The sequence below is a fragment of the Mucilaginibacter sabulilitoris genome (assembly GCF_034262375.1).
Classification (GTDB): domain Bacteria; phylum Bacteroidota; class Bacteroidia; order Sphingobacteriales; family Sphingobacteriaceae; genus Mucilaginibacter; species Mucilaginibacter sabulilitoris.
Genome location: NZ_CP139558.1, coordinates 2,710,561 through 2,768,231 on the forward strand (window position 1 = coordinate 2,710,561; position 57,671 = coordinate 2,768,231).

Sequence of the window (57,671 nt, forward strand, 5' to 3'; positions counted from 1 at the left end):
AAAGGTGATAGCAATAAAGCAAGATGAAAAACACACCGAGAATGCGGAATACATGCACGGCTATCAGCGATTCCAATGAAATTGACCTGAGTAAAGTTTTAAATAACCTGGTATTTCCAATAAAACCGAATAAGATGATGGTTAACGGCATACCAGCCCAAACCATCACTTTGGGCGGCAAAGAATTAACATCAAACGTTCCTTTCAAAGCAAACACGGAAACATAAATAAGATAGGCAAGGTAAAAAGCAACAATACCAATCTGGATGTTGGTTGATTTTCGAGCCGTCATACCGACGTTGAGCGCTGCCTGTTTTACCGGTTTGGTAATGAAAACTACGGAATAAAGAAAACTTGCAATAAATAGTACGATGGCCCAAATGGGCATGTGGGATATGTGATTTGTCATAATATGATGCTTAAATATGAAGACAAAGGAAAAAGATATACATCAGCTTACACTTAGCAAATGACAAGAAATGAAATGGCGGGTCGATAACGCCGATCATAGGCTAAATAAATTTATTATTACATGCTTCTGTAAGTTTTTAAGTATTTCCTCTACTTATATGGAAATCATTTAAATGTGAACAGATTTAAGATATTAATTATAGGAATCCAAATCGGCTATCGCCTGAGCAGTTTTGGTCAATCGTTGGTTAATACTAACAAAGTATTACATCAATACCTGAACATCCAACAGAAAAGTACTGATTTTAACTGTATAGTATTAATTACTAAAAATGAACGTACCATTTATAAAGAAGGGTTTTACGGAAAAAAAGTAAATATCCAATTTACTTTTAAGGTCGATCAGGAAAGGCGTGTGACCAGTCTGTTAGCAGATGGCAGGGGCCAAATTATTACCTTTATTAAAAAGTAGGCATGAATGAAGTACAGTTCTTAGCGCTTATAAAAGAGCACCAGGGTATCATTCACAAGATATGCCGACTATATCGTGAAAGCAATGAAGACCGTGAAGATTTGTTTCAGGAAATTACATTTCAACTTTGGCGGTCCCTGCCTGGTTTTAAGGGAGGCGCTAAAATAAGTACATGGATATATCGCATTTCGCTAAATACCGCGATAGCTACCTTCCGTAAAAAAAAGCCCCGTATTGAGTAGAGGGCACTGAAAAAGTAGTGCAATAAAACGTATTACGAAAAGCGATCAAGAGAAAAGGCAACTTTTACTTGGTCGCTTTTTTGTTCTGATTGCTTTGTGTGGGTGATTTAATGTGGATAATACGGGCCTATAGGAGTTTGGGGAGTGCAAAAAACGGCTAAATACCTCTTTTTATTGTTTTTTAGGCGATCAGTTTGATGATCCTTTTCAGATTGACAGTAAAGATGGCCAATGCGCCCTGCATCTGCATGTTTTCGATACCATAAGCTATCGCCCGGTCATAACCATGAACGTTTTTTAGTTCACTGTTTTTGGCTTCGATCTTATACCTGTGTTTGATGCTTTCCTTATATTGTGTCGTTTCCTGAAAAGCCATCTGTTGTTGGTGCAGGTCTGACTTTATGCTTACAGAATAGGTCTTGGTTTTTGCCCCAGGTTTGTAGCAACCCTCCCTAAATGGGCAGATTTTGCATTTTTCAACATCAAAGTAATACGTGTCTGTCTGATTTGTTCCAACGTTCTTTTTTCCCTGTCTTGATTTTCGTATGGACAAATGCCCTGCAGGGCAAACGAACATATCAGCGTCTTTGTTATAATCGAACTTATCTTCTTCTTTTCTAAACCCCTGGGTAATGGTTGGGTTTAGTTTGGCTACCACCTTAATATCCTGTCCGTTCATTAACGCAAGGTTCTCTTTTCCTGAATAAGCCGAATCGCCGATGATCCTTTCTACTTCAATGCCGTTGTTCTGACTGATCTCCAGAAGCTTGGGAAGTTCCGGCCCATCACCTTTTTCACCTGATGTTACTACCGCAGCGGTAATGATGCGTTCCTCTGTCATCGCCAGATGGGTCTTATAACCAAAGAATGAGCTATCAGCTGATTTATGGCCGGTTTTGGCATCCTTGTCTTTAGATACTATATAGTGCTCCTGAGTATCTGCTACTGTCTCTTTCAATAGATTCAGTTTTTCTTTTACCGCAGGTATCTGGCATAACGGTTGATCGGCTTCAATATACTTTTCCAATGCACTGCAATAAGCCAGTTCTTTTTCCAATTCGTCGGCTGTGTTCTTTTCGGGCATGCCTGCCTTCATATCTTCATCTATCGCATAAACAGCTTTGCGGAGTAACTTTGAACGTTCCCGTAATACTTCCAATGCTGAATACGGGTTGGATCTCGACAGGGAATGGGTAGCATCAACAATAATGGATTTTGAGCGGATGAGCCCTTTTTCAATAGCTATGGTCACCGTTTTACCAATAAGCAGGTTTAACAGATCATTATCCTTTAGCCGCAGCTTTCTGAACTTGGTCAATGAACTCGGATCGATCATTCCTTCTTCCGGTGACATATCCAGGAAATATTTGAACGACATATCATACTGCGAACGCTCAACAACATCTACATCTGAAACCGTATAGATCGTTTTCAACAACAGATACTTGAACATCCGTACAGGGCTTTCTGCTGCCCGGCCGTTAGTAATGCTGTATTTGCTGATCAGTTCATCATAGATAAAGGTAAAATCTACCAGGTCATTGATCTTCCGCAGAAGATTGTCTTTAGGAACGATCAGGTCATATAAGCCCGAAAACGCGCTAAAATGGATCTTTTGTTGTTGAACGAGCATTTTGTAGTGGCTTTCTTTTGACACTTCAAGATACAAAAAAAGGGGTTGAAAAACTAATTTTTCAACCCCGTTTTGCCTATTTAGACTTTTTCAGTGCCCTCATTGAGTACACACCTATTTTACCCGACTTGCCCGAAGAACAGCAAAGCGAAGCGCTGTCTTTACGGCAAGAACGCTTATTTATTGTGTTGAAACAGCTTGATGACAGCGAAAAGGCAATTATAGCGCTGTACCTGGAAGAATTAAACTACCAGCAAATTGCTGAAATAACAGGCATCAATGAAAATTACGTTGGTGTTAAACTTAACAGGATCAAAAATAAAATTCAAAAACTTTTAATTAAATAAATATGAAACTCGATGAATTGAAATACGCATGGGGTAAAATAGAAACTCCTGTTAAATCAACAGATGATATCAGGCTGATGTTATCTGAAAACCGGCATCCCGTTTTAAAGAAGATCAGAAAGCAGCTAACCATCGAAATGATTGGCTGGTCGGTTTTTTTTATATGTTATTATACCATGTTTGATGGCGATCAAAAACCAGTATGGATCAACCTAACATTGATAGTTTCGGTATTGCTGCCTTTAATTCATAACCTTATGGGTTATAGGTTTTCCAAGTATCTTGTGAATGGGAATACAATTAATGAATCATTAAAAAACTACCTCTCGAAAGTTAAAGTCTATGCTACTGTATCGATCATCTGCCGGTTTTTCTTCGCAACGGGGCTATTGGTATTTTTTACCTATGGATTAAGTTTTAATACAAAAAAATATATCTCGCTTGGGGTCATTATCTTAATATTTCTGATTCAACTATCAATATTATACCGGTTATGGGCCAAACGATTGAAAAAACTTGAAAATGCAGTAACAGTATTTAATTAAAAGAAACTAATATTTACCACGAAAAACTGATAGCCATTTCTAATGCGCCCGATTCAAAACGGGCCGGATTGGATATTGCAGTGATTTTTAAAAAGAAATTGAGAAATTAGTCAAGAAATCGATATTTGGCAGAAACACCCCGTTTTTTGTCGCGATTACCCTCATTATATTTAATATCAGCTCTTATTTTTGGGCTATATCATTTAAATAAAAAACCATTAAAATGAGAAGAGTAACATTCGGTATGAATATTAGCATAGATGGCTATTGTGATCACACCATTTTTAATCCCAGCAAGGAGCTTCACGATTATTTCACAGGAATGATGGACGATGTAGACCTGCTGTTTTTTGGCCGTGTCATGTATCAGCTCATGTTTCCCTATTGGGCAGATGTCGCAAAAAATCAATCCGGGACAGGATATGAAAATAGGTTTGCCGAAAAGCTTACTTCTATCGATAAGGTTGTTATTTCAAGATCATTAAGCAATGCAGAGGAGAATACGCGGATTATTCGCAGCAACCCTGCAGAAGAACTACGGAAGCTGAAACAACAGCCCGGAAAAAAAATTTCAGTAGACAGTGTAAGCATGCTTCCGGAATTAATTGAAGCAGGCCTTATCGATGAATTTCGTTTGGTTGTGCACCCGGTGATTGTGGGGAATGGAAGGAAATTGCTGGATGCCGGCAGCCTGCAGGAAAAATTGAATTTAACACTTACGGATACCATAATTTTCAAATCCGGTAGCGTGGCACATCATTACCTGAAACAGTGACGGAGAATTTGCTACGTACAAAATAAATGACCGTAAGTTGAACTATGTTTGGCTTACGGTTTTTTGTTACGTAGATTTTCCTGAATTATTCTCCGCTTGTTTAAAAAAGTTAAGAAGGCATGATTATATTTGAGGGTTTTGCAACATCTGAAAATCCTAAACCAACGTAATCAATGCGAAAAACATTAACATTAATTTTTATTGTAATAATTACAATTGGCTCAGTTTGTGCCCTGGTTCATTATCTTAAAATGGATGGTTTTGCGTTCGCCTGGGCGCTAAACTTCCTGTTGATGTTAGGTGTGCTTGCTTTTACGGAATCGCTAAAAAGCCAACTTACCTCTTCTTACTATAATGAAAAGGGATGGGAACGGAGAGGAAAAATATATGAACATGTTGGAATAAATTTTTTCAGAAAATTATTGGTTTGGATTGGTTGGGAAAAACTGAATAAAAAATCTGCACCGGTAGAAAAAAATACCAATGCTTTGATGAATTTAGGTTATCAAACAAAAAAAGCTGAATTAGGTCACGTAATTATCTTGTTTATAGTGCTGGGGTTTAATGTTTTCGTGGCATTTAAATTTGGAGTCCTCAAGTCTTTGTGGTTACTCATATTAAATGTCTTACTAAACCTGTATCCAATTTTCCTTCAACGATATAATCGTCCACGAATAGAAAGAGCTATCAATTTAAGTAAACGGAGATAGAAACGCCCGCACAACATCAGTTTGGTAATATTTAGCTCACAACCACAAGCGAAGGACACTTGTGGGAGCAGAGGTGATAACACGGGCTTATAGGCTTACAAGCTTATGCCGACTGAAGACATGTCGCAATTTACCCCTAAAAATGTCCCGGACGCCCCTGATCATCATTAGTGCAACCATTTATCTTTGAGTAAATTAAATGCATTAAAATGAAAACAGCTTATCGCCAGCTGGTTATAGCAATTAACCAGGCCTTTGAAAAAGGCGACGTGGAATTTTTAGCGGCTCATCTGAGTGAAGATGTACGCTGGCAGATTACCGGCAGTAAACCGATCATCGGCAAAACCGATTTCTTAAAATGCTGCAGCGAAGCGCCTTTTAAAGAGGGATCTGTTAAAATCACCGTCAGTAATATTTTGGTGGATGGCGATAAAGCTGCCGCCGAAGGCATCATCGAGGCCGAAACATTAATCGGTGACCCTTACCGGCAGTCGTTTTGCGATATCTATCATTTTGAGGATAGCCTGATCAAAACAATGAGTTCTTATTTAGATACTGCCTATGATCGGGAAACACTGTCAGGTGGCGCAATCTATAAAAACAATTAACGCTTATAATTTTTAGTATAATACACCAAAATCATTAACCTATGTTACGTATCAAACCGCACATCTGGTTCGCCCAGGACAAAGCCAAAGAAGCAGCCGAATTTTATTCGACCGTAATGCCTGATTCTACTGTTGATTACGCCGGCCATTTTCCTACGGGCGATGGCGAATGCGAAACTGTTGAATTTACAGTTGCCGGTCAGCCCTTCCTGGGTATCAGTGCCGGGCATCATATGGAAATTAACCCGTCCATTTCTTTTATGGTCCATTTTGATGCTGCCGAACGCATCGACGAAGCCTGGGGCAAGCTGATAGAGAACGGCAAAGTGATGATGCCGCTTGACCGCTACCCGTTCAGTGAACGTTATGGCTGGGTGGCTGATAAGTACGGTGTATCATGGCAGCTGATGCTCGCTAATCCTGATAACGGGGAAAGACCGGTCATTATGCCATCGATGCTATTTACACCACCAATGGCCGGTAAGGCCAACGAAGCCGTAGACTTTTATACTTCGGTTTTCAAAGACGGAAAGCGCGGAACTACGGCTACGCGCCAGGAAGATATGGGTCCTGATAAAACAGGTACGCTACTATATGGCGATTTTTATATTGACCAAACCTGGCTGGCGGCTATGGACAGCGCCCATCAGCACGGATTTAATTTTAACGATGCAATATCGCTGCTGGTCCCTTGTGAAACACAGGAAGAGATTGACTATTATTGGTCGGCACTTTCAGCTGATGGTAAGCCCGGACAATGCGGCTGGTTAAAAGATAAGTTTGGGGTATCATGGCAGGTGACCTCCACTATAGTGCCTGAGACACTGAAAAGTGGCAGCCCTGAACAGATCAGCCGGGTAACGCAAGCCTTTTTCCAAATGCAGAAAGTAGATGTGGCGGCTTTGCAGCAAGCCTATGACGGTCAATAAATTTTTCATTTCTGCCTGTGGTCGGCGTTATCACCGCACTTTATAGTTTTAATCAGGAAGCCCACGATGTCGCAAAGTCCCGCCTTGTGGTATCGTGGGCTTAGGTTTTTCTTAGCAAAGAAATAATAGAAATTAAATATAACATTGGCATATAACTACAAGCCGCAAACTACCCGTTGAAATGTCGCATCTGCACCCCGGTTGTTTTACCAATGCACGGTAACTTTGGTAAACAGTTTCTAACTAAAAAAACATAGATATGAACCCAAAAAAGATATGGTCGAATTTAACAGTAAGTGATTTGGACCGGACAACAAAATTTTATTCGGCACTTGGCTTTAAATTCAACGGCAGGTCTGACGACCTGACAAGCTTTTTGGTAGGCGAGCACAATTTTGTGATGCACTTCTTTTTAAAAGATAAGTTGAAAGCGAATGTGCCTATTGAAATTTCCGACGCACACATAGCAAACGAAGTTATCTTTACCCTTTCTGCTGCAACCAGGGATGAGGTGAACCAATGCGCCAAAGAAGTGGAAAGCGCCGGCGGGAAAATCATTTCAGGACCCAGAACGTTTGGAGATGGATATTATGATTTTGTATTTGCCGATCCCGACGGACATAAATTTAACGTATTTTATACTGTAGGTTAAACCCATTTATTCCTAATAAACTAATGAACCAGTGAACCAATAACCCAACTCCATTTATTGACTTTTATCAAACTTAAGCTCATCTGCATACCGGATATTTGGGGGAAAGGAGATTTAATTAATTGAAGGCTATTTTACTTTCGCTGTGTTTATTAATTTGTTATGGTGCCGTCAAGGCGCAATTGAAGCCGGCCCGCAAAGCCGGCTTTACCACACGTAATTTTGCAGACAGCAGCCGGAGTAACTGGCTCGGGAATGGTCCGCGGCCGCTACGGTCTGTAATCTGGTACCCGGCGGGCGATGGCGGAAGAGAGGAACTGATTAATGATGCGCAGCAGTTTGCAAACCCGGTAACTGCTTATCATGATGCGCCTATAGCCGGTATCAGCAAATATCCGCTCATTCTTATTTCGCATGGGGCGCAGGGCAATGCGATGCAAATGCGCTGGCTGGGATATTATCTGGCGTCAAGGGGGTTTATTGCCGTTGCGGTTAATCACAACGGTACGGCAGAGGAGGAGCGGAGGTCAAAAAACATAACCCTGACCGATTTTTGTATGTGGGAGCGGCCAAAAGATATTTCTGCGGTGTTAAATAAGTTACTTGCCGACCCGGTTTTTGCCTCGCGGATAGATACCGGTAGGATAGGTGTAGCGGGTTTCTCGCTGGGCGGCGCTACGGCCATTTGGGTAGCCGGCTCTATATTAAATATGGATGCGCTGGCCAAAAGCGATCCCAACCCGCCGCCCCAGTTCCAGGAAGCCATTAACAGGCTCACCGCACTATCCAAAACAGATCCTTTGATCATCAGCTCGTTCAGAAACTCGGCCGATTCTTTCAGGGATAAACGTATCAAGGCAGTTTTTGCGCTGGCTCCGGCTATTGGTCAGGGTTTTACGAAACAAAGCCTGCAAAGTATAAACGTCCCCGTGCAAATTACGGTTGGCGATGCCGACCTGATAGCTCCAAAAGAACTGAATGCGATGTATTATACCCAAAACATCCCGACGGCAAAAAAGCTGATCATCCTGCCCGGCGAGCGCGGCCATTATACCAAGCCGCCTGCTGGTAACGAGCGACCTGCCGAATTACAAGAAGTGAGCGAAATTGCTTACAAATTTTTCAAAGAGGTGCTAAAACTGCAGTAATTATTGCCGAAAACGCTATGAAATTTGTTAAAATGCACTTGATATTTACCGGGTTTTTAAAACTTCGTAAGTATTAATAGGGTATTTAAGTCATGCCGAATTTATTTCGGCACCCCACATGCCGGGGTATATCGCAAGCAGGTTACTTATGCTGATTCAACTTTCCGTACTATTCCTTAACTTCGTAGTATGAATTTTTCGTCCAAATTACTGGAAAACGCTGTAGCGGAATTTGCTAAACTTCCGGGAGTAGGACAAAAAACAGCCTTACGCCTGGTGCTGCACCTGCTTAACCAGGACAAGCAGGAGGTTGACCGTTTCAGCGCGTCCATCAGTAAGCTGCGTAACGAGATACAGTTTTGCAGTGTTTGCCATAATATTTCCGATCAGTCGGTTTGTGAAATATGCGCCTCACATAAACGCGATCGTAGCACTATTTGTGTGGTAGAAGATACCCGCGATGTAATGGCCATTGAAAATACTAGCCAGTACAATGGTGTGTACCATGTGCTCGGCGGCCTTATTTCGCCTATGGATGGTATCGGCCCGTCGGACTTACAAGTGGATACTTTAGTGGAACGACTGAAGGCAAATGAAACCAAAGAGATCATTTTTGCGCTCAGCGCTACTATGGAAGGGGATACCACACTGTTCTATCTTCACAAAAGAGTAAAAAATTTCAATATTACCATATCAACCATTGCCCGTGGCATAGCTTTTGGAGGTGAATTGGAGTACGTTGATGAGATCACCTTAGGGCGGTCAATCGCTACACGTGTTCCCTATGAAAACTCACTGACAAAGTAAAATGAAACTATCTGTCGTTATTATTAATTACAATACCTGTGATATGCTCAGGCTGGCGCTCAATTCTGTAGTAAGGGCCGCCCAGGATGTCATAAACGAGATTTTGGTAGTTGATAACGGATCGGCAGATAGGTCGCTGGCTATGCTTAAGGACGAGTTCCCGGCAGTAAAGGTAATAGCCAATGCCAAAAATGAAGGCATTGCCAAAGCATATAACCAGGCGCTGAAACAGGTTACCGGGGAGTATGTTTTAATGGTCAGTGCGGATACAATTACGGGCAAAAAAACCATTGAAAAAGCCCTGGAATTTATGGACATGCATACCGATGCCGGTGGCCTTGGCGTACGTATGATAACACCGGATGGACGTTTTCTGAAAGAATCAAAACATGGTTTTACACGGCCGTGGGCTATATTCTTTAAACTGACCGGGTTGGCCAAATATTTCTCTAAATCGCGCCTTACCGATATGCAGCGTAAGGATTGGGTAGAGGAGTTCCAGACATCCGAAACCGATGTGCTGAACGGCGCGTTTATGCTATACCGTAAAGAGGCGCTTGACCATGCAGGGCCGCTCGATGAGCGTTTTCATATCTATGGATACGACATCGACCTGTCGTACCGGGTGAGGCTTACCGGGTTTAAAAACTACTATTTCCCCAAAACATATATCATCAACTTCAACACCCGTGGCAATGCTAAATTTAGCTATACTTATATCAGGGAATTTTATGGCGCTATGATTATCTTCGCCACAAAATACTTATTTAAGGTGCCCGAAATAAAAATGGAGGGCATACCGCAGCTCTATCCTCCATCGTATGAAGTTAAATAACAAGATCATTATCATTACCGGAGCCTCCTCCGGCATTGGCAAATCATTGGCTATTGAGTGTGCCAAACGCGGCGCTTACGTTGTTTTAGCCGCCCGGCAGTATGTTACCCTTTGCGAGTTAGCCGAAAGTCTTGAAAAACAATATAACGTAAAAGCCCTTGCGGTGCAGTGCGATGTGGCTGTTGAGGAAGATTGCGCGCACCTGGTCAAACAAACACTTACTACTTTCGGGAAAATTCACGTGCTCATTAATAATGCCGGTATATCTATGCGGGCGCTGTTTAAAGATGTTGACCTGAAGGTGTTAAAAAACCTGATGGATGTTAACTTTTGGGGAACGGTATACTGCACCAAATACGCCCTGCCTGAAATTATTAAAACCAAAGGCAGTATTGTAGGGGTATCATCAATAGCAGGTTATAAAGGCCTGCCCGGTCGTACGGGTTATTCAGCGTCTAAATTCGCGATGAATGGTTTTCTGGATTCGTTGCGGGTAGAGAATTTGAAAACGGGCGTACATGTATTAACCGCCTGCCCGGGCTTCACGGCTTCAAACATACGCAACACAGCCCTCGCCAAAGACGGCAGCCAGCAGGGCGAAAGCTCCATGGAAGAGGATAAAATGATGACCAGTGAAGAGGTGGCTAATATTATACTGAATGGAGTAGAAAACCGCAGCCGCACGCTCATCATGACAAGCCAGGGTAAGCTTACCGTAACCCTAAACAAGTTTTTACCGGCTTTTCTGGATACAATGGTGTATAAGGTTTTCGCGAAGGAGAAGAACCCATTGTTGCGTTAACGGCTCAGTACATCAAAATCATTTATCTTGTCCAAATGCAATACAACCCGGCCGTCCTGGTCGCGATCAAATGTGGGTTTAAATTTGGCATCCCAAACCATATCCTTATAAGTATAAGTGGTGCGGGAATGTATGGTTTGCGAAAAGGTGTCGTCAAATATTCTTAACAATACCGAGAAAACCACTTGTGCTTTTTCAAAATCTTCCTGCGTAAATCCTTTGAGCGGACTGTCGTCATCAATGGGGTGTACAACTGTCCAGTTAATGGATAATATGCTTACCGCTTTACGTTCCAGCACCAGCGGGTAAAACTTACGCTCAGTTTTACCGTTCACTTCTTCATTATAAGAAAATAAAACCTCTATATGAAGGTCTATCAATACATTATGCCTTGCATTAGCGAGTCTGAACATTAAACCTCTTCTCTTTTCCCCATAAGGGGCAATCAGGATGTTTTCGCTGTATTTGATCTTGGCCGTGGGCTTTGAAAACCGCCCGTAAAGCAAACCTGTAGCTAAAGCGAAGGCCAGCAGGCCAATCATTGATTCCATGGCTGCCACACAATTAGCCGCCATACCCTGCGGACTGATATGCCCATAGCCAACTGTGGATATGGTTTGCGCCGAAAAAAAGAAGGCATCCATAAAATGATCAAAAAGGGTAGTGCCGCTTTTGCCGTCAAGGCTGTCTGTTCCCAGTGCAACATATATACAGGCAAAGGTGATGTTGGCTATCATATAACCACTTAAAACAACTATCCAGAACTTTGTCCAGCTCATGTTAATGAGCGTTTGATAGCTGTTCATCCGGTCAAAAAAGGGTAGTCCGGTACGCTTTACATTTATAGAACCATCTTTATTAATTACCGGTTGACTCTTTATAACGGGCTGATTGCCAAAACCAAGGTCGTCTTCGGGGTTAACTTTTCGGGTATTTAAGTTCATTTTGCGTTTAAGCGTTTCGGCTTTTGCGTAAATTTATCATTCTGTTTGCTTTTAGTAAAAACTATTTCCATATTTGTGGCACAAATGAAAATGATGACATTAAACAACAACTGGTGGTGGCTTAACGAGTAATCGTAAGGCAATTCCGTTTTTGTTTTTTAACATAAAATATTCAGAAGGGTTGCCATACGGTAACCCTTTTTTTATGCTGCGCCCCCCGGCCCCCTAAAGGGGGAGTAATTAACGGAGGGAGCAAATACAGTAAATAAAAAATAATAAACCAAAACTCCCCCTTTAGGGGGCTGGGGGGCATATGAAACAGATATTAAATCATCTTTTTGAGCACAAGACCTTTACCAGGGAGCAGTCAAAGAATATTTTGATCAACATTGCCCAGGGTAAGTACAACAACTCGCAAATGGCGGCATTCATGACGGCATACTGTATGCGCAGTATCACGGTTGATGAACTGGAAGGGTTCCGTGATGCCATGCTGGAGCTTTGTTTACCTATTGACCTGGAGACTGACGAACTGATTGACCTTTGTGGTACCGGTGGCGACGGAAAGGATACTTTTAATATATCGACCCTCGCATCATTTGTAGTGGCAGGTGCCGGTTATAAGGTGGCCAAGCATGGTAACTATGGCGTGTCATCGGGTTGCGGATCATCAAATGTGATGGAATATCTTGGCTACCAGTTCACCAACGATACCGATAAGTTGAAAAAAGGTATAGATGCTGCTAACATCTGCTTTTTACACGCACCCTTGTTTCACCCTGCCATGAAAACTGTAGCGCCTATACGCCGCGAACTGGCTGTAAAAACGTTTTTTAATATGCTGGGCCCGCTGGTTAATCCGGCGAAGCCAGGTAACCAGTTAGTTGGAGTGTTTAACCTGGAACTGGCACGGGTGTATGCCTACCTGTATCAAAAATCGACAACAAAATACACCATCGTGAATGCGTTGGAGGGCTATGACGAAATTTCGCTTACCTGCGATTTCAAAACCTTCTCGGCCGAAGGCGAAAAAATAAACACGGTTGAGGGGTTGGGATTTGAAAAATTAAATCCGGAGGCAATTGCCGGTGGCGATACCGTGGCTGCATCGGCAAAGATATTTTCTGATGTGTTGAATGGTCTGGGAACCTTTGCTCAGAACAATGTTGTGCTATCAAACGCGGCTTTGGCTATCAAAACTATCGGCCCGGAAAAAACCTTTGCCGATTGTTACTATGAGGCCGAGGAAGCCCTGCTGAATAAAAAAGCTTTGAATAGTTTTAACCTGTTATTACAGAACTAAACATGAAAATAAAAGTTTGTGGTTTAAAACACCCGGAAAACATACAAGCTGTGGCTGCCTTACAACCAGACTACATGGGCTTTATCTGTTATGGGAAGTCGCCACGCTATATTGATGTTTTGCACGCCGACGCATTGGCTTCAATACCGGCTTTCATCCATAAAACCGGGGTTTTTGTAAACGAAGATGCCGAAACTATTAATCTGCTGATTGATAAATACGGCTTTGATACCATACAATTACACGGTGATGAAAGCCCTGAATTTGGTAAGGCTTTCAGGAATAGGGTAACGGTGATTAAAGCTTTTGGGGTTGACAATGACTTTGACTTCGGAAAGCTTGATAATTATGTAAACAATGTAGACTATTTTATGTTCGATACCAAAACATCTGGATACGGTGGTTCTGGTAAAGTATTTGACTGGGACATTTTAAATAAATATACGCTTGGTATACCCTTTTTTTTGTCGGGTGGTATCAGTTTGGATAATATTAACGAGATAAAAAACATCACCCATCCACAGTTTTACGCGGTTGACCTGAACAGCCGTTTTGAAACTGAACCGGGTGTAAAAAATATAGAAAAATTGGAAACAGCATTTGATATCATCAAAAAACAAGACATTAAAAATGAAATACGGAGTTAATGAGCATGGCTACTATGGTGATTTCGGCGGCGCCTACATCCCCGAAATGCTGTATCCAAACGTTGAGGAATTAAGGCAGCAATACCTTACCATTATTAACGATGAGGATTTTAAAGCTGAATTTAATGATCTGCTGAAAAATTATGTAGGCAGACCTTCACCTTTGTATCATGCTAAAAGGTATTCGGAAAAATATGGCGCGAATATATTTTTCAAACGCGAAGACCTGAACCATACCGGTTCGCATAAAATTAATAATGCTATAGGTCAGATACTGCTGGCCAAACGACTTGGTAAAAAACGTATCATTGCCGAAACCGGTGCCGGGCAGCATGGTGTAGCCACTGCCACAGTTTGTGCCCTGATGGGTATTGAATGTGTGGTTTACATGGGCGAGGTAGATATGGCACGCCAGGCACCAAACGTATCGCGCATGAAGATGTTAGGCGCTACCGTAAGACCAGCATCTTCGGGTAGTAAAACGCTTAAGGATGCTACTAACGAGGCCCTGCGCGACTGGATAGCCAATCCGGTTGATACGCATTATATTATTGGATCAGTGGTTGGTCCATACCCATATCCCGATATGGTGGCCCGTTTCCAGTCGATAATTTCGGAAGAAACAAAAAAACAGCTGGTTGAACATACCGGCAAAGCATTACCGGAATATGTTTTAGCCTGTGTTGGCGGCGGCAGTAATGCCATGGGCATGTTCTATCATTTTTTGGATGATGAGGATGTTAAACTGGTGGCCATTGAGGCTGCGGGTAAAGGTGTGGATAGCGGTCATTCTGCAGCTACAACATTTTTGGGCCATGAGGGCGTATTGCACGGTAGTCGTACCATACTCATGCAAACACCGGATGGGCAGGTTGTTGAACCCTATTCCGTATCAGCAGGGTTAGATTACCCGGGTATTGGGCCCCAGCACGCACACCTGTACAAAATAAACAGGGCACAATATGTGAGCATTACCGACGATGAAGCTTTGCAGGCAGGTTTACTCTGCTCACAGATGGAGGGTATTATTCCGGCCATTGAATCGTCGCACGCGCTGGCGTATTTAGAGAAAATGAAGTTTAACCCAACAGATAATGTGGTGATCTGCCTTTCGGGCAGGGGCGACAAGGATCTGGATACGTATATCAAATATTTTAATTATTAGATCAGAATTTTCAGAAAAGGATTATCAGAATTTTAATAACAACTTAATGGATTCTGTAAATTCAAAAATCCTATAAATTCTGATTCAGACATCAACTATAAACTCAACATGAACCGCCTGAACCAGCTTTTCGCAGCAAAAAAAGATAACCTGTTATCTATATACTATACCGCGGGTTATCCTGCGTTAAACACCACGGTTAATATTGCCGAAGCTTTGGAAAAAGCGGGGGCAGACTTTCTTGAAATAGGTTTCCCATATTCAGATCCTGTGGCAGATGGGCCAACCATTCAGCACAGTTCTGAACAAGCACTGGAAAACGGCATGACGCTTAATAAGCTGTTTGAGGAATTAACAGAACTGCGTAAGCGCGTTACCATACCCATTTTATTGATGGGCTACGTTAACCCGATAGTGCAATACGGTGTTGAGCGTTTCTGTAAAAAAGCATCGGAGCTGGGTGTTGACGGTATTATTGTACCCGATTTGCCGATGTATGAATATGAGGCATTGTATTCGGCTCATTTTATCAATAACAACCTGAGCAATATATTTTTGGTAACCCCACAAACCTCGCCCGAGCGGATTCGCAAAATTGATGAGTTGAGCAACAGCTTTATTTACCTGCTATCATCGTCGTCTATAACCGGCGGTAACTTACAGCTTACACATAATATTGAAGATTATTACAAACGTGTTAAAGCCATGAACCTGAACAACCCGGCCATTATAGGATTTGGCATAGCGGATAATGCCACGTTTAAAAAGGCTTGTGAATATGCCAATGGCGCTATTGTAGGCAGCAAGTTTGTAAAGCTGTTGGGCGAGGAAAATTATATGGAAAAAATACCGGCGTTTGTTAAAGGAATAAGAGGCTAAGACCAATAAAAATTGTCATTCTGAGCGATAGCGAAGAATCTATCCTACTTTATGCAAAGTTTACTAATAGATCCTTCGTTCCTCAGGATGACAAAAGATCTAATAGTAAACTTACAGATACAATTCTAGCTCACCTTTGCCTTCGCGGATAATCTCAAAGTCGCCCGAAGTGCAATCAACTACGGTTGAGGCTATGTTATCCCCATAACCTCCGTCAATTACAATATCTACAAGGTCTTCATATTTCTCGTGTATCAATTCGGGATCCGTAGAATATTCTATGATATCATCATCATCCTTTATAGATGTAGAAAGAATGGGGTTACCCAGCACTTTTACAATTTCGCGGGCAATATCATTATCCGGCACCCTGATACCCACTGTTTTTTTATTGGAGCTAAGCAATTTAGGCACCATGTGACTGGCGTTAAATATAAAGGTAAACGGGCCTGGTAAAGCCTTTTTAAGCACTCTGAAGGTGGTATTGTCAATGGGTTTAATATAATCAGATATGTGGCTCAGATCGTAGCATATGAAGGAGAAATTAGCCTTTTCGGGTTTAATGTTCCTGATCTTGCAGATGGCCTCGATGGCTTTATGATTAGTAATATCACAGCCTAAACCGTAAACAGTATCTGTAGGATATATGATAAGGCCGCCTTTACGTAATACCTCAACCACCTGCTCAATTGCTTTTGGGTTGGGGTTTTCGGGATATATTTTAATGAGCATAATGTGTTATAACAAATATACCTATAAATTGGTTTAAAATGGGCTTAGCGGAAACGATGTTAAAAATATGTCATTGCTTCGAGCCTCGAAATGAAAAACGGTTAATCCAGACTTACGAAGTTTTTAAAACTTCGTAAGTCTTTATATTGAAAAGTTCCTGTTAATCCTCAAATCAGGAAAATCAAGGTTCAGACAAAAACAAAGGCCATTTGCATTAGCAAATGGCCTTTGTCATAAGTTTTAATATGTTAAAGTGTTTCAGTAATGCCGTGTTGTTATTGGTATAACAACAGCGGCATTTTAAATGTTAAAACACAGCAACAGTATTGAAACAATTAAGCTTGTTTAGTAAGTTGTATGTTAATCAACAATTTAATGTCTTCGCCAACTACAACTGATCCGGCTTCTGTTACACCATCCCAGGTTAAGCCAAATTCTTTACGGTTAACTTTGCCGGTTATTTCAAAACCTGCTTTAGTGTTTCCATAAAAATCGGCTGCTGAACCACCAAATTCTGCTTTAAGACTTACCGGTTTGGTTACATCTTTTATGGTCAAATCGCCTTTCAATTCGTATTCATCATCATCAGTTTTAGTTAATGAAGATGATTTAAAGCTGATTTTAGGATATTTTTCAGCGTCAAAAAATTCGGCTGATTTTAAGTGCTCATCGCGCTGGGTTTGGTTGGTATCGAGGCTATTGATATCAAGTGAAAAACTCACTTCTGCGTTATCGAAATCTTCGCCATCGCTTGTAATCTCGCCTTCAAAGCTTTTGAAAAAACCGCTTACTGTTGAGATAACTAAATGTTTTACTTTAAATTGTACTTCTGAATGCATTGGGTCAATTACCCATTTTGTTGCTGTTTCTGTTGCCATGATTTTGTTTAATTTATTTTGTTGAGTCAAAGATAATAACAAAATACATGTTTAAACATGTATTTTTATTTAATTACAATCTGCAGACAATGAAATACAAGTTTAACCATACAATTGCGCTATTGTTTAACTTTAAAAGTTATTTTTATATTAAATAATTATCTATGAAGAAGCTTTTCATCACCTCATTTGTTATCATTTTTGCCCTGCTCATTGCCTGGACAATGATTTGGAAACCCGCTGCATGGTCGTTCCTGATTATTGTACCTATATATGTTATTGGCTTTTATGACCTGGTTCAAAAAAAGCACAGCATAGTGCGCAACTACCCTGTATTTGGTCACCTGAGGTTTTTGATGGAAGAGCTTCGTCCTAAAATATATCAATACTTTATTGAGAGCGATACCAACGGAACGCCATTTAACCGGCAAAATCGCAGCGTGATATACCAGCGCGCCAAAAAGGTTGATGATACCCGGCCGTTTGGTACCGAGCTTGATGTTTATGAAGATGGGTACGAATGGCTTAACCACAGTATTGCCGCTATTGATCACCATAAGCTTGACCTCTCGCCCCGGGTAAAGGTAGGCGGTCCCGATTGTAAGCAGCCTTATATGGCCAGTGTTTACAATATATCGGCTATGAGCTTTGGCTCACTGAGTGAGAACGCTATACTGGCCTTAAATGGAGGCGCTAAGCTTGATAATTTTGCTCATAACACCGGCGAAGGTGGCCTGAGCGATTATCATTTAAAACCTGGTGGCGATATTATATGGCAAATAGGTACCGGATATTTCAGCTGTCGCAAGCCCGATGGTACCTTTGATGAAGAAGCTTTCGCCAAGCGCGCTGTTTTGCAGCAGGTAAAAATGATTGAGGTAAAACTGTCGCAGGGAGCAAAACCCGGGCACGGCGGTATTTTACCCGCGGCTAAGGTTACACCAGAAATTGCCCGCATCAGGCTGGTAGAGATGGGACATGATGTGGTATCGCCGCCGTATCATACCGCGTTTAATAATCCTATCGGAATGATGCAGTTTATTAAAAAACTGCGCGAATTGTCGGGTGGTAAACCTGTAGGTTTTAAGCTTTGCGTGGGTCACAAAAGTGAGTTTCTGGCAATATGTAAGGCAATGGTTAAAACTGGTATTTATCCCGATTTTATTACGGTGGATGGGGGCGAGGGCGGTACCGGTGCGGCGCCTTTAGAGTTCTCAAACTCGGTGGGTATGCCCTTGCGCGAGGCATTGGCTTTTATTTATGACGCGCTAACCGGCTTCGATATTAAAAGACACATTAAGCTTATTGCATCGGGCAAGGTGGCCACGGGTTTTGACCTGGTGAAGAATTTTGCTTTGGGGGCCGATATGTGCAACAGCGCACGCGGGATGATGTTTGCCCTTGGCTGCATACAGGCGCTGGAGTGTAACATGAATACCTGCCCAACAGGTGTGGCTACGCAGAATAAAGATCTGATGCGTGGTTTGGTGGTTGATGATAAAAAGGTTCGCGTGGCTAATTTTCATAACCAAACAGTAAGCAGCGCCATACAAATGATAGGAGCGGCAGGCTTAACCAAACCTTGCGACCTGCACCGCATGTTTATTTATCGCCGTATAAACCACAGTCAGATACAAACCTATGCCGAGCTGTTTCCCTATATACCTAAAGGTAGTTTGTTAAATACGCCCTATCCTTCAAGTTTTGAGCTGGATATGGCCATCAGTAATGAAGATAGCTTTATACCTGATTATAGCAATGTAACCAATATTGATTATAGTAACGTAAGCTCCTATATGAGCTGAAGGATATTTGTCTGAACCGGGATTAAACAGATTTTTTGCGATTAAGGGATTTTTTTAAAGTATCGTGGTAATCCTTTAATCCGAAAAATCATGGTTCAGACAAAACCATAGAACAAAAAAAGGGAAGCAAAAGCTTCCCCTTTTTAATATGATAAAATTAGCTAATTATAAAGCCAACACTTCTTTTACTCTGTCGGCAGCTTCTTTCAGCAATATTGCCGAGTAAACTTTTAAGCCTGAATTGTCTATAAGTTCCTTTGCTTCTTCGGCATTGGTACCTTGTAAACGCACAATGATAGGCACAGGGATGTTGCCAATTTCTGTGTAGGCATCAATAACACCCTGGGCAACACGATCGCAACGTACTATACCGCCAAAAATATTGATCAGGATAGCTTTAACGTTCGGGTCAGACAGGATGATGTTAAAACCAGCCTTAACAGTTTGCGCGTTGGCGGTACCGCCAACGTCAAGGAAGTTAGCAGGCTCGCCACCGGCAAGTTTAATAATATCCATGGTAGCCATAGCCAAACCGGCACCGTTAACCATACAACCTACGTTACCGTCAAGCTTTACATAGTTAAGATTTGATTTGCTTGCTTCAACCTCGGTAGGGTCTTCCTCGTCAGTATCACGCATAGCAGCATAATCCGGGTGACGGAACAGTGCGTTGTCGTCAAGGTTTACTTTGGCATCAACAGCTAAAATTTTGTTATCAGATGTTTTAAGTACCGGGTTAATTTCAAACTGCGATGAATCTGTAGCCTCGTAAGCTTTGTATAAAGCGGTAATGAATTTTACCATGTCTTTAAAAGCATCGCCGCTTACACCCAGGTTAAACGCAATTTTACGGGCCTGAAAACCTTGTAACCCAACTTTAGGGTCAATTTCTTCTTTAAATATCAATTCGGGAGTTGAGTGTGCAACCTCCTCTATATCCATACCGCCTTCAGTACTGTACATGATAATGTTACGACCTTTAGCACGGTCGAGCAATACGCTCATGTAAAACTCTTTTGTTTCGCTTTCGCCCGGATAGTAAACATCCTGTGCTACTAAAACTTTCTTTACCTTTTTACCTTCCGGACCGGTTTGGGGGGTAACCAGTTGCATGCCGATAATGTTACCGGTATGTTCCTTCACCTGGTCGATATTTTTGGCCAGCTTTACGCCGCCGCCTTTACCACGGCCACCGGCATGGATCTGTGCTTTTATTACTACCCAGCTTGATCCCAGGTCTTCTTTCAATTTATGGGCAGCTTCTACAGCCTGCTCAACAGTATCGGCAACAATGCCTTCCTGAACTCTAACGCCAAAGCTCTTTAATATGGCTTTGCCCTGATATTCGTGAATATTCATGTTTTTTGAAGAATTTGCGGTAAATCTACAATTTTGTTTCAAAGGTTAACACCCTAAATGGAGTTTATTTACCAGTATTATGATTATTAACGTTGTCTTTACAATAGGAAGAAGTATAAAGTAGCGAGTATCAAGTATCAGGACAAACCGCAACTGATTGTTAATTCTGCTAGTCAAAAATCTTGATACTTGATACTAACTACTCGATACTAAAAACTAACTTTGTAAAATGCTTAAAGCCAATTCCATTCATAAATCATACGGGCAGCTGCAAATATTAAAAGGCGTTGATCTGGAAGTAAAACAGGGCGAAATAGTAACCATAGTAGGCGCGTCCGGTGCAGGTAAAAGTTCCTTACTCAATATTTTAGGCACTTTAGACAGGCCCGATTCCGGACAATTGTTCATCAATAATATGGAGCTGAGCAAGCTTAGCAACAAGAGTCTGAGCGATTTTCGGAACCGTAAAATTGGCTTTATATTTCAGTTTCATCATTTGCTGGTGGAGTTTACCGCTGTTGAAAATGTTTGCATACCTGCCTTTATTGCCGGTACAGCACGCGCGGACGCCGAAAACAGGGCAAAGGAATTGCTTGATCTGTTGGGTTTAAAGGACAGGATGAGCCATAAACCTAATCAACTATCAGGAGGTGAGCAGCAGCGGGTAGCCGTGGCCCGCGCTTTGATTAATAACCCATCCTTAATATTTGCCGATGAGCCATCTGGTAATCTTGATTCCGTGAACGCATTGGAGCTTCATGAATTATTTATTAAGCTGAGGAAAGATTTTAACCAAACCTTTGTAATTGTTACCCATAATGAAGACCTTGCCAATCTTTCGGACCGCACCGTTTTAATGAAAGATGGTCTGATTGTTCAATAGTGATACTGTAAACGTGAATATACTGATAACTGCTGCCAACTCTGCGCCGGCTTACAAACAAAAAAATCTGCTGAACAGCGATACTGTTATTATGGGCGATTATATGGATCTGCCCGATTTTATGCTGAAACCCGGTAAGTTGATTCGCCTGCCCAATCCGGCATCGGTAAGTTACACGCATGAAATGCTAACTTTATGTTTAGATATGGGCATTGAAACCGTTTATGTTTTTCGTGAACAGGAAGCCGGGCTTTTATTAGAGTCCGAAACTTTGTTTAATGAATATAATATAAAAATCCTGACTAAGCTAAATGAACTATAAAGATATTGATAAGCGAAAAAGCGCTTTCATTTTTGAATTGGATGATGTGCTTTTCCCCAAAAAAGATTATTTGTACCAGGTTTATTACTTGTTTGCTAATTTATTGGAGTACACCGAATTAGTTGATGCTAAAGAAACAACCAAACTGATGACAGATACGTATGTATCTGAAGGGGAACAGTTTGTTTTTGACCGCGTAGCCGAAAAGTTTACTATAGCAGAAAAGTACAGGACAAATTTTGATAACCTGCTGATAACTGCCAAGCTGCCACTGAAATTGTTGCTATATCAAAATATGCTTACTTTATTGCAGGAAATTGTTGTTGACAGGAAAAAACTGTTTATTGTAACAAACGGCGATGTAGAGCAACAGGTAAATAAAATTAAGCAGATAGAATGGAACGGGCTTGAAAAATACCTGACCTGCTATTTTGCCGAAGAAACCACTCCTAAACCCGAACCTGACGTGATACACCTGTTAATGCAGGATCATGGTTTACAGCGAAGGGACATCATAATGATAGAGAATTCAGAAGTCGACAGGTTATGCGCTGAAACCGTTGGGATAGATTATACTAATCTCGATAAATTTTTGTAATGGAGTTGTAACATACTTAGTTATATAGCGTTAACTAATAAATTGATTTTATATGAGAAAATTATTTTACTTCATATTAATTATTTCTACAGGGGGTATATTCGCCTGTAAAAAAGATAAAGTGGATGGTAATAATAATCCACCGCCACCCACAAATCCATCAGATACAGCCTCTGCTAAATTTGAGCTTACGCAGGATTCTATTTACCTGTACGCTAAGGAAATATACTACTGGAATAATTCTTTACCCGATTACAGGGCCTTTAATCCACGGCAATACACCCTTGGCTCTACAGATTTGGATAAGTTTACCAGTGAAATAGATGCGTATACACAGTTATCAAAAAATCCTGCAAATCATAATCTTCCTTATGAGTATGATTTTTTTAATCCAGGCAGTTCAAAATATTCTTTTATTGATGACGGCGAGGTTGATGGAGAACTAAATGCTACCAGAGGTGATTTTGGCTTTAATTATTTTTATAACTCTTATACTGATTTAAGGGTAAGCTTAGTTTATCCAAATTCACCTGCCGCCACAGCCGGCCTAAAGCGCGGGGATGAGATTATCGCTATAAATAATAATGATAACATTTATATCACAAGCAATTTTGATGATCCTGCCAATGATCCGGGATATAAATTTGTTAGCAATGCTTTGAATCAGGGAAGTACAGTCACTTTGCAAATTCGTAATTCAGCCGGTACCAAAACAGTAAATCTTGATAGCAAAACTTATACAGTAAACCCTATTATTTACACCAATACTTATACCTTATCAAATAGCAGAGTAGCTGGTTATATGGTATTTAACAGCTTTATTAGTAACATACATTCCCAACTCGATGCCGTATTCAGCAATTTTGCGGCTAAGCATGTAACAGATTTGATTATAGATCTTCGTTATAACGGAGGAGGCGACGTAGAAACAAGTTCTTATTTATCGAATCTTATCGCACCTTCAAGTGCTAACGGAAGCGTTATGAACACTACTTATTGGACTGCCAATTTGCAAAATGACAATTATCCCTTGCTCAAAAAGAAGATTTCGAAGCCGGCCGGATGGTTTAAATCTACTAATTCCGCGCAAATAGAGCGATTTGCAAAAGCAGGTGCTGTTAATGTAACCCGGGTGTTTTTCCTGGTAACAGGCAATACTGCATCGGCCAGTGAGCTTACTATCAATAACTTAAAACCTAAAATGGATGTGCAGCTAATAGGTGATACTACTTATGGTAAACCAGTTGGGTTTTTATCAAAGCTTATTATTAACGGACATTATTTATACACACCAGAGTTTGAAACAAAAAATTCGGCACAGGAAGGCGGTTATTATGCAGGTATGCCACCAAAAGGAACTACGACAACAGGAGGTACATATAATGGTAAGCAAATTTATGAAGATATAGTTACCGATTTTGGAGATAAAAATGAAACCTTGCTGCATCAGGCTATTAAATATATAGAAACAAATGCATATCCTGCGAGTTCTAACCTCACGATTCAGAGTTTATCAACTACAAGGGGCAGGCCAATGACATTATATCAAAGAAGGGTATTGTCATCCAAAGTACAACCCAATCGTACTAATTCAATGTTTATTAACTTAAAATAATATTAATCTGCCAGTTCCCGCAGATCCACAGGGACAACGCGCGATATACCTTGCTCAACCATAGTCACTCCGTAAATTACATCGGTACTGGCTATGGTTCTTTTATTATGTGACACGATGATGAATTGCGAGTCTTTGGAAAAGGTGCGGATAATGTTATTAAACTTATCAATATTGGTATCATCAAGCGGCGCGTCAACCTCATCAAAAATACAGAACGGCGCAGGTTTAAGCAGGTAAAGCGAAAAGAGGATTGCTGTTGCGGTAAGCGTTTTTTCGCCGCCTGATAGCTGGTTTATAGATAAAGGGCGTTTACCTTTTGGCTTGGCAATAATATCAATATCCGATTCGAGCGGGTGCTGCGGATCAGTCAGTACGAGGTCGCATGAATCCTCCTCATTAAAAAGGGAACGGAATACCTTGATGAAGTTTTCACGTACCATAATAAAGGCAGTCATGAACTTTTCCTTCGCGGTATCGTCAATTTCCTGTATGGTTGCCAGTAAAGATGCTTTTGCTTCGCTCAGATCCTTTTTTTGCGCTTGTATAAAGGTATAACGCTCATTCATCTCGTTGTATGCCTCAACAGCCATTGGGTTAATGGCGCCAAAGTCGTCCAGTTGTCTTTTTAGCTTTTCGGCTTTCTCGCGCAGGTCATGCTCGTTTTCATCGGCAGGTGTTTCTGTTTCGGGCAGCTCTTCAATATCAATATTAAACTCAACCGAAAGTCGCTCTTTCAGCGCATTTAGTTCCAGCTTAAGGTTATTACGTTCTTCTCTTAATTCGTTCTCAATAACTTCGCTGTTATCTTTTTTCCGGCGCAGGGCGGTTGTTTCATTTTCGTTTTCGGTAATGATTCCGCGCCATTGATAATATTCCTGTTCGGCCTGTTGAGTTGCTTTTTCAAGCGCTTCTTTTTGCTCGTACATTTCCAGTAATCCCTCGTCGGAGTTATCGGCCTGTTTAAGGTTTTCCTGTATGGCTATTTTTACCTGTTCAAATTCAGCGCTGTTTTGTTTAATGCGGGCTTCCAGGCTTTCCTGCTGGGTATCGCGGTAGTCAAGATCTTTTACCAGACCTGACACTTTGTTTTGCTGCTGATGGAAGCGGATATTTTCCTGGTTGTAAGCGTTTGATTGTACAGAAACGTACTCATTCAACTCATTAAAGGCTGCCTGTTTCTCAACCAGCAGATCGTTTTGAATTTGTTTCTGAGTTTTAAGCTCGGCAAGCAAGGGTTGCAGGTTTTGCATTTCCTCGGCAATGGAGGCAATTTTGCGGGCAATATCTTCCTTGCGGTTAAGGCTGTTTTCAATAAACGTTTGATATTGTTCCTGTCGGGTTTTAACCGTGATCAGTTCGGTATTTAAGCGGTTCAGAATCTGCTGCTGTTCATTTAGCTCGGCTGCCTTGGTTGATGCCTTTAAAGCCGTAAGCTGGTTCTGTAACGCGTCTGACCGGGTTTTTAAGCCATTAACCTGATTTTCAATGTTCTTGATCTCTTTGGCCAAATTTTCGAGGTTCTTGGCACGACCAATCCTTTTGCCCTCAAACAAACCCACCGAACCGCCAGCCATGGTATGTTTTGATTTATTGAACTTGCCGCTTTTGCCAATCAAAACCACGCCATCTGGTAATGCGGCATTATTTATCTGATGGTCTTTATCATCATCAATCAGGTAAACATCTTTTAACAGGTGATTACAAAGGTTATTGTAGCGCTTATCAACTTCAATTACTTTTAGTGCAGATACCGCGCCCGCGTTTTCAAAAGCGGGATTAGCAGGCGATACTTCGGCATAATTGTCAAGGATAAAAAAATGCGCCCTTCCCCGTGAAGACGTGCTCAGTAGATTAATGGCCTTTATGGCCTCGTCATAGCTTTCAACCACATAGTGGTTCATGAGTGGTTCCAGGTAGTTTTCAATGGCTACACGGAATTCCTCACGGCAAAACAGTACGTCGCTGAATAAGGGGGCGTTTTTAGCCCAGTCGGTATTTTTTTTCAAAAAGCGAATCGACTCCGGAAAACCTTCCAGATTGTCGACCATGCTTTTGGTAAGGTTATATTCGTTTTGTTTGGCGTCGAGCTTACGGCTTTCTTTAATAATGGCATCCTTAACTTCTGTAAGCTCGGTATCGGTGGCAGTGATCTGTTCTTTGAGCTTATTCTCAGCTTCCAGCGATGATTGGTACTCATCATCAAGGGTTTCCTTTCGGGCTTGCAGCTCGGCAACTACCTGGTTAAAGTGCGAAAGCTCCACCTCTTTGTTGGTGGTATCCTCCATGTTGCGCTGGCTTTCCTGTTCCAACGCCTGTTGCTGTATCTGCAGTATATCAATATCCTTTTCGGCTTTGTAAGCCTGGTTTTGCAGACGGGTATTGATATTGGTTAGCTCATTCAGCTCGTTACGTGCCGATCCCTGTTGCTGCCTCAGTTCGTCAACCGCTTCTTTCAGATCGGTTACTTTGCTCTGGATAACCTGCAGGTTTTCATCTTCCGTGGCTTTCTCTTCCGAAAGACGCTTGATATTATACAGCACGTGGTTAAGCTGGTTTTTATCGCGATCAAGCTCTTCGCCCAGGCGTGCTTCCTTATCCTGTTGAAATTTGAGCTGTTCGTTCTTGATCTTTTTCTCACTTTCGTAAGCCCTGATCTTTGAAATAAATTCGTTAGTGGTTTTTTGCTGAACCGAAAGATTTTTCTCTTTGGTAATACTATCCAGTTTTTGCTGCTGCAGGGTAGCTTCTAAAGCATCAATTTGGGCTACAATGCCTCCTTTTTCTGCTTTTTGCTTTTGCTCCTGCTCCTCAATCTTCTTTAACGATTCGCTGAACGATACGATGCGGAACGAAGCCAGCATGATACTGAGCGTTTTGTATTGCTCCTTGATGCGGTAATAACGTTCGGTTTTTTTGGCCTGGTTCTCCAGCGTTTTCAGGTTCTTTTCTATCTCGAAAAGCAGGTCTTCCACGCGTTCCAAATCGGCCTCTGTATCTTTTAGCTTACTAAAAGTTTGTTTTTTACGGAGCTTATATTTGGATATGCCCGATGCCTCTTCAAATAAATTACGGCGCGAGCCTTCTTTATTGGTGATGATCTCATCTATCATCCGTAGCTCGATAATAGAGTAGGAGTCGGAACCAATACCTGTATCCAGGAAAAGATCGGTAATATCCTTCAATCGACATTGTACGTCGTTAAGACGGTATTCGCTTTCGCCGGTACGATAAAGCTTACGGGTTAGCGTTACCTGTGAATAATCAGTTGGCAGTACATTTTTGGTATTATCAAAAGTAAGGGAAACTTCAGCAAGGTTGGCCGATTTACGGCTTTTGGTCCCGTTGAAAATAACGTTGTCCATTTTCTCGGAGCGGAGCATACGGGTGCTCTGTTCGCCCAAAACCCACCGGATAGAGTCGACCACATTTGATTTTCCACAGCCATTTGGCCCTACAATAGCAGTTACACCCTCATTAAAATTAATGGTGATCTTATCTCCAAAACTCTTAAAGCCCTTGATTTCTAAGCGGGTAAGCTGCATTTATATTATTGTGTCCTTACAAAAATCGAACCTTCAAAGTAATCATAAAAAAATGATTTTATTAAACTTTTTTGGTGGGTAAATTTAAATGAGATAGAGGCTGAACATATCATAAAACAACTGTCATGCTGAGCGAAGCGAAGTATCTATTATTCGCTATCCTTATCAAAGAATAGATACTTCGCTTCGCTCAGTATGACAAAAAAAGTTGGTTACAGTGCCACGCTGATCTCTCCCTTTAAATAGGTGACGGCTTTACCGCTCATGAGCACCCGGTCGCCTTTGAGTTCGCACCAGAGTTCTCCCCGGCGGGCAGAGATCTGGTAGGCATGAAGACTGTTCTTGCCCAGTATTTTTGCCCAGTAGGGTATGAGGTTGCAGTGTGCCGAACCGGTAACCGGGTCTTCCGGGATGCCTGCTCCGGGGGCGAAGAAACGCGATACAAAATCTGAATTATCTCCACGGGCGGTTACAATTATGCCAACGGTATCCATCTTGGAGAGTGCAAAAAAATCTGGTGAAATATCCCTAACATCCTGCTCCGTTTCATAAACTAAAAAGTAATCCCTTGATCTTAAATAAGCCACCGGCTCTTTTTCGCCAAGAGCTTCTTTCAACCCCATTGGCGGTTCGATAGGAATAGGCGGCCTCGACGGGAAATCCATGGTGTATTTATCGCCATCTTTTTTTACAATAAGTGTTCCGGCCTTGACGGTTTCAAAATGGATGGCATCGCCCTCAAAGCCCAGTTCGGTAAATAATATATGTGCCGATGCCAGGGTGGCATGGCCGCAAAGGTCAATTTCATATTCGGGTGTAAACCAGCGTAATTTATAACCGTTGCCGGTTTTTACCAGAAAGGCAGTTTCAGCGAGGTTGTTTTCTATAGCTATCTTTTGCATAACCTCGTCAGGGAGCCATTCGGTAAGTGGGCAAATAGCGGCGGGGTTGCCCCCAAAAAGTTTATCTGTAAATGCGTCGGCCTGATATATGGGTATTGTCATAAGAAAGATGTACTTGATAAAGCTAAATTACTTTTTTATTATGTGAATATTAAATCATATTCATATAACGTATCGCGGATAATTATATTCGGTTTTAACTTCAATTTCATCAATATCAATCAAACAAAGTGAATTGTTGATTTAAGTTTTGTCCGTCATCTATTCTTATTTTATTGACCAACAGATGTGCCTGGCGGGTAGGTTCGGGTATGCGGTAACCCCTAATACAGTTTTTAATGATCTGTACACTTTGCTCCATGCTTACGCGGTGCCCCGGGGAGATGTAAATAGGATTGCAGTTTGGTTTACTGCGCAAGGCTATGCCTATAACCTCGCCCTTGTCATACATTGGGCTTTGATCGAAAAGATGGTTGCCGGGCTCATCATAACGGCCTGTAAGGCGACTTTTGGCGCTGCCGATAGACGGTGTGTTGGTAACAAGCCCAAAGTGGGTGGCGATGCCTGTACGGCGCTCATGGGCTATGCCCTGGCCATCCAACACCATTAGGTCTGGTTTTACTTCCAGCTTATTCCAGGCGTCAAGTAATGCTGGTACTTCACGAAAGGCAAGCAAGCCAGATATATAAGGAAATTTTGTTTTGGAGATGGCTGTTGCGGTACCTATTACTTTCAGTTCAGGATAGTTGAATAATACAATTCCTGCATATACTACCTCTGAGTATTTATTGAAAGATATATCGGCACCACCTACGGTTTGAATAGGTTTATCAAGTGGGGATAGATTGATCTGCCTGCGTAAGTCATGCTGGTAAGCAATAGCTTGTGCAGGTGTAAGATGCTCGTATTGGGACGGTTGCATGAGTATAAAACGCAAACTACCATTGATTGTTTACGATACGAAAAATAGCTATAAAAACAAAAAGCCATCGGATTACCAATGGCTTATATACATTATTGCGGGTTATAAAATTAACCTAAATACGATTTTAATATTTTGCTCCTTGAAGTGTGACGCAGGCGTTGCAGGGCCTTGTCTTTGATCTGGCGTACACGTTCACGGGTAAGGTTAAATTTCTCGCCAATCTCTTCTAATGAAAGCGGATGATTGGTGCCCAGGCCGAAGAATAATACAATAATTTCACGTTCGCGCTCGGTAAGCGTTGAAAGTGAACGTTTGATTTCTTCAGATAACGACTCGTTAATTAATATCGAATCGGTATTAGGTTCCTGGTTTTCGAGTACGTCGAGCAGGGTATTTTCTTCACCCTGTACAAACGGGGCATCCATAGATACATGGCGGCCGGAATTGCTTAAGGTGTCGGAGATCTTATCAACGGTGGTTTCCAGTATGTCGGCAAGTTCCTCGGGCGATGGTTCGCGCTCGTACTCCTGCTCCAACTTTGAAAACGCCTTGCTGATTTTGCTTAAAGAGCCTACCTGGTTTAAAGGTAAACGTACAATGCGCGATTGTTCGGCAATGGCCTGCAGAATAGACTGACGGATCCACCAAACGGCGTATGATATGAATTTAAAACCTTTGGTTTCGTCAAAACGCTTGGCAGCCTTAATTAAACCTAAGTTTCCTTCGTTAATTAAATCGCCGAGTGTTAAACCCTGGTTTTGATATTGTTTAGCTACAGATACAACAAAGCGCAGGTTGGTTTTGGTTAAACGTTCCAAAGCCGCCTGGTCACCTTCGCGTATTTTTTGGGCTAATATTACTTCTTCTTCAGCAGTTATCAGATCAACTTTACCAATCTCGTGAAGATATTTATCCAGCGACTGCGACTCGCGATTGGTAATGGATTGCGTTATTTTGAGTTGTCTCATTTATCTTAATAAACCTTCCGTATTTTCTATTGAATACAGAACGTGCAAAGTTATAAAATTGTTCTAAAAAAATACAATCAGATGGTGTATTTTAAAAAAAATTATGCTATATGGGTGTTTTATAAAGCCTTGATTTTTAGGTGTTAATAAAAGTCAGATAAAGAAAGTGTTATATTTTTGAATATTAATTGTTTTGATCGCTGAGCGGTATGGTTTTTGTGGAGTTCGTAAAACAACGCTTAAAACTCATTTAACTTAAATACATCTTTTACCCTGATTCCCTTTTCGGTTTGTTGTAATGTACAGCATTCATTTATAGGGTCATGTTCCAGGTAAAGGATATACTCTTTTTCTACGGCTTCGGTTAAAAATAGTTTCTTTTCTGACAGCGTTTTTAAAGGAAACATGTCATAAGCCATTACGTATGGAAGCGGCAGGTGCCCTACAGATGGCAGCAGATCGGCCATGTAAAGTATGTTTTTGTCCTTGTAGTTGATAAGCGGCAACATCATGGCGTCGGTATGCCCATATACAAACCTTACATGAAAGTTGTCGGTAAATTTCACCCCGTCTGTAGCCTCAATAAATTTTAATTGCCCGCTTTGTTGTATCGGTAATATGTTTTCCTTTAAAAAGGAAGCCTTTTCACGATCGTTAGGGTTTATTGCCCAGTCCCAGTGTTGGGGGTTGCTCCAGTAAACCGCGTTCTTAAAAGCGGGGATAAGCTTGTCGCCTTCCCTTGACACCGCACCGCCCACGTGGTCAAAATGCAAATGTGTTAAAAACACATCGGTAATATCATCACGATGAAAACCCAGGGCAGCTAAGGATTTATCGATAGTAGCATCTCCGTGCAAATAATAATAACTGAAAAACTTTTCATCCTGCTTATTACCAATGCCGGTGTCAATTAATATGAGGCGGTTACCGTCTTCCACCAACAGGCAGCGCATGGCCCAGGTACACATATTATTTTCATCGGCAGGGTTGGTTTTGTTCCAGATGGTTTTGGGTACTACACCAAACATGGCCCCGCCATCTAATTTAAAAAAACCGGTATCTATTGTATGGAGCTTCATGAGTAAGTCAAAATTCAAAATTCAAAAACTTTTCTGACGTAATATTAATGAAAAAAAGGAAAGGCCGATAGCTTTATAGAAATTCAAAAGTCACCCCCCCCCCCTTTCCGACGTAATTAACAAAAAAAGAAAAGGCCGGTAGTTTTAACCACCGGCCTTTTGAATTTAGACTTTTAATTTTGACTTAAATATGTATCACTTCGCCGTAAGCTGCAGCGGCTGCTTCCATTACAGCTTCGCTCATGGTTGGGTGAGGATGTACCGATTTGATGATCTCGTGACCGGTAGCTTCCAGCTTACGTGCGGTAACTACTTCGGCAATCATTTCGGTAACGTTATAACCCAGCATGTGAGCGCCCAGGAATTCGCCGTATTTGGCATCAAATATCACTTTTACAAAACCATCCTTAGCTCCGGCCGCGCTGGCTTTGCCCGATGCAGAGAACGGGAACTTACCAACTTTAATTTCATAACCGGCTTCTTTAGCCGCTTTTTCAGTATAACCAACAGAAGCAACTTCCGGAGAGCAATAAGTACAGCCTGGAATGTTGTTATAGTTTAAAGGTTCAGGGTTTTGACCAGCGATTTTTTCTACGCAGATAATACCCTCGGCTGATGCAACGTGTGCCAGGGCTTGTCCTTTAACAATATCGCCAATAGCATAAACACCTTCTACGTTAGTGCGGTAAAAATCATCAACCAGTACTTTGCCTTTGTCGGTTTTAACACCGTTTTCTTCAAGGCCAATACCTTCAATATTGGTTGATATACCTACGGCCGATAAAACGACCTCAGCTTCCAGTACTTCTACACCTGTTGCGGTTTTAACATTTACTTTGCAAAGATTGCCGCTGGTATCAACAGATTCAACGTTGGCGCTGGTCATGATATTGATGCCTTGTTTTTTAAGGATACGGTTTAGTCCTTTTGAAACTTCCTCATCCTCTAACGGAACAATATTGTCCAGGTATTCAACAACAGTAACTTTAGTGCCTATTGAATTGTAGAAATAGGCAAACTCAATACCTATGGCGCCCGAACCTACTACCACCATTGATTTAGGCTGCTGCGGCAATATCATTGCCTGACGATAACCGATAACCTTTTTATTGTCCTGCTTAAGGTTTGGTAACTCGCGTGAGCGACCGCCTGTAGCCAATATAATATGTTTAGCTGTAATATCTTTAGTTGAGCCATCGTTGCTTTTTACTTCAACAACACCTTTTGATTTCAATTTACCAAAGCCAACAATAACATCAATCTTGTTTTTTTTCATTAAAAACTGAACGCCTTTGCTCATGCCATCGGCTACACCGCGGCTTCTTTTTATCATAGCTTCAAAATTAACTTCGCCTGTACCGTTAATATTTACGCCATAATCGGCAGCATGGGTAATGTACTCAAATACCTGCGCGCTTTTTAGCAAAGCCTTGGTAGGGATACAGCCCCAGTTAAGGCAGATGCCTCCCAATGATTCTTTTTCAATAATGGCAGTTTTTAAACCGAGCTGGGAAGCACGGATAGCCGCTACATAACCACCCGGGCCTGATCCTATAACAATTAAATCGTAGTCCATATTTTTAATGATAATACTTTTATAATTTAAAATTTTGTTTAGTACGGATTAAAGCTAACACGTGTTGTTGCGCACATGGGTTAATTTTAATGGCCCAAAGCTAAGTAAAAGGGGCGAAACGAGAAAATGGAAACCTTAGCTTAAATACTCCCGGGGTTTATTATTTACAATAATATGCCATTGACTTAATTAAGCAATAGTTAATTATGAATAATATATAAAATCTACCTTTTTACTGTGTGTTTAAGTTGTTATTATTATAAAATGTTGAAAAGTATATAATAATTGTTAACATTAACTTAATATTGACAATCAGCCTATTAGTTATCTTTGCGGCTAATTAACATAAAGTATAATTAAAAAAGGCAATTTATGAGGAAGCATTTACTTCTTTTATTATTATTAACCGGTTTTACGTTCCTGATAAACAGGAACGCCGCTGCGCAGGGTGTTACCACCGCCAGCGTGAATGGTATCGTATCTGATACCAAAGGCGCTATCCCGGGCGCAACGGTAACCATTACACACATGCCTACCGGTACGGTGTACTCTACTGTAAGCCGTGCAGACGGTCGTTACAACATTCCTAACTTAAGGGTAGGTGGCCCTTATACCTTTAAAGTAAGTTTTGTAGGTTACAAAAATTTTGTTCAGGAAGGTATCACCCTTTCAATTGGTCAGGATCAAAAGATCAATTCCAAGCTTGAGGATAATACAACTTCTTTAAGTGAGGTTGTTGTTACCGGCTCACAGGGCAGGGTTATTAACTCATCGCGTACAGGTGCACGCGAAACAATTAACCGCCAGCAAATTGAAAATTTGCCTACTGTAAACCGTTCATTATCTGACTTTACTAAATTAACACCTTCAGCTAATGGATTAGCTTTTGGCGGTCGTAGCAGTAACTTCAATAACATTACTGTTGACGGAGCTTTATTTAACAATTCATTTGGTTTGTCAGGTACATTAGGTGGTCAAGCCTCATCTCAGCCAATTTCGTTAGACGCGATTGATCAGATTCAGGTTGATATTGCCCCTTATGACGTTCGTCAGGGTAACTTTACCGGTGCCGGTGTTAACACAGTAGTAAAATCAGGTACCAACGAGGTTAAAGGTACGGCTTACTATTATGGCCGTGGTGTAAGGTTAACAGGCTACCATCCAGGTACAACCAATTTGCCTATTACTCCATTTGATTATCATACCAATGGTGTTGCTGTAGGCGGCCCAATCATCAAAAATAAATTATTCTTATTCGTATCAGGTGAGCAGGAAAGAATCAGCCAACCGCCTGCAACTACTTATGTTGCCGGTGGTACAGGCGTAAGCGGCTCAAACGTATCAAGCGTACAAGCCAGTACACTGGATGCCATCAAAGCTAAATTAATTGCTTTGGGGTATAATCCAGGAGCTTATCAAGACTATGTTTATGAAACTTCAAGTGATAAAATTACGGTTAAGCTTGATTGGAATATTGACAAGAACAATACCTTAAGCGCCAAATACTTCTACTTAAAATCACGTAAGGATCAGCCTGCAAGTAACTCAGGTATAGGTAACGGTTCATTCCTTGATCCAACGGATCCACTTGGTAAAAAAACTATCTCTGTAGGTTATGGCACAACACGGGCTCCTGGTCCTAATACACTGCCTTTTTATGGTTCTGGTTATACCATTAATAACAACTTTAATATTGGCATAGTTGAGTTAAACACCCGTATCAGCAACTCTATGTCAAACAAACTTACTGTTGGCTATTCAGCCTTAAGAGATTTTCGTAATTTCTTAGGTAATGGTTCAGTGCCAATGGTTGATATCGGTAACGGTACATCGGATGACCAAGGTAACATTATCACTGCAGCAAGTGCAACAGCTACCAGCTTTGGTTCTGAGCTATATACTGCCGGTAACTTATTAAATACCAACATCTGGCAATTTGCTGATGATTTTACCATATACTCAGGTAAGCATGAATTTACCATTGGTACAAGTAACCAGATCCAAAGCTATGTTAATGGCTTTGCTCCTGATTACAACGGTTTGTACACTTATAACTCAGCCTCTGATTTTTTAAATGACAGGCCTGCAAATGGCTATACGTTACGTTATTCGGCTGTAGGTAACTCATTCCCTTTCGCCAAAATTAAGGCCTCTATATATAGCGTTTATGTGCAGGATAAATTTCATGTTACCGATAATTTCAGGTTAACATACGGTTTAAGGGCAGATTATGATGCTTTCCCTACTTCATTGGCTCCAAATGCCAATGCTGCTGCTTTAACTTTCCAGGGCGGTACTCATGTTGACGTGTCTAAATTGCCTAAAAACAGGGTACAACTTTCACCTCGTGTAGGCTTTAACTGGGATGTTAATGGCGATCAGTCAACACAGATACGAGGTGGTTCTGGTTTATTTACAGGTTCTGTACCCTTTGTATGGATATCTAACCAGGCTTCAAACAATGGTTTATTATTCGGAGCTTATACGATCAACTCAGATCCTAAAAAAGCACTGGCAGATCAAGATCCACGCCTGAAGTTTAATCCTAATCCAAATGCTAACCGTCCGGCAGCTGGTGCAGCAAGTACCTCCTACGAATTGGATGTTGCTGATCCGAACCTGAAATATCCAAAAATCTGGAGAACAAACCTGGCGATCGACCAGAGATTACCTGGTGGTATCATCGGTACTATCGAAGGCGCATACACCAAAGATATCCGTGCTATCTATCACCAGAATTTAGTTTTATCTGACGGTTTTACAACGCTTCCGGGTGTTGAAGGTCAGATACAGTATAACTCTAAAAACACTACTCCGGCACCGGCTGCATCAACAATTACGAACCCATCAATCAGTGGTTTATATTATATGAAAAATACCAGTAAAGGTTTTTCATACTTTATTACCGGTCAGTTACAAAAAAGCTTTACCAACGGTTTTGCTGCCAGCTTAGCTTATACTTATACCAAATCAAAAGATGTTAACGATGGCGGTTCAACAGCAGCAACCATTTGGAGTACCCGTTATGTTGCCGGTAACCCTAACGGCGATAATCTTTCGAACAGTTCTTACGTTCAGCCTAACCGTATAATTGCAACTGTTTCATATCGTAAACAATATGCTAAAAACCTGGCAACTACAGTAGGTTTGATATTTGAAGCTTCAAACAACGGTGCTATATCATACATCACCAGCGGCGACCCGAATAATGACGGTGCTACTAACGATTTGATGTATATTCCTAAGAATAAAGGAGATATTACATTGGTTGCAAATGATGCAAAAGATTTGCGTACACCAGATCAGTTATGGACTCAGTTGAATAACTTTATTAACCAGGATTCATACCTGAGCCAGCACAGAGGCCAATTTGCACAAAGAAATGGTGCTATATTGCCAACTTACAAACGCCTTGACTTACACTTTGCTCAGGACTTCTTTATCAAAACAGGTAAAGTGAAAAACACCTTAGAGGTTACTTTTGATGTGATCAACTTTACTAACCTGTTAAACCGTAACTGGGGCTTGTATCAGGTTTCATACAGCGGGTTTAACAATGGCGCAACTACTGTGTTAAAATATATAGGTAAAGGTGCTGATGGTAAAGCAACTTATTCATTCCCTTATCTTGATGCAAACAACTTGGTACCTGTTACGAATTCATACAAAACAGATATCAGCCAGTTTTCACGTTTCCAGGCTCAGATTGGTGTTAGATACATATTTAACTAAGATCGCCGCACAGGAAAATCATAAAACAACAAAAGCCCGGCAAATTGGCGAGGGCACTGAAAAAGTCCAATTAATATGTGAGGTAAAAAGGAGGGCTTAAAAAAATCAACTTGATACGTTGAGAATCGTTTATACGACTCGGCGATGAGACTTGTAGGCCTATAAGACAAGGAAAAGGGGTTGTTCGTGCTTATTGAACAACCCCTTCATTTTTGCCGGATTTTCCGGGACTTTTTCAGTGCCCTCCAAATTGGCCGGGCTTTTTGTTTATCTGAAAAAAAGAATTTTTATTAATATTCAAATACCCCAAATTCCGATTTAACGGTTACTCCTTTAGTTTCTGCTGCCTCAACACGGCCAATAATTTGCGCTTCAACACCAAAGCTTTGCGATATTTTAATCAGGTCGGCAGCTATTTCCTGGGGTACGTATAGTTCCATCCGGTGCCCCATGTTGAAAACTTTGTACATTTCCTGCCAGCTGGTTTTTGATTCTTCGTGTATCAGCTTAAACAGGGGAGGAGCCGAAAATAGGTTATCCTTTATAATGTGCAGGTTGTCAATAAAGTGCAATACCTTGGTTTGCGCGCCGCCGCTGCAATGTACCATGCCATGAATCTGGCTGCGATAGCCATCAAGTATGGCTTTAATAATAGGTGCATAAGTACGGGTTGCGCTTAAAACAAGCTTGCCTGCTGTTATGCTTTGACCATCACCAATATCAATCATATCAGTAAGGTTTTTACTTCCGCTGAATATCAGTTCATAGGGGATGGCAGCATCATAGCTTTCAGGATATTTTTCGGCTATGGTTTTGTTAAATACATCATGCCGGGCAGATGTTAATCCGTTCGAACCCATACCGCCGTTATATTCGTTTTCGTAACTGGCTTTGCCATAAGATGCCAAGCCAACTATAACATCGCCCGGCTGTATGCGGTGATTTGAGATTACATCATCACGTTTCATGCGGCAGGTAACTGTAGAATCTACAATGATGGTGCGCACCAGATCGCCTACATCAGCAGTTTCGCCACCGGTTGAATAGATGCCGATGCCGGCATCGCGCAATTCGCTTAGTATTTCTTCGGTTCCGTTAATAATAGCCGCTATAACTTCGCCAGGTATTAGGTTTTTATTACGGCCAATAGTTGATGACAGCAGGATATTATCAGTAGCGCCTACGCAAAGCAGATCATCAAGGTTCATGATAATGGCATCCTGCGCTATGCCTCGCCATACAGATATATCGCCTGTTTCTTTCCAGTAAGTATAAGCCAGTGACGATTTTGTACCGGCGCCATCGGCATGCATGATGTTGCAGTAGGTGTCATCGCTGGTTAAAATATCCGGAATAATTTTGCAAAAAGCCTTTGGGAAAATTCCTTTGTCGATATTTCTTATTGCATTGTGTACATCATCTTTTGAGGCAGATACGCCACGTTGATCATAACGTTGTGAAGAAATCATGGCGCAAAACTAACTATTTTAACACTAATTACACGAATTGTTGCGAATTACACGAATGTGTGAGATTGCGACATTGATCATAAAAAGAGAGCAGGCATTAACCGGCTCTCTTTAATAATTTGTGAAATTCGAAACAATTAGGTGCTATTCGTGAGAAATTATTTTACAAACAGTAGTTCCCTGAATTTTGGTAATGGCCAAAGGGTATCATCGACCAGTTGTTCCAACTTGTCAACATGGTAACGGATAGGTTGGAAGAATGATTTTACCTTTTCGTCATAATCAATCGCGCGCTGACGTATGTCATCAATGGCATTGGCCTTTTTACGCTCATCAACCATTTGTTCTACGTTGGTTTTTATAAAGTTAACGTGTTGGGCTATTTTATTAATAATATCGAGCTGCGCAGTATAAGTGCTGCCGTCAAGACCAATGTCTTTTAAACCCTTTACATTTTCAATCAATTTAGATTGGTAAGCTATGGCCGATGGTATAATCACGTTCATAACCAATTCGCCAATAACACGGGCTTCTATCTGTAGTTTCTTATAAAAGGCATCAAGCAAAATTTCATGACGGGCATGGGCCTCACGCGGGGTAAATATCCCTGTTTCTGCAAAAAGGATATCAGTTTTCTCAGATAGCATGGCATCCAGGGCCTTTGGAGTGGTTTTAACATTTGGTAAACCCCTTTCTTCTGCTTCTTTTTCCCAGGCTTCGCTGTAGCCATTGCCCTCAAAACGAATGTTTTTAGATTCCTTGATGTATTTTTTGATCACCATTAATATGGCTACATCCTTTTTCTCGCCTTTTTTTATCAGTTTATCAACGTCATATTTGAACTTTTTAAGCTGATCGGCCACGATGAGGTTTAGAACCGTCATGGGGCTTGCCGAATTTGCCGATGAACCAACAGCACGCAGCTCAAACTTGTTGCCGGTAAAGGCAAATGGCGAAGTGCGGTTACGATCGGTGTTATCCGGCAAAATTTGCGGAATTTTAGGAATACCCTGCCATAATAAATTGTCTTCTTTTATTTTTTTGCTGATCCTTGAGGTTTCAATTTCGTCAAGCACGTCATTTAACTGGCTGCCTAAAAATATAGAAATAATGGCAGGGGGAGCCTCATTGGCGCCTAAGCGGTGATCGTTGTTTACTGACGCGATAGAAGCCCTTAGTAAATCAGCGTGTTCATATACCGCTTTTATGGTGTTCACAAAAAAGGTAAGGAACATCAGGTTGTTTTTTGGAGTTTTACCCGGCGATAACAGGTTTTTACCCGTGTTGGTTATCAGTGACCAGTTATTGTGCTTGCCTGAGCCATTAATGCCGGCATATGGTTTTTCGTGCAGTAATACCTTAAAATTGTGCCTGCGGGCAACCCTGTCCATCAGGTCCATCAGCAACTGGTTATGATCAATGGCCAGGTTTATTTCTTCATAAATAGGGGCGCATTCAAATTGCGAAGGCGCAACTTCATTATGGCGTGTTTTCAGTGGAATACCTAACAACAGGGCTTCAGCTTCCATATCCTGCATGTAAGCATATACACGTTCTGGTATCGATCCAAAGTAATGATCTTCCAGTTGCTGGTTTTTGGCCGATATATGGCCGAAAAGTGTGCGGCCGGTAAGGTAGAGGTCAGGGCGGGCGTTAAACAGGGCAATATCTACCAAAAAATATTCCTGCTCAATACCTAATGACGCATTTACCTTTTCAATTCCCTTGTCAAAATAGTGGCAAACATCAACGGCAGCTTTATCCAAAACATTAAGCGCCTTTAACAAAGGAACCTTATAATCAAGCGCCTCTCCGGTATAGGAAACAAATACGGTTGGTATACATAAGGTACGCGCCATTAAAAATGCCGGCGAAGACGGATCCCACGCGGTATAGCCGCGGGCCTCAAAAGTATTGCGTATGCCGCCGCTCGGAAAGCTCGAAGCATCGGGTTCCTGCTGGGCTAAGGCATCGCCCGAAAAACGTTCAATGGCGCCTCCATCAGCTGTGGGTTCAAAAAATGCGTCGTGTTTTTCAGCTGTGGTACCGGTAAGCGGTTGAAACCAGTGTGTATAGTGCGTTGCCCCTTTGCCTAAAGCCCACGATTTCATGGCGGAGGCAATTTGCTCGGCCAGGTCGCGCGGAATTGGTTCGCCTTTTTCAATAGAATTGATAATACCCTGGTAAGCCTCAGTAGAGAGGTATTCCTTCATTTTCTTTTTATCGAAAACATTGGCGCCAAAGTAATCGGAAATTTTTGAAGAAGGGGCTTTCACCTCAGGGATGGTTCTGCTCTGAACGTCCTGCAGTGCTTTAAATCGGATGTTAGACATAAGATATGCGGTTTAAATAAAGGTCAACTTTCAAAAATAGAACTATCATTTAAAATATGCATAAAAATTAGCGGAAATAACGTGAAATAACTTATGCAGTAATATAAGGTATGGTAGCTCTGATCTGTTTTAAAGTGATTTGAGTGTTAAGGAGTGAAAATATGTAATTTTTTGCCACTGCTTTTAATTAAAGATGATATAGATCGCATTTTTTAGCCATAATTGATTGAATTTTATGAATAGTTGTTATTTATTTCAAGAATTATGCAATTTGTTTTTTGAAATCTCTAAATTTTTACTTTGATTTTAGTTTCTATTTACAATTTTCGTAAATATTGTAGATTTTTGTGTTGTTTTTTTATTAAAAATTTGTTATTGTTAAAATAACTACATAATTTCAGAAAATAATTTACAGAAACATCATAATTATTATATTTTTTATAAAAAACTTAATAATTCCCTGATTAAACTAAGTATTTTTGGTTTTTTTAGATGTTTTAAGGTGTTTTTGTTGATTTTTTGAGCTTTGCAATCAAACTAAATTTATATAATACAACAATCAAACTAAATTAAACTTTAAAAAACAATCAAAACAATGAAAGTAAGTTCAACAAAACACAACCTCCTGAGTGCAGTCCGGCAACTGTCACGTGAAAAATGGGCGCTGGGAGCTACCATTTTAACAGGAAAGATGATTGGTTTATTGCTGGTGCTTGTGGCAATGATGACTTTGCCAGGTATATTAGGTACTTCGGCCCACGCTGCTGAAACTTATACCGCCCATGAAACTGCAATGATCAATACCGTAAACACGGTTTGGACCCTCGTTGCTGCCTTTTTGGTATTTGGTATGCAGGCGGGTTTTGTTATGCTTGAAGCTGGCTTTGCCCGCAAACGCGAAACGGTAAACGTTTTAATGGAGTGTATTTTTGATACATGCCTTTGCGGGTTACTATTCTACGCCATAGGTTATGCCTTTATGTTTGGTAATGGCAATGGCTTTATTGGCTGGGGCGGACTTGGAGCTGATGGGAAAACCATCACAAACTGGTTCTTTTTACAAAACACCCCTGCCACTTATGGCGCAACAGGTATTCCGCTTTTGGCGCACTGGATATTTCAGTATGCATTTGCTGATACCTGCTCAACCATTGTTTCTGGTGCAATGATAGGTCGTACCAGTTTCCGCGGCGATATTTTATACAGTATAGGTATTACAGGATTTATTTACCCGATAATTGGTCACTGGGCATGGGGACCCGACGGTTTCCTTGCAACCATGGGTACATCAGGGATTTTTGCTCATTTAAGCGCACAGCCTTTCCGCGATTTTGCAGGTTCAACCGTGGTGCATACCATTGGTGGTGTTGCATCGTTGGCAGGTGCAATGGTGTTAGGCCCGCGGTTAGGCCGCATATTTGCCCGGGACGATAAACAAAAAGGCGGATTGCCTCCGGGTCATAACTTATTAGTAGCTGCAGTAGGTGGTTTTATATTATGGTTTGGATGGTATGGCTTTAACCCGGGTTCAACCCTGTCGGCAATGGATATGCAGGGTATTGGCCGCGTAGCTGCCAACACTACACTTGCAGCCTGCGCCGGTGGTTTTTCTGCCATGCTTGCAGCGCTTTGGTGGGGGCCAACAAAAGGTAAATTTGATTTGGCCTTTACCATAAATGGTTTCCTGGCAGGTTTGGTTGCTATCACTTGCCCATGTTACTGGGTAAGCCCGCTGGGTTCAATTTTACTTGGCGCGGTTGCAGGCCTAATCATATTTGCTGGTGTTTATGCTATTGAGTGGTTCCGTATTGACGATCCGGTTGGTGCAGTTTCTGTACACGGCTTAAACGGTATATGGGGTACCTTGTCATTAGGTTTATTTGCTTCAGGTCAGTTTGGTGCTACAGGCCCAACAGGTGCCGATAATTCAGCTCCGGTTACAGGTTTGTTTTATGGCGGGGGCTTTGATGTACTTAAGGCTCAATTTATCGGCAGCTTTGCTATTACAGCTTCGGTATTCATTGTGAGCTTCGCTATGATGTATATCATCAATAAATTACCTAATCCATGGAGACTGCGTATTGAAGAGCACGGCGAGGTTAGCCTGGGTGGTATCGACGTATTTGACCATGGTATTGAAGTTTACCCTGTTCAAGAAGAGGAAGTTAGCTTAAGCGGTCTTTTTGACAAAGGGGTTAAATCTACTTCTGAGGTTTAAGAATAAATAACCAGGGCTTTATAAAAACTGCCTGTAATACCTTGTGTGGTTGGTTAGTGGCTTTTTTGCAATGGCATAGCCAACTGCACAGGGATTTTTTATGCCGACAATAAATGATCCCAAATGTATTTAACTTTTTGTATTACAGGTTTTTACATATACCAAACCAAAAACAATTAACAAACTAAAGTTTAACAATTAAATCGTTATCATGAAAAAAGTAAGTTTACTCTTATGTTTATTTTCTATCGCGGCCTTTACAGTTAAGGCACAGGACTCTACAAAAACTGCGGCACCCGACCCGCCGTTGACCATCACGGGCTCGGTAGATGCCTATTATAAATATGACTTTTCCAAACATGCCAATATACCCACCAGCTTTGCAACCGATCATAATTCCATGTCAATAGGTATGGTTGACCTTGGACTGAAGAAAAAAGTAGGTAAAGCGGCATTTGTGGGTGAGCTTTCCTTTGGTCCGAGAGGTCAGGGGCAGTCTATCCCCAATGCAGGTGATAATGGCGATTCGTTCCATATCCAGAACTTATACATGTCATATGATGTAACCGATAAGTTTGTACTGACCGGTGGTTATATGTCAACCTTTATCGGTTATGAAGTAATCAGCCCGGTAGGCAACTTTAACTACTCTACCTCGTACCTGTTCACCAACGGTCCGTTCCAGAATGCAGGTTTCAAGGCCACCTATTCGTTCTCGGATAAAGTAAGTTTAATGGCCGGTATCTTTAACGACCAGTGGAATGCCTACAAAGCCAATACCGGAATGAATAACTTTGGCGCACAGCTGATGATCGCCCCGGTAAAAGGTTGGACAGCTTACCTGAACGTAATAACGGGCGGCACAGCAGGTACCGAGTTTGACCTGACCACGGCTTACCAGATCACCGATGCCTTTAAACTGGGCCTGAACGCAGCTGATTACAAAGCAACTAATGGCACCAAAGGCGGTTTCACCGGAGTGGCCTTGTATCCACAGCTGGCGGTATCGAAAGATGTGACTTTGGGTTTAAGAGGGGAGTATTTTAAAACCAAAGCGGGCGACTTTGCCCTGGCTGGTCCTGACCCGGGCGAGCATGTAACAGCGGTAACCTTTACAGCCAACATCAAGGCAGGGCCGTTATCGCTAATCCCGGAGTTCAGACTGGATAATAACTCTACCGAAGCCTTTACCAAAAGCTCGGGCGATCCTACAAAATCTGCCTCGCAATTTGTTATAGCAGCGGTTTACGCTTTCTGAAAAAAACAAAATAATGTATTTTTATTAAAAGCCGCTCCGAATAACCGGAGCGGCTTTTATCTTTATAGCGAAAACTGTTCCGAAAAAATGCTCCGGGACGGCTTCGTTACTTAAAACAAATTACACTGATGAAGAATATACTGATCGCTTTTATTTGTATCCTGTTTGCTAAAAATGCTGCCGCACAGAAAGATTCTCTGGCGATTGATGAAAATGATAAATATATCTATTATCAAACGGTTAGTGAGCCCAATTTAAATGCCGATACGTTATATAACCGGGCGCTTTACTTTTTTAAAACAGGTAATGCTAAAGATAAGCTGAAATTGACTACGGCCGACAAAGCTCAGGGTGTGCTGGCTGGTAACGGTGGCTTTCTGGTATCAAAAAAGTCGTTTGTAACTACGCATGAGGATGGGGAAATAACCTATACAATGCGCATCGAGGTAAAGGATGGCAAATACCGGTATTGGTTTACTGATTTTGTGTACGTGCCTTATCAGCGTAACCGTTATAATATTTATGAGCCAGTGCCGGGTATAACTATACCTTTAGAAAAGGCTGACGGCAAATTGGATAAACGTGATATAGCTGAATTTCAGAACCGGATACTGTTGAATAGTCGCAGGGTAGGCGGGGTTCTGCGTGCATACATGTTAAAAGTTTCGGCATTACCCAAGGCAGAAAAAAAGCTGAATAAAATATCAACTAAGGAGTGGTAGACCTCACCTAAATCCTCTCCAAAGGAGAGGGCTTTGCTTGTATGTGCTGTTTTTAGCTTCTTTCCTTTGGACGGGAATGGCCATGAAAAGACAGCTAAAAAAAAGAGGGCATTGTGTTGTATTTGAACGCTGGCAAAGACTCGCCCCGACATCGCTGTGCTGGGCGACCCTCCTATGTTTGTTATCAAATGATAAATTAGCTTAGCATAACAAAAGTGGAAGGAAATGAGAGCAGAGGACGACCCAAACAATCATAAGATATGTTCAGAGAGAGATACTGCCTCATTTCTTTTTATCCTTTAGAGTTTGAACAGAATGTAAGGAATATTGCATAGCGATATATCCAGGATATCCAACCAGGAGAGCAAACGAAGAAGGGTTATTCACTTTTGATATATTTAATTCAGGTGATGACAAGAATTTTAAAGCAAGTAGCCGGCATAGATGTGGCTCAAAACGAATTAGTAGTATCGTTAGGAAGAGTTGATGAATTTCTTTGTAAAGAAATTTATTCCTATAAGACATTTGCCAACAAGCCATCAGGTTTTGCTGCTCTACAGCTATGGATAAATAAGCATACGGACAATCAGGTATCTGTTCGTTATACTATGGAAGCCACCGGTGTTTACCATGAAAAATTGGCTTATTACTTATCGGATCAGGGTTTTGAGGTAAGTGTTGTATTGCCTAATAAGATCAGTAGTTACATGAAAACGCTGGAGATAAAAACGATCACAGATAAAACAGCATCGCAGGCTATATGTCAGTTCGGATTAGAACGATCACTTGATCTCTGGCAACAGCCAAAAAAGATATTCAGGGATCTGAAGCAGTTGACAAGAGAACGGGATCAGATCGTAGCCGACCGTACAATGGCTAAAAATCAATTGCATGCAGAACAGGCAGAGGCTTTCCCTAACGACAGAAGTATATACAGGGCGAATCAGCGGATCAAGCTACTCAATGAGCAGGAAAAAGAGATCAAACAAGAGCTGGCTGTATTTGTAAAAACAGATAAGGAACTACATAAAAAGATAGACTTGATTACTTCCATATCAGGAGTAGGAGATCTTACAGCGGTAATAGTATTAGCAGAAACCAATGGCTTTGAGTTGATCAGAAACAAAAAACAGTTGATAAGTTTTGCCGGGTTGGATGTTATCGGAAAAGATTCGGGTACATCAGTAAAAGGGAAACCCAGGATCTCAAAAAAAGGGAATCGGCATATTAGGAAAGCGATGCATATGCCTTCTTTAAACGCGATCAGAAATGATGAGCGCTTTAAAGCGATTTTCGTTAGACTGGTATCCAAACACGGCATTAAAATGAAAGCAGCAGTGGCTGTACAAAGAAAAATACTGGAAATGATTTATACGATCTGGACAACAGAAAAACCTTATGATAAAGAATATTTACAAAAAACAAATATAGCAACAGCTTAAAAGAGTTAGGGCGAATAAAACACGAAGTCATACCGCCCTAAGCAAGCTGACATAAAGCCGCCTTAAGTAAACAAAATTAAAAATTATTTGATAAGTAACACAGAATCTCTCTTCAGCTTCGCTGGAAAGAGGGTGAAAAAAAGTTTTATTTTTATTTGTCATCCATCCTGAGTGTAGCGAAGGGGCTATTAGTGAACTATGCATATTACAGAATAGATGCTTCACTATGTTCAGTATAACAAGTTTGTTTTTTTACCCTCGTTGTGCTACAGGCGTAGGAGGGTGATCCAGCGCAGCGCAGGCCGGGTGAGTCGTCAACAGCGTTCAAGCATGGTGGTACCCTCTCGCTTTTTTGACTTTATTATGCTGTCTTTTTATGAGCTATTACTCTTTGGAGAGAGTTGGGCTGAGGTCAAAAAAAAAGCCGCATTTTTTAAAAATGCGACTCTAGTTTTTTCTTGTTTTGGTTTGATATATATATATAGTGCTGATTAAAGTTCCTCGTCGTGCTGACTGATATCAAGCCCGGCAAGTTCCTCTTCTGGAGTTACACGCAGCTTGCTGATTATGTCGGTTACTTTTAATAAAACTAATGAGCCGAAAAAAGCGAAGGCTGAAACGCCTATTAAAGTTATCAGGTGAACAAAAAATAAATGCGTTTCGCCATAGTATAAACCATTGCCGGTAGTGTTGGCTGAGTTTACATTTTGGTGGGCAAATACGCCGGTTAATAACATACCAACCATACCGCCTACGCCATGACAAGGGAATACGTCAAGAGTATCATCAATGCTGGTTGATGTTCTCCAGATTACAACCAGGTTACTAACCACGGCAGCAACTATGCCTATTATTAATGAGTGGGGGATGGTTACAAAACCGGCTGCAGGTGTAATGGCAACAAGGCCAACAACCGCGCCAATACATGCGCCCATAACACCTGGTTTTTTACCGCGCAGTATGTCAAAAAACATCCATGACATGGCAGCGGCTGCCGAAGCGGTAGTTGTAGTAGCTAAAGCTGTGGCGGCTAAAGTGCCTGAGCCCAGGGCCGAACCTGCGTTAAAGCCGAACCAGCCGAACCATAATAAACCTGTGCCTAATAATACATAGCTTATACGGGCAGGAGCGTGTGCTTTATCATTACGTTGTTTTAAATATAACGCAGAGGCAAGGGCTGCCCAGCCTGCAGACATGTGTACAACTGTGCCACCCGCAAAATCAAGTACGCCTTTGCCAAAAAGGAAACCATCCGGGTGCCAGGTTGAATGCGCAAGCGGTGCATATATAAATATCATGAACAGGCAAAGGAATATTACATAGGAGTTAAAGCGGATACGCTCGGCAAATGCGCCGGTAATAAGGGCCGGGGTAATTACCGCGAATTTTAGCTGGAACATGGCAAACAACACCAATGGTATGGTTGGTGCCAGCTTCCAGGTGGCATTGCCTAATGTGCCTTTCATCATAAAGAAGGTGCGCGGATCGCCAATGAAGCCGCCGATAGAATCGCCGAAGGCAAGGCTAAATCCAAAAATAACCCATATTACAGTAATAACGCCCATGCAAACAAAGCTTTGTAACATGGTTGATAGTACATTCTTTTTACTAACCATACCGCCATAAAAAAAGGCAAGTCCTGGGGTCATGATCAGTACAAGTGCAGTACTTACCAATAGCCAGGCAGTGTCACCGGTATCAATTTTACTGTCTTTAACGGTTGTTAAGGTAACCGAAGGATATATAAGGGCAAGTACAATTACAATTATAAGTACGCCAAAGGGTATGAATTTTTTCATGTTTAGGATTTTAGGGAATAGTTAATAAGTTTATTAATGCTACCTGATACCCAATCAAAAATATCAGGCAGCATTAAAGAGATTAATAATATACCCGGCACCAATCAAAATGCCGGATGGTATTAAAAACTAAATTTTTTAAAAAACAATGAAATCCGGGCGCTTAATCAGAGCATCCGGAAGAAATTGTTTTTTATCCTACCAAAAAGCGTGAAACGGAAAAAGGATGAGTTTGCGAAAGCGTGACAGTTCACTTGTGCCGCGGCCGCAAATGAAATTCATATATTTAATTCCAGCGGAATAAAAATTAGGACAGTGGTAAAAATTGTGTATGGAATGCGCGCCACGGTGTTGTAGGATATTAATTACCGGGTTTGGTGCATTATTGATATTGTATTCGTAATTGAAGGGATTGTGTTGCGGATTTGTCGCCAGAAAGAACGTTTTTTTAACCGATTTGTGGCCTATATGGTATAATCCTCCTCTTCCGGACGCTGAAAATCCTGAAAAAAGAAAAATTATTAAGGATGTAAGTTTATAAATCCTGTTAACCATATCTAAAAGTAGTAAAAAAATAAAATAAATGGCATTTTTTTATAAATATTTTAACTTTTTATTGATTTATGTAATAAATGTACATGAAAATAAACTTTTGAATAGTGATTAGCATGATTTTAAATAAAAATTAAATGTTTTTGGCAAATTTTTTAATGATTTTAATTATTTGACCGATTTAAATAAAGGATGAAATTTTGATGAAATTTTATTTGGAAATAAAAATATCTTTTTACAAAATATTATATAAGTATAATCGTTATAATTGAAATTAAATTCTAAAATTATGCTTATCACCAAACTAAATTTGTACAATGCCGAGTGGCTCGACCTTGTATTTGATCATCGCAACAAAGAGTATGGCGCTTACGACTTAAGGCAGCACTATGGCCGTAACATGACCAAGGCCATGGCCCTTACTTTTACCGGCGTTGCCATTTTAGTAGCAGCCAGTATTATATTTAAGCCTAAACCGGCTGAACGGCTAAGGATAATTGAGGTCCCGTTAATGGACATAAAAACTATTAAACAGGAAAAACTCATCGAAAAACCCAAACCCGCGGAAGCAAAACCAGCCGCTCCACTTAAACCAGTGGTACCGGTGCAAACAGTTCAAAATTTACCCCCGGTTGTGGTTCCTAATGATCCGCCTATTGACCCGCACACTACTGCTGAATTACAAAACAGTGTTATAAGCAATGTAGACAGCAAAGGCGCGCCTGGAGGTACCAACGTTTTAGATGGAAAAGCGGATGGAGGAAATGGTAACACGGCGGCTCCGGAAGATAATGGTGTAAAGGAATTGGGCACATTGGAAGTTATGCCTGAGCCCGTTGGCGGTGCAGCGGCATGGGCTAAATTTTTGCAGAAAAATTTGCGGTTCCCGGCTGTTGCGCAGGAGCAAGGCGTTTCGGGAAAGGTTCTTTTAAGTTTTATTATTGAAAAAGATGGCTCATTATCAAATATAAAAATAGAACGCGGCGCGGGGTACGGATTTGATGAAGAGGCGCTGCGTGTACTCAAACTGGCCAAAGCCTGGAAACCTGGTATCCAGAATAATCAGCCGGTGCGCGTTAGGTATAATATACCTATTAACTTTCAATTATCTGAATAGAAAAAACAGAAGAAATGGGCTCGTGAAACGATTAGGGGGAAGTATGCATCGTTAAACGGCCGCATGGGCAAGCGATTATTTCGTTTGCCCTTTTTTGTTATAGGTGTTTTCGGAAAATAATTCCAAAAGCAGTCATTAATTTATTGTAGCATTCGTACAAGAAATCAATTATATTTAATGATGTATAGAAAATGAAGATTTTTAGTATCATCCTTATTTTATCTTGTCTGATGGCATATAAAGCTAATGCTCAGGATAGTATTGGAAATAACAAGCAGGAAAAAAAAGTTTTACAACTGATTAACTCCTTGCCGGAAATTATTTCTGGAAATGAAAAGAGATCGCCACAAAGGCTCATGCATGCTTATATAGAAGATATTCCGACCTCAAAAAATAGGTTTTATAAGGTATCGGTATGTGATAATTTTGCCGGCAGGTTATTTACCTATTACCGATTCAGGGTTTATCTACCTGACTATTCCATTTATTATGACGATTTCAACAATGGAAAACTGGTGCCATTGAAGTTATGGCATAAGCAGCCTTATGGCATTTACAGTAAATAACCTTACAATAGCCGATAGTATTCATTGTTCGAAGTATGCCGGTAGTTTGCAACTACATTTAAAATAAAGCAATCCTTTATCTTTTGTCCTTTCTCTTTCATCCCTTTCTCCTTTCGCCGTTTTTTCCTAATTTTGCGCATCCTTTCAAATAAAACAATAGTACATTGGAGCACCAGGAATTAACCACCGTTGAAACCGCCAAAGATTTAGGCTTATTACCCGAAGAATTTGAACGTATTAAAGAGATATTAGGGCGAGTTCCCAATTTTACCGAGCTTTCTATTTTCGCGGTAATGTGGAGCGAGCACTGTTCGTACAAAAACTCTATTACATGGCTAAAAACTTTGCCTAAAGATAGTCCGCGTATGCTGGCTAAGGCAGGTGAAGAAAATGCCGGCCTTGTTGATCTGGGCGATGGCATTGGCTGTGCTTTCAAGATTGAATCACATAATCACCCATCGGCGCTTGAACCTTACCAGGGCGCGGCCACAGGGGTGGGCGGTATCAACCGCGATATATTTACCATGGGCGCAAGACCCATCGCGCAGCTAAACTCACTGCGTTTTGGCGATCTTACCTTAGATAAAACTAAATGGCTTGTTAAAGGTGTGGTTAAAGGTATCAGCCATTACGGTAATGCCTTTGGTATCCCAACCGTAGGCGGCGAACTGTTTTTTGACGATTGTTATAATGTAAACCCACTGGTTAACGCCATGTCGGCAGGTATTGTTAAAGCGGGCGAAACCGTTTCGGCAACATCGTACGGTGTGGGTAACCCGGTATATATAGTAGGTTCTGCAACCGGTAAGGATGGTATCCACGGCGCGGCATTTGCATCAAAAGATATCACTGCCGATTCTGTAAACGATTTGCCGGCCGTACAGGTGGGTGATCCGTTCCAGGAAAAATTGTTGTTAGAGGCTACCTTAGAAGTTATTAAAACAGGTGCCGTAGTAGGTATGCAGGATATGGGCGCTGCCGGTATCATTTGCTCCAACTCCGAAATGAGTGCCAAAGGCGAGCACGGTATGCGCATCGACTTAGATAAAGTGCCCACCCGCCAGGATCATATGAAGCCTTACGAAATTTTGTTATCCGAATCTCAGGAGCGTATGCTTATTGTGGTTCACAAGGGTCGCGAAAAAGAAGTAGAAGCTGTTTTTGATAAATGGGATCTGAACTGCGCTATTATTGGTGAAGTAACCGATACCCAGCGTTTAGAATATTACATGCATGGCGAAAAAGTAGCCGATGTGCCTGCCGACGACCTTGTATTAGGTGGTGGCGCACCGGTTTATCAGCGTGAATACCGCGAGCCTGCTTACTTTGCCGAAAATCAGAAATTTAACATTGATGATGTTAAAGAACCTGAAAACCTGGTTGAAGTTGCCGAGCACCTGGCAGCACACCCCAACCTGGCTTCAAAACGTTGGGTAACCGACCAGTATGATAGCATGGTAGGTGTACAAACCATGACCGCAAACCTTGCTTGCGACGCTGCCGTGGTTGCCGTTAAAGATACCGACAAGGCTATCGTGCTAACTACCGACTGTAACTCACGCTATGTATATGCCGATCCTTATAAAGGTACAGCCATAGCCGTTGCCGAAGCAGCACGTAACATTACCTGTGCCGGCGGCGATCCTGTTGCCATTACCAATTGCTTAAACTTTGGTAACCCTTACATTCCTGAAGTTTACTGGCAGTTTGTAAGCGCTATTAAAGGTATGGGTGATGCCTGCCGTAAGTTTGAAACCCCTGTTACCGGTGGTAACGTGAGTTTCTACAATCAATCTGCCGATGGCGGTTCAGTTTTCCCTACACCAACTATTGGTATGCTGGGTGTTATGGATGACGTAAACAACATCATGACTGCCGATTTTAAACAACCTGGCGACCTGATTTACCTGATAGGCGAATCGGTTAATGATATTGCTTCGTCACAGTACCTGGCATCATGGCATAAAATTTTAAAGGCGCCTGCACCTTATTTTGATATAGATAAGGAGTATGGAGTGCAGCAGACTATAAAAGAACTGATTAAGCACCGTGTTATTGAGTCGGCACATGATGTGGCCGATGGTGGTTTGTATATCGCCTTACTGGAATCGTCAATGCCAAATGGTTTAGGTTTTGATATTGAAACCGATGATGCTATCCGTAAAGATGCCTTCCTTTTCGGTGAGGCCCAAAGTAGGGTGGTAGTAACCGTTGCCCCCGAAGAGCAGGAACGCTTTGTTGAGTTTATGGCTACCAGCAATGTTGAATTTAGCTTGCTGGGTACCGTTAACAATGGCTTCCTGAATGTTGACGAAGAACCGTTTGGTCATGTTACCGACCTTAAAATGGTTCACAGTAATGTGTTACATACAATTTTAGGCGAATAATGCTGAGGCTAAACCGGGTACATCACATAGCTATTATTTGTGCCGACTACCAAAAGTCGAAGCATTTTTATACTGATATACTGGGTTTAAAAATAGTACGCGAGGTTTATCGCGAACAGCGACAATCATACAAGCTTGATCTGGAAGTCGGCGACCTCTACCAGATCGAGCTTTTTTCATTTCCGGAGCCGCCTACTCGTCCATCACATCCCGAAGCAGCAGGTCTGCGCCATTTAGCCTTTGAGGTTGATAATATTGATGAAGCTGTGGCTCACCTGACGGCGGCTCGCGTTGTAACCGAACCCATTCGTGTAGATGAATGTACTGGCAAACGTTTCACCTTTTTTGCCGATCCGGATGGCTTGCCATTGGAGCTTTACGAAAAGTAAGCCCCTCTAAATCTCCCCTAAAGGGGAGACTTTAAAAAAAACATATCTTCGTGAGATGTTCCATTTTAAACAATTCAGCGTTGACCAAACCGGGTGTGCCATGAAAATCAATACCGACGGCGTGTTACTGGGGGCGCTTGCTGATTTTCAGGAACCATCATCCATCTTAGATATAGGTACGGGTACCGGAGTAATAGCCCTGATGCTGGCCCAGCGTTTTCTATCCGCACAAATTGACGCAGTAGAGATTGATAAAACCGCTGCCTCAACAGCAATGAAAAATTTCGAAAATTCACCTTTTGTCGGTCGCTTAACCTTATATCCATACGGGTTTGAAGATTTTTTTGCAGCTCATCCCGATAAAAAATACGACCTTATCGTTTCTAATCCGCCTTTTTACATCAACTCTTTGCAATCTCCCGGAGCGAAGAAAACTTTAGCTAAACACACAGATAAAGCTTTTTTTGATCAGTTGATGCATGATGTATCGGCTCATATTACTACTAATGGCGTTTGCTGGCTGATACTACCGACAGAAACTGCTGTACTGGTAAAGCAATCGGCCTTACAATATGGACTTTACCCAAAAAAAATCATTACACTACACTCTTTTAAAGCGGACGCACCTCATAGAGAAATATTGGCTTTGGGTTTTGATACTCAGCAAGCTGAAGAAGAGCAATTTGTGATCTATGATGCACCTAAGGTTTACGGCAAGGAATATCAGGAGGTATTGAAAGAATTTTTGACGATTTTTTGAGTATTATAAAAAAAAATAAACCATGTCATTGCGAGGAACGAAGCAATCTCATTAGGTAAGTCGACTGCTTGCATGATGAGATTGCCGCGCTACGCTCGCAATGACATTTTTTTTATGCGCCTGTTTCCTGACTCTTACCTCTTGTATCTATATTTACATCATGACCCGAATAGGCCTTTTATCTGATACCCACAGCTATCTTGACGATGCCGTTTTTAAGCATTTTGAAAATTGCGATGAAATATGGCATGCGGGCGATTTCGGAACTGTAGAACTGGCTGATAAACTGGCGGCATTTAAGCCGTTGAAAGGAGTTTACGGTAACATTGATGGAAAAGATGTAAGATTGGTTTATCCCGAAAACTTGCGTTTTAACTGCGAAGGAGTTGATGTATGGATGACGCACATAGGGGGCTATCCAGGTAAATATAGTCCGGCTGTAAAAAAGGAGATCTATTTGAATCCGCCAAAGCTGTTTATTTCAGGGCATTCGCATATATTAAAGGTAATGTCCGATAAGACCATCGGTTGCCTGCACCTTAATCCCGGAGCCGCCGGGCAGCAGGGGTGGCATAAAGTGCGCACCCTCATGCGTTTTAATATTGACGGCGATAAAATTCAGGACCTGCAGATTATTGAGCTGCAGGGGAGGTGGTGAAAAATCAAGGCTGTCATCCTGAGCTCGTCGAAGGATCGCGTGTACAGGCTTGCCAACCATGCTTCGACGAGCTCAGCATGACAGCCATCACATCAACCCCGTTTTCGCATTTTCTACCTCAAAAACAGAATCTATAAGAAGCGGTTTTTGTTTACCTGCAGCAACGGCCAGCTCATCACAACGCTCATTTTCTGGGTGACCGTTGTGACCGCGTACCCATGTAAATTTAATCTGGTGGTGTTTACTGATGTCAAGATAACGCAGCCAAAGGTCTTTGTTCTTTTTGCCGGCGAAACCTTTTTGCAGCCAGCCATTTAGCCAGCGTTTTTCAATGGCATCAATAACATATTTAGAATCGGAAAAGATCATGACCTGCTGGTTGGGCGTTTTTAAAGCCTCCAGTCCTTTAATTACCGCCAATAGCTCCATGCGGTTATTGGTGGTTTTGCGAAAACCTTCAGACAGTTCCTTATAGTGTTTGCCCGAACGCAATATCACCCCATAACCACCCGGTCCCGGATTACCGCTCGACGCCCCGTCTGTAAAAATCTCGATCATGATGCAAATATAGTAAGCCCCCCGGCCCCTAAAGGGGGAGTGAAAAAAAAATTTATACGACCTATAATTCAAAAGCTCTTAATATTAGAATAGGTTTTTTAAATCGCTTTTAATTGTGGTTTTACTTTGGCATAGAAGTTTCTATAACTATGATGTTGCCTGAAGTCAGAATCGCCAGGAAAGCCACAGCTTTCCATACAGATCCTCAAATAATCAATAAAAGTTGTTTCGTTAGGCTCGTTCAAAAATAGACTATCTAAACTATCGTTTTCGGTGATTTGTAAAGAGTAGGCGGGTCCTCCGCTAATGTTATCTTTATGCAAGTAGTCCGCCGCTAGTTCTAAAGCAGGTATTTCATCGGATTCGAGCAAATCACTGATGTATTCTTTCCAATCGTCAGTAGTCACATATTTTACTATGTCGTCAAGACTGTCAATTTGAATAGGATCAGACCCTTCCCAAATTAAGTTTGGTTGGCTATTATAATCCCATGCAAAGTTGCAAGTACCTACAATTTTATAAAATAGCTTTAATGAAAGAGGAATTTTACCAAGATCGGCCACTGCATTTTCAAGGTCAGCAATTAACTCATCATTATTGGGTAAAGGGAGTACCAATGGTCTATCGGAATTACAGATAAATTCTTTTTTAAATACATAATTAATATTCCTTAATTCCTTATAAATAATTTGAAGATTAAAAGCCACTCTGTTAAATGTTTCGGTAAGCGTCGCATTTACATCATCAAAGTGATTTAGGGTAAAAGCTTCTCCCTTTAAATCATAAATGTCCTGATATACAGAAGCCCCATCTTCTCCGCTTAAATAGCGCTCAACAAATTTCATAATAACTGAATATTAATATGATGCTATGTTAGCAAAAAATAACGGAATGATTTTACTAATAAATAATCAAAAGCTCCCCCTTTAGGGGGCCGGGGGGCTAAATCTTTTTGATTTTTAATCTCAATGAATTACCTATAACCACTACATCCGAGAACGCCATAGTGAAGGCACCTACCATTGGGTTTAAAAAGCCCAGGGCGGCAACGGGGATGGCTATAATATTGTAGGCAAAGGCCCAGAACAGGTTTTGCTTTATGGTAAGCAGCGTATGCTGGCTGATCTGCAAAAATTTAATAACCGAATGCAGATCGGTATTCAGGAGCACCACACTGGCCGATTGTATAGCCACGTGACTGGCATCGTTCATAGAAACGCCTACATCGGCTTTGGTTAGTGCAGGCGCATCGTTTATGCCGTCGCCTATCATAATGGTTTTGCCTTTTTGGTTATAAATGTCAATAACCTTTAACTTTTCGTCCGGCAGTTTTTCGGCATGCACGACCTTAATACCAATGGCAGCAGCGACCTTTAGGCAGCGGTCTTTTTTATCACCGCTTAGCAGAACGGGTTTAATACCCATTTCTTTAAGTTTGGCTATCAGTGCTTCGGTTTCAGGTTTTATCTCGTCGTCAATAGCTATTTGTGCCAGCAGCTTTTGGTTTTTATACAACGATAGGTTAAAGTGCGATTCATTGCCGGCTTTGGCTGTTCCCAGGAAATAATTATTACCGTCTACATCTTCAGCGCGCATGCCCAGTCCTTTTTCTTCACGGGCTGTTTTCAATATTATTTTTTGATTGGGCAATTTTTTTAATCCGTTTACCAGAGAACGGGCAATAGGATGGTTTGATCTTTCTTCAATAGCTAAAATAATACCCCTAACCAGTTTCACATCAACACCGGGCTCGGCCTTGATATCATTAATATTGAACTTGCCGGTGGTTAAGGTTCCTGTTTTATCAAATACCACATATTTGGTATTAGCCACCGCTTCAATAGTGTCGCCGCCTTTAATCAGGATACCGTTTTTAGCAGCACGCCCCAGGCCAACCATTACCGCTGTGGGTGTGGCCAGACCCATGGCACAGGGGCATGATATTACCATTACTGCTATAGCATTCATTAGCGCGTGCTGAATACCAGCCCCGCCGACATAGTAAGTGAGTATAAAAGTAAGCAGCGCTATGGTCAGTACCGCCGGAACAAATATGCCAGCCACTTTATCGCCCAGTTTTTGAATAGGGGGTTTGGCAGCCTGCGCTTTTTTCATGAGGTCGATAATTTGCGACAGGATAGTATTGGAACCTACTTTGGTGGCCAGCATGTGTATATTGCCGCTAAGTAGTATGGTGCCTCCTATAACTTTATCGTATTTTTCTTTTTCTACCGGTAAACTTTCGCCGGTGAGCATGGCTTCATCAACAGAGGCGCTGCCCGAAAGTATTTCGCCGTCAACAGGTATTTTGTCGCCCTGGTTAACCAGCAGGGTATCGCCGGGGCGTACCTCCTTAGTACTGATCACCTCTACACTGCCGTTGATAACCCGGTTTGCATTAACCTGCTGAAATTTGATCAGGTCTTTTACCGCCGAAGTGGTTTGGGTAACAGATCGTTTTTCGAATACATTGCCCAATAGCACCAGCGTAATAATGGTGGCGCAGGTTTCATAAAATTGATATTGCTCACCCAGGTTTTGAATAGTACCCACCAGGCTATATATAAATGCCGAAGTAGAGCCTATAAATATCAGCACATCCATATTTGGGGTACCACCTTTAACCGAACTCCAGGCACTTTTGCCAAAATGAAGGCAGCCCACCATAAA

General features: G+C 41.5%; 51 protein-coding genes (2 of these 51 only partly in view). 33 read left to right on the forward strand and 18 right to left on the reverse strand.

The window, feature by feature from the left end; all coding sequences use genetic code 11:
- Positions 1–409: the 5' portion of a hypothetical protein gene (locus SNE25_RS11635; RefSeq protein WP_321565271.1), read on the reverse strand. It extends 305 nt beyond the left edge of the window; 409 of the gene's 714 nt are visible here — the first part of the coding sequence; it begins with the start codon at positions 407–409; its stop codon lies beyond the left edge, outside the window.
- A 177-nt stretch (positions 410–586) separates the two neighbouring features.
- Between SNE25_RS11635 and SNE25_RS11640 the strand changes: the two genes are divergently transcribed.
- Entirely contained in the window at positions 587–883 is a 297-nt protein-coding gene (locus tag SNE25_RS11640) for a hypothetical protein (protein WP_321565272.1), read from the forward strand.
- 2 nt (positions 884–885) lie between these two features.
- The gene (locus SNE25_RS11645) at positions 886–1,125 is read left to right on the forward strand and encodes an RNA polymerase sigma factor (RefSeq protein ID WP_321565273.1); all 240 of its coding nucleotides are present in this window, start codon (positions 886–888) and stop codon (positions 1,123–1,125) included.
- Between the two features lie 181 nt (positions 1,126–1,306).
- On the opposite strand, the gene SNE25_RS11650 is transcribed toward SNE25_RS11645, so the two are convergent.
- Positions 1,307–2,758 (reverse strand): IS1182 family transposase, encoded by a 1,452-nt coding sequence (locus SNE25_RS11650; RefSeq protein WP_321565274.1) that lies wholly within the window; start codon positions 2,756–2,758, stop codon positions 1,307–1,309.
- 17 nt (positions 2,759–2,775) lie between these two features.
- Between SNE25_RS11650 and SNE25_RS11655 the strand changes: the two genes are divergently transcribed.
- The 11 genes from SNE25_RS11655 (at position 2,776) to SNE25_RS11705 (ending at position 10,916) form a co-directional block, all read left to right on the forward strand.
- Positions 2,776–3,105, forward strand: coding sequence for an RNA polymerase sigma factor (locus SNE25_RS11655; RefSeq protein ID WP_321565275.1), 330 nt, complete (start codon positions 2,776–2,778; stop codon positions 3,103–3,105).
- A 2-nt stretch (positions 3,106–3,107) separates the two neighbouring features.
- Positions 3,108–3,650 (forward strand): hypothetical protein, encoded by a 543-nt coding sequence (locus SNE25_RS11660; RefSeq protein WP_321565276.1) that lies wholly within the window; start codon positions 3,108–3,110, stop codon positions 3,648–3,650.
- A gap of 223 nt (positions 3,651–3,873) precedes the next feature.
- Complete coding sequence (locus SNE25_RS11665) at positions 3,874–4,425, forward strand: dihydrofolate reductase family protein (RefSeq protein WP_321565277.1); 552 nt, start codon at positions 3,874–3,876, stop codon at positions 4,423–4,425.
- A gap of 173 nt (positions 4,426–4,598) precedes the next feature.
- The gene (locus SNE25_RS11670) at positions 4,599–5,135 is read left to right on the forward strand and encodes a glycosyl-4,4'-diaponeurosporenoate acyltransferase CrtO family protein (RefSeq protein WP_321565278.1); all 537 of its coding nucleotides are present in this window, start codon (positions 4,599–4,601) and stop codon (positions 5,133–5,135) included.
- A 209-nt stretch (positions 5,136–5,344) separates the two neighbouring features.
- Positions 5,345–5,743 (forward strand): nuclear transport factor 2 family protein, encoded by a 399-nt coding sequence (locus tag SNE25_RS11675; protein ID WP_321565279.1) that lies wholly within the window; start codon positions 5,345–5,347, stop codon positions 5,741–5,743.
- A gap of 41 nt (positions 5,744–5,784) precedes the next feature.
- A complete protein-coding gene (locus tag SNE25_RS11680) occupies positions 5,785–6,672 on the forward strand; it encodes a VOC family protein (RefSeq protein WP_321565280.1) in 888 nt (295 codons plus the stop codon).
- Between the two features lie 259 nt (positions 6,673–6,931).
- On the forward strand, positions 6,932–7,324 hold the full coding sequence (locus SNE25_RS11685; RefSeq protein WP_321565281.1) for a VOC family protein: 393 nt from the start codon (positions 6,932–6,934) through the stop codon (positions 7,322–7,324).
- A 122-nt stretch (positions 7,325–7,446) separates the two neighbouring features.
- Positions 7,447–8,472: an alpha/beta hydrolase family protein gene (locus SNE25_RS11690; protein WP_321565282.1), complete on the forward strand. Its 1,026-nt coding sequence runs from the start codon at positions 7,447–7,449 to the stop codon at positions 8,470–8,472.
- Between the two features lie 189 nt (positions 8,473–8,661).
- On the forward strand, positions 8,662–9,279 hold the full coding sequence (gene recR, locus SNE25_RS11695) for a recombination mediator RecR (protein WP_321565283.1): 618 nt from the start codon (positions 8,662–8,664) through the stop codon (positions 9,277–9,279).
- Position 9,280: 1 nt separating this feature from the next.
- Complete coding sequence (locus SNE25_RS11700) at positions 9,281–10,114, forward strand: glycosyltransferase family 2 protein (RefSeq protein WP_321565284.1); 834 nt, start codon at positions 9,281–9,283, stop codon at positions 10,112–10,114.
- Positions 10,101–10,916 (forward strand): SDR family oxidoreductase, encoded by an 816-nt coding sequence (locus SNE25_RS11705; protein ID WP_321565285.1) that lies wholly within the window; start codon positions 10,101–10,103, stop codon positions 10,914–10,916. Before SNE25_RS11700 ends, SNE25_RS11705 begins: the two co-directional genes overlap by 14 nt.
- On the opposite strand, the gene SNE25_RS11710 is transcribed toward SNE25_RS11705, so the two are convergent.
- Positions 10,913–11,860, reverse strand: coding sequence for an ion channel (locus SNE25_RS11710; RefSeq protein ID WP_321565286.1), 948 nt, complete (start codon positions 11,858–11,860; stop codon positions 10,913–10,915). The genes SNE25_RS11705 and SNE25_RS11710 overlap by 4 nt on opposite strands.
- A 313-nt stretch (positions 11,861–12,173) precedes the next feature.
- Between SNE25_RS11710 and trpD the strand changes: the two genes are divergently transcribed.
- From trpD to trpA, 4 genes are all read left to right on the forward strand, one after another.
- Positions 12,174–13,163 carry an anthranilate phosphoribosyltransferase gene (trpD, locus tag SNE25_RS11715; RefSeq protein WP_321565287.1) on the forward strand — a complete coding sequence of 330 codons (990 nt, stop codon included), beginning with the start codon at positions 12,174–12,176 and terminating at the stop codon, positions 13,161–13,163.
- 2 nt (positions 13,164–13,165) lie between these two features.
- Positions 13,166–13,810 (forward strand): phosphoribosylanthranilate isomerase, encoded by a 645-nt coding sequence (locus tag SNE25_RS11720; RefSeq protein WP_321565288.1) that lies wholly within the window; start codon positions 13,166–13,168, stop codon positions 13,808–13,810.
- A complete protein-coding gene (trpB, locus tag SNE25_RS11725; protein ID WP_321565289.1) occupies positions 13,794–14,975 on the forward strand; it encodes a tryptophan synthase subunit beta in 1,182 nt (393 codons plus the stop codon). Before SNE25_RS11720 ends, trpB begins: the two co-directional genes overlap by 17 nt.
- A gap of 108 nt (positions 14,976–15,083) precedes the next feature.
- Positions 15,084–15,854 carry a tryptophan synthase subunit alpha gene (trpA, locus tag SNE25_RS11730; RefSeq protein ID WP_321565290.1) on the forward strand — a complete coding sequence of 257 codons (771 nt, stop codon included), beginning with the start codon at positions 15,084–15,086 and terminating at the stop codon, positions 15,852–15,854.
- 111 nt (positions 15,855–15,965) lie between these two features.
- On the opposite strand, the gene SNE25_RS11735 is transcribed toward trpA, so the two are convergent.
- Both SNE25_RS11735 and SNE25_RS11740 read right to left on the reverse strand, forming a co-directional pair.
- A complete protein-coding gene (locus tag SNE25_RS11735) occupies positions 15,966–16,586 on the reverse strand; it encodes an L-threonylcarbamoyladenylate synthase (protein WP_321565291.1) in 621 nt (206 codons plus the stop codon).
- A 335-nt stretch (positions 16,587–16,921) separates the two neighbouring features.
- Positions 16,922–17,464, reverse strand: a complete 543-nt coding sequence (locus SNE25_RS11740; RefSeq protein ID WP_321565292.1) for a YceI family protein — start codon at positions 17,462–17,464, stop codon at positions 16,922–16,924.
- 164 nt (positions 17,465–17,628) lie between these two features.
- Here SNE25_RS11740 and SNE25_RS11745 point away from each other — a divergent pair, with 164 nt between their 5' ends.
- Positions 17,629–19,269, forward strand: a complete 1,641-nt coding sequence (locus SNE25_RS11745; protein ID WP_321565293.1) for an FMN-binding glutamate synthase family protein — start codon at positions 17,629–17,631, stop codon at positions 19,267–19,269.
- Positions 19,270–19,434: 165 nt separating this feature from the next.
- Here SNE25_RS11745 and sucC read toward each other — a convergent pair whose 3' ends face one another.
- The gene (gene sucC / locus SNE25_RS11750; RefSeq protein WP_321565294.1) at positions 19,435–20,628 is read right to left on the reverse strand and encodes an ADP-forming succinate--CoA ligase subunit beta; all 1,194 of its coding nucleotides are present in this window, start codon (positions 20,626–20,628) and stop codon (positions 19,435–19,437) included.
- Positions 20,629–20,857: 229 nt separating this feature from the next.
- On the opposite strand from sucC, the gene SNE25_RS11755 reads away from it, so the two are divergent.
- The 4 genes from SNE25_RS11755 to SNE25_RS11770 are packed head-to-tail and all read left to right on the forward strand — an operon-like array spanning position 20,858 to position 24,046.
- Positions 20,858–21,511 carry an ABC transporter ATP-binding protein gene (locus tag SNE25_RS11755; RefSeq protein ID WP_321565295.1) on the forward strand — a complete coding sequence of 218 codons (654 nt, stop codon included), beginning with the start codon at positions 20,858–20,860 and terminating at the stop codon, positions 21,509–21,511.
- 13 nt (positions 21,512–21,524) lie between these two features.
- Entirely contained in the window at positions 21,525–21,833 is a 309-nt protein-coding gene (locus tag SNE25_RS11760) for a hypothetical protein (RefSeq protein WP_321565296.1), read from the forward strand.
- Positions 21,823–22,431 (forward strand): HAD family hydrolase, encoded by a 609-nt coding sequence (locus tag SNE25_RS11765; RefSeq protein ID WP_321565297.1) that lies wholly within the window; start codon positions 21,823–21,825, stop codon positions 22,429–22,431. The genes SNE25_RS11760 and SNE25_RS11765 overlap by 11 nt, the downstream gene beginning before the upstream one ends.
- A gap of 52 nt (positions 22,432–22,483) precedes the next feature.
- A complete protein-coding gene (locus SNE25_RS11770; RefSeq protein ID WP_321565298.1) occupies positions 22,484–24,046 on the forward strand; it encodes a S41 family peptidase in 1,563 nt (520 codons plus the stop codon).
- 2 nt (positions 24,047–24,048) lie between these two features.
- On the opposite strand, the gene smc is transcribed toward SNE25_RS11770, so the two are convergent.
- From smc to lpdA, 6 genes are all read right to left on the reverse strand, one after another.
- Complete coding sequence (gene smc / locus SNE25_RS11775) at positions 24,049–27,591, reverse strand: chromosome segregation protein SMC (protein ID WP_321565299.1); 3,543 nt, start codon at positions 27,589–27,591, stop codon at positions 24,049–24,051.
- A gap of 212 nt (positions 27,592–27,803) precedes the next feature.
- The gene (locus SNE25_RS11780; RefSeq protein ID WP_321565300.1) at positions 27,804–28,595 is read right to left on the reverse strand and encodes a PhzF family phenazine biosynthesis protein; all 792 of its coding nucleotides are present in this window, start codon (positions 28,593–28,595) and stop codon (positions 27,804–27,806) included.
- Between the two features lie 115 nt (positions 28,596–28,710).
- Positions 28,711–29,415 carry a deoxyribonuclease V gene (gene nfi / locus SNE25_RS11785; protein WP_321565301.1) on the reverse strand — a complete coding sequence of 235 codons (705 nt, stop codon included), beginning with the start codon at positions 29,413–29,415 and terminating at the stop codon, positions 28,711–28,713.
- 110 nt (positions 29,416–29,525) lie between these two features.
- Entirely contained in the window at positions 29,526–30,386 is an 861-nt protein-coding gene (locus SNE25_RS11790; protein WP_090466905.1) for a sigma-70 family RNA polymerase sigma factor, read from the reverse strand.
- A 239-nt stretch (positions 30,387–30,625) separates the two neighbouring features.
- Entirely contained in the window at positions 30,626–31,465 is an 840-nt protein-coding gene (locus tag SNE25_RS11795) for an MBL fold metallo-hydrolase (RefSeq protein WP_321565302.1), read from the reverse strand.
- A gap of 184 nt (positions 31,466–31,649) precedes the next feature.
- Complete coding sequence (gene lpdA, locus SNE25_RS11800) at positions 31,650–33,041, reverse strand: dihydrolipoyl dehydrogenase (protein ID WP_321565303.1); 1,392 nt, start codon at positions 33,039–33,041, stop codon at positions 31,650–31,652.
- 372 nt (positions 33,042–33,413) lie between these two features.
- On the opposite strand from lpdA, the gene SNE25_RS11805 reads away from it, so the two are divergent.
- Positions 33,414–36,773: a TonB-dependent receptor gene (locus SNE25_RS11805; protein WP_321565304.1), complete on the forward strand. Its 3,360-nt coding sequence runs from the start codon at positions 33,414–33,416 to the stop codon at positions 36,771–36,773.
- Positions 36,774–37,063: 290 nt separating this feature from the next.
- On the opposite strand, the gene SNE25_RS11810 is transcribed toward SNE25_RS11805, so the two are convergent.
- Together SNE25_RS11810 and SNE25_RS11815 are read right to left on the reverse strand one after the other, a co-directional pair.
- The gene (locus tag SNE25_RS11810) at positions 37,064–38,242 is read right to left on the reverse strand and encodes an AIR synthase related protein (RefSeq protein ID WP_321565305.1); all 1,179 of its coding nucleotides are present in this window, start codon (positions 38,240–38,242) and stop codon (positions 37,064–37,066) included.
- A gap of 158 nt (positions 38,243–38,400) precedes the next feature.
- Positions 38,401–40,575 (reverse strand): glutamine synthetase III family protein, encoded by a 2,175-nt coding sequence (locus tag SNE25_RS11815; RefSeq protein WP_321565306.1) that lies wholly within the window; start codon positions 40,573–40,575, stop codon positions 38,401–38,403.
- Between the two features lie 595 nt (positions 40,576–41,170).
- Here SNE25_RS11815 and SNE25_RS11820 point away from each other — a divergent pair.
- From SNE25_RS11820 to SNE25_RS11835, 4 genes are all read left to right on the forward strand, one after another.
- Positions 41,171–42,793, forward strand: a complete 1,623-nt coding sequence (locus SNE25_RS11820) for an ammonium transporter (RefSeq protein ID WP_321565307.1) — start codon at positions 41,171–41,173, stop codon at positions 42,791–42,793.
- 211 nt (positions 42,794–43,004) lie between these two features.
- Complete coding sequence (locus tag SNE25_RS11825; RefSeq protein ID WP_321565308.1) at positions 43,005–44,051, forward strand: outer membrane beta-barrel protein; 1,047 nt, start codon at positions 43,005–43,007, stop codon at positions 44,049–44,051.
- A gap of 128 nt (positions 44,052–44,179) precedes the next feature.
- Positions 44,180–44,773, forward strand: a complete 594-nt coding sequence (locus tag SNE25_RS11830) for a DUF4468 domain-containing protein (protein ID WP_321565309.1) — start codon at positions 44,180–44,182, stop codon at positions 44,771–44,773.
- 410 nt (positions 44,774–45,183) lie between these two features.
- Positions 45,184–46,215, forward strand: coding sequence for an IS110 family RNA-guided transposase (locus tag SNE25_RS11835; RefSeq protein WP_321565310.1), 1,032 nt, complete (start codon positions 45,184–45,186; stop codon positions 46,213–46,215).
- Positions 46,216–46,706: 491 nt separating this feature from the next.
- Here SNE25_RS11835 and SNE25_RS11840 read toward each other — a convergent pair whose 3' ends face one another.
- Positions 46,707–48,014: an ammonium transporter gene (locus SNE25_RS11840; protein WP_321565311.1), complete on the reverse strand. Its 1,308-nt coding sequence runs from the start codon at positions 48,012–48,014 to the stop codon at positions 46,707–46,709.
- Between the two features lie 841 nt (positions 48,015–48,855).
- On the opposite strand from SNE25_RS11840, the gene SNE25_RS11845 reads away from it, so the two are divergent.
- The 6 genes from SNE25_RS11845 to SNE25_RS11870 all read left to right on the forward strand — a co-directional run bounded on the left by SNE25_RS11845 (position 48,856) and on the right by SNE25_RS11870 (position 54,443).
- Positions 48,856–49,683: an energy transducer TonB gene (locus SNE25_RS11845; RefSeq protein ID WP_321565312.1), complete on the forward strand. Its 828-nt coding sequence runs from the start codon at positions 48,856–48,858 to the stop codon at positions 49,681–49,683.
- A gap of 230 nt (positions 49,684–49,913) precedes the next feature.
- Positions 49,914–50,249 carry a hypothetical protein gene (locus tag SNE25_RS11850; RefSeq protein ID WP_321565313.1) on the forward strand — a complete coding sequence of 112 codons (336 nt, stop codon included), beginning with the start codon at positions 49,914–49,916 and terminating at the stop codon, positions 50,247–50,249.
- 164 nt (positions 50,250–50,413) lie between these two features.
- Positions 50,414–52,636: a phosphoribosylformylglycinamidine synthase subunit PurL gene (gene purL / locus SNE25_RS11855; RefSeq protein WP_321565314.1), complete on the forward strand. Its 2,223-nt coding sequence runs from the start codon at positions 50,414–50,416 to the stop codon at positions 52,634–52,636.
- Positions 52,636–53,025, forward strand: a complete 390-nt coding sequence (gene gloA2, locus SNE25_RS11860) for an SMU1112c/YaeR family gloxylase I-like metalloprotein (RefSeq protein WP_321565315.1) — start codon at positions 52,636–52,638, stop codon at positions 53,023–53,025. The genes purL and gloA2 overlap by 1 nt, the downstream gene beginning before the upstream one ends.
- Positions 53,026–53,125: 100 nt before the next feature.
- Complete coding sequence (locus tag SNE25_RS11865; RefSeq protein ID WP_321565316.1) at positions 53,126–53,785, forward strand: tRNA1(Val) (adenine(37)-N6)-methyltransferase; 660 nt, start codon at positions 53,126–53,128, stop codon at positions 53,783–53,785.
- 160 nt (positions 53,786–53,945) lie between these two features.
- Entirely contained in the window at positions 53,946–54,443 is a 498-nt protein-coding gene (locus SNE25_RS11870) for a metallophosphoesterase family protein (protein WP_321565317.1), read from the forward strand.
- Positions 54,444–54,530: 87 nt separating this feature from the next.
- Here the strand turns inward: SNE25_RS11870 and rnhA are convergent, their stop codons facing one another.
- The 3 genes from rnhA to SNE25_RS11885 form a co-directional block, all read right to left on the reverse strand.
- Positions 54,531–55,001, reverse strand: a complete 471-nt coding sequence (gene rnhA, locus SNE25_RS11875; RefSeq protein WP_321565318.1) for a ribonuclease HI — start codon at positions 54,999–55,001, stop codon at positions 54,531–54,533.
- Positions 55,002–55,099: 98 nt separating this feature from the next.
- Entirely contained in the window at positions 55,100–55,846 is a 747-nt protein-coding gene (locus SNE25_RS11880) for a hypothetical protein (RefSeq protein ID WP_321565319.1), read from the reverse strand.
- Between the two features lie 97 nt (positions 55,847–55,943).
- Positions 55,944–57,671, reverse strand: partial view of a heavy metal translocating P-type ATPase gene (locus SNE25_RS11885; RefSeq protein ID WP_321565320.1) — the 3' portion only. The gene runs 360 nt beyond the window's last position; the window shows 1,728 of its 2,088 coding nt (coding positions 361–2,088); the start codon falls outside the window, past its right edge — the gene reads right to left on this strand; its stop codon occupies positions 55,944–55,946.

Bases quoted from the DNA above. Each gene is read 5' to 3' on its own strand.
- SNE25_RS11705 (WP_321565285.1), top strand. From the start codon at position 10,101: ATGAAGTTAAATAACAAGATCATTATCATTACCGGAGCCTCCTCCGGC.
- recR (WP_321565283.1), top strand. From the start codon at position 8,662: ATGAATTTTTCGTCCAAATTACTGGAAAACGCTGTAGCGGAATTTGCT.
- SNE25_RS11735 (WP_321565291.1), bottom strand. From the start codon at position 16,586: ATGCTCATTAAAATATATCCCGAAAACCCCAACCCAAAAGCAATTGAG.
- SNE25_RS11815 (WP_321565306.1), bottom strand. From the start codon at position 40,575: ATGTCTAACATCCGATTTAAAGCACTGCAGGACGTTCAGAGCAGAACC.
- SNE25_RS11880 (WP_321565319.1), bottom strand. From the start codon at position 55,846: ATGAAATTTGTTGAGCGCTATTTAAGCGGAGAAGATGGGGCTTCTGTA.
- SNE25_RS11755 (WP_321565295.1), top strand. From the start codon at position 20,858: ATGCTTAAAGCCAATTCCATTCATAAATCATACGGGCAGCTGCAAATA.
- trpB (WP_321565289.1), top strand. From the start codon at position 13,794: ATGAAATACGGAGTTAATGAGCATGGCTACTATGGTGATTTCGGCGGC.
- SNE25_RS11720 (WP_321565288.1), top strand. From the start codon at position 13,166: ATGAAAATAAAAGTTTGTGGTTTAAAACACCCGGAAAACATACAAGCT.
- nfi (WP_321565301.1), bottom strand. From the start codon at position 29,415: ATGCAACCGTCCCAATACGAGCATCTTACACCTGCACAAGCTATTGCT.
- SNE25_RS11660 (WP_321565276.1), top strand. From the start codon at position 3,108: ATGAAACTCGATGAATTGAAATACGCATGGGGTAAAATAGAAACTCCT.
- smc (WP_321565299.1), bottom strand. From the start codon at position 27,591: ATGCAGCTTACCCGCTTAGAAATCAAGGGCTTTAAGAGTTTTGGAGAT.
- SNE25_RS11685 (WP_321565281.1), top strand. From the start codon at position 6,932: ATGAACCCAAAAAAGATATGGTCGAATTTAACAGTAAGTGATTTGGAC.
- SNE25_RS11680 (WP_321565280.1), top strand. From the start codon at position 5,785: ATGTTACGTATCAAACCGCACATCTGGTTCGCCCAGGACAAAGCCAAA.
- SNE25_RS11830 (WP_321565309.1), top strand. From the start codon at position 44,180: ATGAAGAATATACTGATCGCTTTTATTTGTATCCTGTTTGCTAAAAAT.
- rnhA (WP_321565318.1), bottom strand. From the start codon at position 55,001: ATGATCGAGATTTTTACAGACGGGGCGTCGAGCGGTAATCCGGGACCG.
- SNE25_RS11650 (WP_321565274.1), bottom strand. From the start codon at position 2,758: ATGCTCGTTCAACAACAAAAGATCCATTTTAGCGCGTTTTCGGGCTTA.
- SNE25_RS11645 (WP_321565273.1), top strand. From the start codon at position 886: ATGAATGAAGTACAGTTCTTAGCGCTTATAAAAGAGCACCAGGGTATC.
- SNE25_RS11665 (WP_321565277.1), top strand. From the start codon at position 3,874: ATGAGAAGAGTAACATTCGGTATGAATATTAGCATAGATGGCTATTGT.
- SNE25_RS11805 (WP_321565304.1), top strand. From the start codon at position 33,414: ATGAGGAAGCATTTACTTCTTTTATTATTATTAACCGGTTTTACGTTC.
- SNE25_RS11770 (WP_321565298.1), top strand. From the start codon at position 22,484: ATGAGAAAATTATTTTACTTCATATTAATTATTTCTACAGGGGGTATA.
- SNE25_RS11795 (WP_321565302.1), bottom strand. From the start codon at position 31,465: ATGAAGCTCCATACAATAGATACCGGTTTTTTTAAATTAGATGGCGGG.
- SNE25_RS11745 (WP_321565293.1), top strand. From the start codon at position 17,629: ATGAAGAAGCTTTTCATCACCTCATTTGTTATCATTTTTGCCCTGCTC.
- SNE25_RS11675 (WP_321565279.1), top strand. From the start codon at position 5,345: ATGAAAACAGCTTATCGCCAGCTGGTTATAGCAATTAACCAGGCCTTT.
- SNE25_RS11820 (WP_321565307.1), top strand. From the start codon at position 41,171: ATGAAAGTAAGTTCAACAAAACACAACCTCCTGAGTGCAGTCCGGCAA.
- SNE25_RS11700 (WP_321565284.1), top strand. From the start codon at position 9,281: ATGAAACTATCTGTCGTTATTATTAATTACAATACCTGTGATATGCTC.
- trpA (WP_321565290.1), top strand. From the start codon at position 15,084: ATGAACCGCCTGAACCAGCTTTTCGCAGCAAAAAAAGATAACCTGTTA.
- trpD (WP_321565287.1), top strand. From the start codon at position 12,174: ATGAAACAGATATTAAATCATCTTTTTGAGCACAAGACCTTTACCAGG.
- SNE25_RS11710 (WP_321565286.1), bottom strand. From the start codon at position 11,860: ATGAACTTAAATACCCGAAAAGTTAACCCCGAAGACGACCTTGGTTTT.
- SNE25_RS11825 (WP_321565308.1), top strand. From the start codon at position 43,005: ATGAAAAAAGTAAGTTTACTCTTATGTTTATTTTCTATCGCGGCCTTT.
- SNE25_RS11765 (WP_321565297.1), top strand. From the start codon at position 21,823: ATGAACTATAAAGATATTGATAAGCGAAAAAGCGCTTTCATTTTTGAA.
- SNE25_RS11840 (WP_321565311.1), bottom strand. From the start codon at position 48,014: ATGAAAAAATTCATACCCTTTGGCGTACTTATAATTGTAATTGTACTT.
- SNE25_RS11810 (WP_321565305.1), bottom strand. From the start codon at position 38,242: ATGATTTCTTCACAACGTTATGATCAACGTGGCGTATCTGCCTCAAAA.
- SNE25_RS11850 (WP_321565313.1), top strand. From the start codon at position 49,914: ATGGCATATAAAGCTAATGCTCAGGATAGTATTGGAAATAACAAGCAG.
- SNE25_RS11835 (WP_321565310.1), top strand. From the start codon at position 45,184: ATGACAAGAATTTTAAAGCAAGTAGCCGGCATAGATGTGGCTCAAAAC.
- SNE25_RS11870 (WP_321565317.1), top strand. From the start codon at position 53,946: ATGACCCGAATAGGCCTTTTATCTGATACCCACAGCTATCTTGACGAT.
- SNE25_RS11845 (WP_321565312.1), top strand. From the start codon at position 48,856: ATGCTTATCACCAAACTAAATTTGTACAATGCCGAGTGGCTCGACCTT.
- SNE25_RS11780 (WP_321565300.1), bottom strand. From the start codon at position 28,595: ATGACAATACCCATATATCAGGCCGACGCATTTACAGATAAACTTTTT.
- SNE25_RS11670 (WP_321565278.1), top strand. From the start codon at position 4,599: ATGCGAAAAACATTAACATTAATTTTTATTGTAATAATTACAATTGGC.
- gloA2 (WP_321565315.1), top strand. From the start codon at position 52,636: ATGCTGAGGCTAAACCGGGTACATCACATAGCTATTATTTGTGCCGAC.
- sucC (WP_321565294.1), bottom strand. From the start codon at position 20,628: ATGAATATTCACGAATATCAGGGCAAAGCCATATTAAAGAGCTTTGGC.
- lpdA (WP_321565303.1), bottom strand. From the start codon at position 33,041: ATGGACTACGATTTAATTGTTATAGGATCAGGCCCGGGTGGTTATGTA.
- SNE25_RS11740 (WP_321565292.1), bottom strand. From the start codon at position 17,464: ATGGCAACAGAAACAGCAACAAAATGGGTAATTGACCCAATGCATTCA.
- SNE25_RS11865 (WP_321565316.1), top strand. From the start codon at position 53,126: ATGAAAATCAATACCGACGGCGTGTTACTGGGGGCGCTTGCTGATTTT.
- SNE25_RS11790 (WP_090466905.1), bottom strand. From the start codon at position 30,386: ATGAGACAACTCAAAATAACGCAATCCATTACCAATCGCGAGTCGCAG.